Origin of the sequence: Amycolatopsis iheyensis, assembly GCF_024703995.1 — a bacterium.
Lineage (GTDB): Bacteria > Actinomycetota > Actinomycetes > Mycobacteriales > Pseudonocardiaceae > Amycolatopsis > Amycolatopsis iheyensis.
Genome location: NZ_JAMXQV010000026.1, coordinates 54,356 through 109,758, shown reverse-complemented (window position 1 = coordinate 109,758; position 55,403 = coordinate 54,356). Strand labels below are relative to the sequence as shown.

58 protein-coding genes (2 of these 58 running past the window's edge) are annotated in these 55,403 nt (G+C 70.7%); 32 read left to right on the top strand and 26 right to left on the bottom strand.

The genetic code is table 11. From position 1 onward, the window contains the following. The 5 genes in view from M8542_RS37935 to M8542_RS37915 are tightly spaced (at most 2 nt apart) and all read left to right on the top strand, a layout consistent with a single transcriptional unit that may run on beyond the window. On the top strand, positions 1-978 hold the 3' portion of the coding sequence (locus M8542_RS37935) for a zinc-dependent alcohol dehydrogenase family protein (protein ID WP_257925168.1). The gene continues 27 nt to the left of window position 1, outside the view; 978 of the gene's 1,005 nt are visible here — the last part of the coding sequence; its start codon lies beyond the left edge, outside the window; the stop codon is at positions 976-978. Beyond that, on the top strand, positions 971-2,305 hold the full coding sequence (locus M8542_RS37930) for an ABC transporter substrate-binding protein (RefSeq protein ID WP_257925167.1): 1,335 nt from the start codon (positions 971-973) through the stop codon (positions 2,303-2,305). The genes M8542_RS37935 and M8542_RS37930 overlap by 8 nt, the downstream gene beginning before the upstream one ends. After that, a complete protein-coding gene (locus M8542_RS37925; protein WP_257925166.1) occupies positions 2,305-3,237 on the top strand; it encodes a carbohydrate ABC transporter permease in 933 nt (310 codons plus the stop codon). Before M8542_RS37930 ends, M8542_RS37925 begins: the two co-directional genes overlap by 1 nt. Then, entirely contained in the window at positions 3,234-4,070 is an 837-nt protein-coding gene (locus M8542_RS37920) for a carbohydrate ABC transporter permease (RefSeq protein ID WP_257925165.1), read from the top strand. The genes M8542_RS37925 and M8542_RS37920 overlap by 4 nt, the downstream gene beginning before the upstream one ends. Before the next feature lie 2 nt (positions 4,071-4,072). Then, entirely contained in the window at positions 4,073-5,146 is a 1,074-nt protein-coding gene (locus tag M8542_RS37915; RefSeq protein WP_257925164.1) for an ABC transporter ATP-binding protein, read from the top strand. 58 nt (positions 5,147-5,204) lie between these two features. Here M8542_RS37915 and M8542_RS37910 read toward each other — a convergent pair whose 3' ends face one another. From M8542_RS37910 to M8542_RS37900, 3 genes are read right to left on the bottom strand one after another with little or no spacing between them, the layout of a single operon-like run. Continuing rightward, a complete protein-coding gene (locus tag M8542_RS37910; RefSeq protein ID WP_103353029.1) occupies positions 5,205-5,399 on the bottom strand; it encodes a ferredoxin in 195 nt (64 codons plus the stop codon). 40 nt (positions 5,400-5,439) lie between these two features. Further along, on the bottom strand, positions 5,440-6,639 hold the full coding sequence (locus M8542_RS37905) for a cytochrome P450 (RefSeq protein ID WP_257925163.1): 1,200 nt from the start codon (positions 6,637-6,639) through the stop codon (positions 5,440-5,442). A 10-nt stretch (positions 6,640-6,649) separates the two neighbouring features. Next, positions 6,650-7,870 carry a cytochrome P450 gene (locus M8542_RS37900; protein WP_257925162.1) on the bottom strand — a complete coding sequence of 407 codons (1,221 nt, stop codon included), beginning with the start codon at positions 7,868-7,870 and terminating at the stop codon, positions 6,650-6,652. A 178-nt stretch (positions 7,871-8,048) separates the two neighbouring features. On the opposite strand from M8542_RS37900, the gene M8542_RS37895 reads away from it, so the two are divergent. Then, on the top strand, positions 8,049-8,699 hold the full coding sequence (locus M8542_RS37895; RefSeq protein WP_257925161.1) for a TetR/AcrR family transcriptional regulator: 651 nt from the start codon (positions 8,049-8,051) through the stop codon (positions 8,697-8,699). A 90-nt stretch (positions 8,700-8,789) separates the two neighbouring features. Next, positions 8,790-9,641, top strand: coding sequence for a GH12 family glycosyl hydrolase domain-containing protein (locus tag M8542_RS37890; RefSeq protein ID WP_257925160.1), 852 nt, complete (start codon positions 8,790-8,792; stop codon positions 9,639-9,641). Here M8542_RS37890 and M8542_RS37885 read toward each other — a convergent pair. The 8 genes from M8542_RS37885 to M8542_RS37850 form a co-directional block, all read right to left on the bottom strand. Beyond that, positions 9,638-10,204, bottom strand: a complete 567-nt coding sequence (locus tag M8542_RS37885) for a hypothetical protein (RefSeq protein WP_257925159.1) — start codon at positions 10,202-10,204, stop codon at positions 9,638-9,640. The two genes, M8542_RS37890 and M8542_RS37885, sit on opposite strands and share 4 nt — an antisense overlap. A 2-nt stretch (positions 10,205-10,206) precedes the next feature. Further along, positions 10,207-10,962 (bottom strand): hypothetical protein, encoded by a 756-nt coding sequence (locus tag M8542_RS37880; RefSeq protein WP_257925158.1) that lies wholly within the window; start codon positions 10,960-10,962, stop codon positions 10,207-10,209. An 11-nt stretch (positions 10,963-10,973) separates the two neighbouring features. Beyond that, a complete protein-coding gene (locus tag M8542_RS37875; RefSeq protein ID WP_257925157.1) occupies positions 10,974-11,288 on the bottom strand; it encodes a hypothetical protein in 315 nt (104 codons plus the stop codon). Then, positions 11,285-12,055 (bottom strand): hypothetical protein, encoded by a 771-nt coding sequence (locus tag M8542_RS37870; RefSeq protein ID WP_257925156.1) that lies wholly within the window; start codon positions 12,053-12,055, stop codon positions 11,285-11,287. Before M8542_RS37870 ends, M8542_RS37875 begins: the two co-directional genes overlap by 4 nt. A 71-nt stretch (positions 12,056-12,126) precedes the next feature. After that, positions 12,127-12,993 (bottom strand): aldehyde dehydrogenase family protein, encoded by an 867-nt coding sequence (locus tag M8542_RS37865; RefSeq protein ID WP_257925155.1) that lies wholly within the window; start codon positions 12,991-12,993, stop codon positions 12,127-12,129. Then, positions 12,986-14,416 (bottom strand): aldehyde dehydrogenase family protein, encoded by a 1,431-nt coding sequence (locus M8542_RS37860; protein ID WP_257925154.1) that lies wholly within the window; start codon positions 14,414-14,416, stop codon positions 12,986-12,988. Before M8542_RS37860 ends, M8542_RS37865 begins: the two co-directional genes overlap by 8 nt. Further along, positions 14,416-15,390, bottom strand: a complete 975-nt coding sequence (deoC, locus tag M8542_RS37855) for a deoxyribose-phosphate aldolase (RefSeq protein ID WP_257925153.1) — start codon at positions 15,388-15,390, stop codon at positions 14,416-14,418. The genes M8542_RS37860 and deoC overlap by 1 nt, the downstream gene beginning before the upstream one ends. 84 nt (positions 15,391-15,474) lie before the next feature. Beyond that, positions 15,475-16,089, bottom strand: a complete 615-nt coding sequence (locus tag M8542_RS37850) for a DUF1707 SHOCT-like domain-containing protein (RefSeq protein WP_257925235.1) — start codon at positions 16,087-16,089, stop codon at positions 15,475-15,477. Positions 16,090-16,174: 85 nt separating this feature from the next. Between M8542_RS37850 and M8542_RS37845 the strand changes: the two genes are divergently transcribed. Genes M8542_RS37845 through M8542_RS37825 form a run of 5 tightly spaced genes read left to right on the top strand, consistent with a single transcriptional unit; the run spans position 16,175 to position 20,006 of the window. After that, entirely contained in the window at positions 16,175-16,597 is a 423-nt protein-coding gene (locus M8542_RS37845; RefSeq protein ID WP_257925152.1) for a protein-tyrosine phosphatase family protein, read from the top strand. 5 nt (positions 16,598-16,602) lie between these two features. Continuing rightward, a complete protein-coding gene (gene upp, locus M8542_RS37840; protein ID WP_257925151.1) occupies positions 16,603-17,226 on the top strand; it encodes a uracil phosphoribosyltransferase in 624 nt (207 codons plus the stop codon). Continuing rightward, positions 17,201-18,184: a pentapeptide repeat-containing protein gene (locus tag M8542_RS37835; protein ID WP_257925150.1), complete on the top strand. Its 984-nt coding sequence runs from the start codon at positions 17,201-17,203 to the stop codon at positions 18,182-18,184. Before upp ends, M8542_RS37835 begins: the two co-directional genes overlap by 26 nt. A gap of 5 nt (positions 18,185-18,189) precedes the next feature. Further along, entirely contained in the window at positions 18,190-18,759 is a 570-nt protein-coding gene (locus M8542_RS37830; protein WP_372508707.1) for an RNA polymerase sigma factor, read from the top strand. Next, positions 18,756-20,006 (top strand): hypothetical protein, encoded by a 1,251-nt coding sequence (locus M8542_RS37825; protein WP_257925149.1) that lies wholly within the window; start codon positions 18,756-18,758, stop codon positions 20,004-20,006. The genes M8542_RS37830 and M8542_RS37825 overlap by 4 nt, the downstream gene beginning before the upstream one ends. Here the strand turns inward: M8542_RS37825 and M8542_RS37820 are convergent. After that, a complete protein-coding gene (locus tag M8542_RS37820; protein ID WP_257925148.1) occupies positions 19,979-20,596 on the bottom strand; it encodes a TetR/AcrR family transcriptional regulator in 618 nt (205 codons plus the stop codon). The two genes, M8542_RS37825 and M8542_RS37820, sit on opposite strands and share 28 nt — an antisense overlap. Positions 20,597-20,679: 83 nt before the next feature. Between M8542_RS37820 and M8542_RS37815 the strand changes: the two genes are divergently transcribed. The 8 genes from M8542_RS37815 to M8542_RS37780 all read left to right on the top strand — a co-directional run bounded on the left by M8542_RS37815 (position 20,680) and on the right by M8542_RS37780 (position 29,178). Further along, positions 20,680-21,081, top strand: coding sequence for a MerR family transcriptional regulator (locus M8542_RS37815; protein ID WP_257925147.1), 402 nt, complete (start codon positions 20,680-20,682; stop codon positions 21,079-21,081). 50 nt (positions 21,082-21,131) lie between these two features. Then, entirely contained in the window at positions 21,132-22,055 is a 924-nt protein-coding gene (locus tag M8542_RS37810) for an aldo/keto reductase (RefSeq protein ID WP_257925233.1), read from the top strand. 76 nt (positions 22,056-22,131) lie between these two features. After that, positions 22,132-23,670, top strand: a complete 1,539-nt coding sequence (locus tag M8542_RS37805) for an NAD(P)-binding domain-containing protein (RefSeq protein ID WP_257925146.1) — start codon at positions 22,132-22,134, stop codon at positions 23,668-23,670. Next, entirely contained in the window at positions 23,670-24,743 is a 1,074-nt protein-coding gene (locus M8542_RS37800) for an alpha-hydroxy acid oxidase (protein ID WP_257925145.1), read from the top strand. The genes M8542_RS37805 and M8542_RS37800 overlap by 1 nt, the downstream gene beginning before the upstream one ends. After that, entirely contained in the window at positions 24,740-26,005 is a 1,266-nt protein-coding gene (locus tag M8542_RS37795; protein ID WP_257925144.1) for a cytochrome P450 family protein, read from the top strand. The genes M8542_RS37800 and M8542_RS37795 overlap by 4 nt, the downstream gene beginning before the upstream one ends. After that, positions 26,002-27,282, top strand: coding sequence for a cation:proton antiporter (locus M8542_RS37790; protein WP_257925143.1), 1,281 nt, complete (start codon positions 26,002-26,004; stop codon positions 27,280-27,282). The genes M8542_RS37795 and M8542_RS37790 overlap by 4 nt, the downstream gene beginning before the upstream one ends. A gap of 64 nt (positions 27,283-27,346) precedes the next feature. Further along, a complete protein-coding gene (locus M8542_RS37785) occupies positions 27,347-27,994 on the top strand; it encodes a response regulator transcription factor (RefSeq protein ID WP_257925232.1) in 648 nt (215 codons plus the stop codon). Beyond that, the gene (locus tag M8542_RS37780) at positions 27,991-29,178 is read left to right on the top strand and encodes a sensor histidine kinase (protein WP_257925142.1); all 1,188 of its coding nucleotides are present in this window, start codon (positions 27,991-27,993) and stop codon (positions 29,176-29,178) included. Before M8542_RS37785 ends, M8542_RS37780 begins: the two co-directional genes overlap by 4 nt. Before the next feature lie 91 nt (positions 29,179-29,269). Here the strand turns inward: M8542_RS37780 and M8542_RS37775 are convergent, their stop codons facing one another. The 9 genes from M8542_RS37775 to M8542_RS37735 all read right to left on the bottom strand — a co-directional run bounded on the left by M8542_RS37775 (position 29,270) and on the right by M8542_RS37735 (position 38,039). Next, on the bottom strand, positions 29,270-30,523 hold the full coding sequence (locus M8542_RS37775; protein WP_257925141.1) for an amino acid adenylation domain-containing protein: 1,254 nt from the start codon (positions 30,521-30,523) through the stop codon (positions 29,270-29,272). Between the two features lie 32 nt (positions 30,524-30,555). After that, the gene (hisS, locus tag M8542_RS37770; protein WP_257925140.1) at positions 30,556-31,845 is read right to left on the bottom strand and encodes a histidine--tRNA ligase; all 1,290 of its coding nucleotides are present in this window, start codon (positions 31,843-31,845) and stop codon (positions 30,556-30,558) included. A gap of 22 nt (positions 31,846-31,867) precedes the next feature. Then, the gene (locus tag M8542_RS37765; protein ID WP_257925139.1) at positions 31,868-32,251 is read right to left on the bottom strand and encodes a hypothetical protein; all 384 of its coding nucleotides are present in this window, start codon (positions 32,249-32,251) and stop codon (positions 31,868-31,870) included. Between the two features lie 89 nt (positions 32,252-32,340). Further along, positions 32,341-33,507, bottom strand: coding sequence for an amidohydrolase family protein (locus M8542_RS37760; RefSeq protein ID WP_257925138.1), 1,167 nt, complete (start codon positions 33,505-33,507; stop codon positions 32,341-32,343). Position 33,508: 1 nt separating this feature from the next. Continuing rightward, entirely contained in the window at positions 33,509-34,597 is a 1,089-nt protein-coding gene (locus M8542_RS37755; protein ID WP_257925231.1) for an MAB_1171c family putative transporter, read from the bottom strand. A gap of 135 nt (positions 34,598-34,732) precedes the next feature. After that, positions 34,733-35,254, bottom strand: coding sequence for a hypothetical protein (locus M8542_RS37750; protein WP_257925137.1), 522 nt, complete (start codon positions 35,252-35,254; stop codon positions 34,733-34,735). Then, positions 35,251-35,655, bottom strand: coding sequence for a helix-turn-helix domain-containing protein (locus tag M8542_RS37745; RefSeq protein WP_257925136.1), 405 nt, complete (start codon positions 35,653-35,655; stop codon positions 35,251-35,253). Before M8542_RS37745 ends, M8542_RS37750 begins: the two co-directional genes overlap by 4 nt. A gap of 297 nt (positions 35,656-35,952) precedes the next feature. Further along, positions 35,953-36,405 carry a flavodoxin family protein gene (locus tag M8542_RS37740; RefSeq protein ID WP_257925135.1) on the bottom strand — a complete coding sequence of 151 codons (453 nt, stop codon included), beginning with the start codon at positions 36,403-36,405 and terminating at the stop codon, positions 35,953-35,955. Beyond that, complete coding sequence (locus M8542_RS37735; RefSeq protein ID WP_257925134.1) at positions 36,405-38,039, bottom strand: phospho-sugar mutase; 1,635 nt, start codon at positions 38,037-38,039, stop codon at positions 36,405-36,407. Before M8542_RS37735 ends, M8542_RS37740 begins: the two co-directional genes overlap by 1 nt. 30 nt (positions 38,040-38,069) lie before the next feature. Here M8542_RS37735 and M8542_RS37730 point away from each other — a divergent pair, with 30 nt between their 5' ends. Further along, positions 38,070-39,230, top strand: coding sequence for a glycosyltransferase (locus M8542_RS37730; protein WP_257925133.1), 1,161 nt, complete (start codon positions 38,070-38,072; stop codon positions 39,228-39,230). A gap of 81 nt (positions 39,231-39,311) precedes the next feature. Here the strand turns inward: M8542_RS37730 and M8542_RS37725 are convergent, their stop codons facing one another. The 3 genes from M8542_RS37725 to M8542_RS37715 are packed head-to-tail and all read right to left on the bottom strand — an operon-like array spanning position 39,312 to position 41,445. After that, positions 39,312-40,091 (bottom strand): purine-nucleoside phosphorylase, encoded by a 780-nt coding sequence (locus M8542_RS37725; RefSeq protein WP_257925132.1) that lies wholly within the window; start codon positions 40,089-40,091, stop codon positions 39,312-39,314. Next, the gene (locus M8542_RS37720) at positions 40,088-40,507 is read right to left on the bottom strand and encodes an ABA4-like family protein (RefSeq protein ID WP_257925131.1); all 420 of its coding nucleotides are present in this window, start codon (positions 40,505-40,507) and stop codon (positions 40,088-40,090) included. Before M8542_RS37720 ends, M8542_RS37725 begins: the two co-directional genes overlap by 4 nt. Beyond that, entirely contained in the window at positions 40,504-41,445 is a 942-nt protein-coding gene (locus M8542_RS37715; protein WP_257925130.1) for a hypothetical protein, read from the bottom strand. Before M8542_RS37715 ends, M8542_RS37720 begins: the two co-directional genes overlap by 4 nt. Positions 41,446-41,558: 113 nt before the next feature. Between M8542_RS37715 and M8542_RS37710 the strand changes: the two genes are divergently transcribed. Then, positions 41,559-42,191, top strand: coding sequence for a MerR family transcriptional regulator (locus tag M8542_RS37710; RefSeq protein ID WP_257925129.1), 633 nt, complete (start codon positions 41,559-41,561; stop codon positions 42,189-42,191). On the opposite strand, the gene M8542_RS37705 is transcribed toward M8542_RS37710, so the two are convergent. After that, on the bottom strand, positions 42,188-43,909 hold the full coding sequence (locus M8542_RS37705; protein ID WP_257925230.1) for a serine/threonine-protein kinase: 1,722 nt from the start codon (positions 43,907-43,909) through the stop codon (positions 42,188-42,190). The two genes, M8542_RS37710 and M8542_RS37705, sit on opposite strands and share 4 nt — an antisense overlap. Before the next feature lie 138 nt (positions 43,910-44,047). Here M8542_RS37705 and M8542_RS37700 point away from each other — a divergent pair, with 138 nt between their 5' ends. From M8542_RS37700 to M8542_RS37675, 6 genes are all read left to right on the top strand, one after another. Further along, positions 44,048-45,883 carry a methylmalonyl-CoA mutase family protein gene (locus M8542_RS37700; protein ID WP_257925128.1) on the top strand — a complete coding sequence of 612 codons (1,836 nt, stop codon included), beginning with the start codon at positions 44,048-44,050 and terminating at the stop codon, positions 45,881-45,883. After that, positions 45,880-48,057, top strand: a complete 2,178-nt coding sequence (scpA, locus tag M8542_RS37695; protein ID WP_257925127.1) for a methylmalonyl-CoA mutase — start codon at positions 45,880-45,882, stop codon at positions 48,055-48,057. The genes M8542_RS37700 and scpA overlap by 4 nt, the downstream gene beginning before the upstream one ends. A 3-nt stretch (positions 48,058-48,060) precedes the next feature. Further along, positions 48,061-49,056, top strand: coding sequence for a methylmalonyl Co-A mutase-associated GTPase MeaB (gene meaB, locus M8542_RS37690; protein WP_257925126.1), 996 nt, complete (start codon positions 48,061-48,063; stop codon positions 49,054-49,056). Between the two features lie 50 nt (positions 49,057-49,106). Beyond that, on the top strand, positions 49,107-49,409 hold the full coding sequence (locus M8542_RS37685; protein ID WP_257925125.1) for a hypothetical protein: 303 nt from the start codon (positions 49,107-49,109) through the stop codon (positions 49,407-49,409). A gap of 197 nt (positions 49,410-49,606) precedes the next feature. Beyond that, the gene (locus M8542_RS37680; RefSeq protein WP_257925124.1) at positions 49,607-50,908 is read left to right on the top strand and encodes an amidohydrolase; all 1,302 of its coding nucleotides are present in this window, start codon (positions 49,607-49,609) and stop codon (positions 50,906-50,908) included. Positions 50,909-51,127: 219 nt separating this feature from the next. Then, positions 51,128-51,970: a DUF559 domain-containing protein gene (locus M8542_RS37675; protein WP_257925229.1), complete on the top strand. Its 843-nt coding sequence runs from the start codon at positions 51,128-51,130 to the stop codon at positions 51,968-51,970. A 60-nt stretch (positions 51,971-52,030) separates the two neighbouring features. Here the strand turns inward: M8542_RS37675 and M8542_RS37670 are convergent, their stop codons facing one another. Continuing rightward, positions 52,031-52,483, bottom strand: a complete 453-nt coding sequence (locus M8542_RS37670) for a gamma-glutamylcyclotransferase family protein (RefSeq protein WP_257925123.1) — start codon at positions 52,481-52,483, stop codon at positions 52,031-52,033. 128 nt (positions 52,484-52,611) lie between these two features. On the opposite strand from M8542_RS37670, the gene M8542_RS37665 reads away from it, so the two are divergent. From M8542_RS37665 to M8542_RS37650, 4 genes are all read left to right on the top strand, one after another. After that, positions 52,612-54,012, top strand: coding sequence for an NAD(P)H-quinone dehydrogenase (locus tag M8542_RS37665; protein WP_257925122.1), 1,401 nt, complete (start codon positions 52,612-52,614; stop codon positions 54,010-54,012). A gap of 73 nt (positions 54,013-54,085) precedes the next feature. Next, a complete protein-coding gene (locus M8542_RS37660; protein WP_257925228.1) occupies positions 54,086-54,541 on the top strand; it encodes a hypothetical protein in 456 nt (151 codons plus the stop codon). A gap of 185 nt (positions 54,542-54,726) precedes the next feature. Next, positions 54,727-55,257: a hypothetical protein gene (locus M8542_RS37655; RefSeq protein WP_257925121.1), complete on the top strand. Its 531-nt coding sequence runs from the start codon at positions 54,727-54,729 to the stop codon at positions 55,255-55,257. A 91-nt stretch (positions 55,258-55,348) separates the two neighbouring features. Next, positions 55,349-55,403 carry the 5' end (the start) of a class F sortase gene (locus tag M8542_RS37650; protein WP_372508706.1) on the top strand. 581 nt of this gene lie beyond the right edge of the window, so 55 of the gene's 636 nt are visible here — the first part of the coding sequence; it begins with the start codon at positions 55,349-55,351; the stop codon falls past the right edge of the window.

Below are 55,403 nucleotides of genomic sequence, written 5' to 3'. Positions count from 1 at the left end.
GGCCAGGTCCGGGTCGGCGAGGTGCCCGATCCGAAACCGGGAGAACGGCAGGTAGTCGTCAAGGTCGGCGCGTGCGGCATCTGCGGCACCGACCTGCACATCGCGGACGGGCACTTCCCGCCCACCCCGTACCCGATCGTCCCCGGCCACGAGTTCGCCGGGGAGATCGTCGAGCTCGGCGCGGATGTGCCGGGCGGCTGGCAGGTCGGCGACCGCGTCGCCGTCGACCCGTCACTGTTCTGCGGCTACTGCGGCCCGTGCCGTTCCGGCCACGGCAACCTCTGCGCGAACTGGAACGCCACCGGAGACACGGTCGACGGCGCCTTCGCCGAGTACGTCGCCGTCCCCTCCGCCAACTGCTACCGGATGCCCGACTCGATGACCTGGGAACAGGGCGCGCTGGTCGAGCCCGTTTCCTGCGCGGTGCACGGCGTGCGCCGCGTCGGCGTCGAAGCCGGGGAGAACTTCCTCGTCGTCGGCGCCGGCACGATGGGCCTGATCATGCAGCAGCTGCTGCAGCGCTCGGGCGCGAAGGTCACCGTGGTCGACCGCAACAAGGACCGCCTGCCCCGCGCGACGAGCCTCGGCGCCGTCGCCACCGCGGCCGACGTCGGCGAGCTGAACGGCGAGAAGTTCGACGTCGCCGTCGACTGCACCGGCGCCGCCCCCGCGATCGAGGCGGCGTTCGACTCCATCCGCCGCGGCGGCCGCCTGCTCGTCTTCGGCGTCGCCCCGGCCGAAGCCCGCGTCGCGCTCTCGCCGTTCCGGATCTACAACGACGAGATCACCATCGTCGGCTCGATGGCCGTGCTGAACAGCTACGGCGCCGCGCTCGACCTCGTCGCGAGCGGCGCGATCGACACCGGCGCGCTGCTCACCGACACGCTGCCGCTGGAGCAGTACCCCGAGGCGCTGGCCAAGATGCGCAGCGGCGCGGGCCTCAAGGTGCAGGTACTCCCGGGAGGCGGCCGTGCGTAAGCTCCTCACCCTTTTCGCCGCGACATCCTTGCTGGTCACCGGGTGCGCCGGGGCCGGCTCGGTCGGCACCGGCGGGAGCACGCTCGTCATCGCGATCGTGTCGAACCCGCAGATGAAGGACGCGATCTCGCTCGCGCCGGAGTTCGAGAAGGCCACCGGCATCAACCTGAAGTTCGTTTCGCTGCCGGAAAACCAGGCCCGCGCGAAGATCACCGCGTCGACCGCCACCGAGGGCGGCGAGTTCGACGTCGTCATGATCAGCAACTACGAGGCCCCGCAGTGGGCGGCCAACGGCTGGCTCGAGAACCTCGAACCGCACATGGCCGCCACCCCGGGTTACGACGAAGGCGACTTCATCCCCAGCATCAAGCAGTCGCTGTCGTACCAGAACCAGATGTACGCGGTGCCGTTCTACGGCGAGTCGTCGTTCCTGGCCTACCGCAAGGACCTCTTCGAGAAGGCCGGGATCACCATGCCGGCCAAGCCGACCTGGCAGCAGATCTCCGAGTTCGCCGCGAAGCTCGACGACAAGGCCAACGGCGTCGCCGGCATCTGCCTGCGCGGCAAGCCCGGCTGGGGCGAGAGCCTCGCGCCGTTCACCACCGTGGCCAACACCTTCGGCGCGCAGTGGTTCGACAAGGACTGGAACGCCAAGCTGACGTCGCCGGAGTTCAAGGACGCCGCGAACTTCTACGTCAACCTGATCCGCGAGCACGGCGAGGTCGGCGCCTCCAGCGCCGGGTTCTCCGAGTGCGGCACGCGGTACACGCAGGGCAACGCGGCGATGTGGTACGACGCGACGGTCATGGCGGGCACCAACGAGGACCCCTCCAGCAGCAAGATCGTCGGCAAGTCCGGGTACGCGCCGGCGCCGGTCGTCAAGACGCAGGCCAGCGGCTGGCTCTACACCTGGGCGCTGGGCATCCCGAAGGTCGCCAAGGACAAGGACGCGGCCTGGAAGTTCATGGCCTGGATGACCGACAAGGCCTACGTGCAGAAGGTCGGCCAGACCTACGGCTGGAACCGCGTGCCGCCGGGCGTTCGTCAGTCCACTTACGACATCCCGGACTACGCCAAGGCCGCCGCGGCCTACGCGAAGCCCACTTTGGACGGTATCGCGGACGCGAACCAGCAGAAGGCCATGGCGAACCCGGTGCCCTACCCCGGCATCCAGTTCGTCGGCATCCCCGAGTTCCAGGACCTGGGCACCCGGGTGAGCCAGCAGCTGTCGGCGGCGATCGCCGGCCGCGAGTCCGTTGACGACGCGTTGAAGCAGTCCCAGGACTACGCCCAGACCGTGGGCGACTCCTACAAGGCGGTGCAGTGATGTCCACGCTCTCCGTAGACACCCCCAAGACCCAGACCCGCACCAAGACCGAAGAGAAGAAGGGCCTGAGCACCGCGGCCAAGCGGCGGCTGCCGCTGCTGCCCGCGTTGATCTTCGTGATCGCGGTGACGCAGCTGCCGTTCCTGCTCACCGTGTTCTACTCGTTCCAGTCGTGGAACCTGGTCCGGCCGGGCTCCCGGCACTTCGTCGGCCTCGACAACTACATCGACGTCTTCAGCGACACGACGTTCCTGGTCGCGCTGCTCAACACCGTGCTGCTGACGGTGGTGTGCGTGCTGGTCGCGCTGCTGCTCGGGCTCGGCCTGGCGATCCTGCTGGACCGGAAGTTCTTCGGCCGCGGTGTCGTCCGGACGCTGCTGATCACGCCGTTCCTCATCCTGCCGGCGGCCGGTGCGCTGCTGTGGAAGACGACGATGTTCGACCCGACCTACGGGTTGCTGCACTTCGTCTTCGGCACCGACGTCGACTGGCTTTCGGAGTTCCCGCTGGCCTCGGTGATGGCGCAGATCGTGTGGCAGTGGACGCCGTTCATGATGCTGCTGATCCTCGCGGGCCTGCAGAGCCAGTCCAAAGAGGTCCTGGAAGCGGCCTCTGTGGACGGTGCCAGCCGGTGGCGCACGTTCGTCTCCATCACGCTGCCGCACCTGTCCCGGTTCCTGCAGCTGGCGACGCTGCTGGGCGCGATCTACATCGTGAACAGCTTCGACGCGATCTTCCTGATGACGCAGGGCGGGCCGGGCACGGCCAGCACCAACCTGCCGTACTACATCTACCAGCGCGCGTTCGAAGGCTTCGACGTCGGCCAGTCGTCGGCGATGGGTGTGATCGTCGTGATCCTGACGATGATCGTCGCGACCTTCGCGCTGCGCTTGATGTTCCGCACGTTCTCCGTGAGCGGAGGAATCAAATGACCACGGCTGTCGCCACCCGCAAGAAGCAGTACGGCAAGGGTTCGCTGACTCTGGCGACCTGGGTGATCGCGATCCTGTTCGTCTTCCCGCTGCTGTGGATGATCCTCACGGCGTTCAAGCAGGAGGCCGACGCCTACACCGACCCGCCGAAGCTGCTGTTCACCCCGACGTTCGACCAGATCGGCAACGTCCTCAGTGGAGGATTCCTGCCGTACCTGTCGAACTCGGCGTTCGTCACGATCCTGTCGACGGCCCTGGTGCTGCTCTTCGGCGTCCCGGCGGCCTACGCGCTTTCGCTGGCGCCGGTGAAGGGCACGTCGAACGCGCTCGGGTTCTTCCTCTCGACGAAGATGCTGCCGATCGTCGCGGCGATCATCCCGCTGTACATCATCTCCCAGAACACCGAGCTGCTGGACACGGTGTGGGCGCTGGTCATCCTCTACACGTCGATGAACCTGCCGCTGGCCATCTGGATGATGCGGTCGTTCTTCCTCGAGGTGCCGCACGAGATGATCGAGGCGGGCCGCATCGACGGCGCGAACCTGCCGACGCTGCTGCGCAAGATCATCATGCCGGTGGTGGCGCCCGGGATCGCGGCGACCGCGCTGATCTGCGTCATCTTCTCCTGGACCGAGTTCTTCTACGCGGTCAACCTGACGGCGGCGCGGGCCGGCACCGTGCCGGTGTTCCTCGTCGGGTTCATCACCAGTGAGGGCCTGTACTGGGCCCAGCTTTCCGCCGCCGCGCTGCTGGCCTCGCTGCCGGTGATGATCGTCGGCTGGATCGCGCAGAACCACCTCGTCCGCGGGCTGTCGATGGGAGCGGTGAAGTAGCCATGGCCGGAGTCGTTTACGAACAGGCGTCACGGATCTACCCCGGCGCCCAGGAAGTGCGCGCGGTCGACAAGTTCGACCTCGCCGTGCCCGACGGCGAGTTCCTGGTGCTGGTCGGGCCGTCGGGCTCGGGCAAGTCGACGGCGTTGCGGATGCTCGCCGGGCTGGAGGACATCGACGAGGGCGCCATCCGCATCGGCGACCGGGACGTCACGCACCTGCCGCCGAAGGACCGGGACATCGCGATGGTGTTCCAGTCCTACGCGCTGTACCCGCACATGACGGTGGCCGAGAACATGGGCTTCGCGCTGAAGCTGCGTGGACTGTCCAAAGCGGACATCGACGCGAAGGTGGCCGAGGCCGCGAAGATGCTGGACCTGACCAAGTTCCTGGACCGCAAGCCGAAGGCGTTGTCCGGCGGGCAGCGGCAGCGCGTCGCGATGGGCCGGGCGATCGTGCGCGAGCCGAGTGTGTTCCTGATGGACGAGCCACTGTCCAATCTGGACGCGAAGCTGCGCGTGGAGACCCGCGCGAACATCGCGAAGCTGCAGCAACGCCTGGGCACGACGACCATCTACGTCACGCACGACCAGGTCGAGGCGATGACGATGGGCGACCGGGTGGCGGTGCTCAAGGACGGCGTCCTGCAGCAGTGCGCGACGCCGCGGGAGCTGTACGAGAACCCGCGCAACAGTTTCGTGGCGGGCTTCATCGGCTCACCGGCGATGAACCTGGCGACGCTGCCGCTGACCGAGGGTGGCGTCCGGCTCGGCGACGTCGTCCTGCCGCTGCCGCGGTCGGTGCTCACGGCCGCCGGCGACCTGCGCGAGGTGGTCTTCGGCGTCCGCCCGGAGTCACTGCAGCTGGTCTCCGAAGGCGGCTTCGAGCTGGTGGTGGAGCTGGTGGAAGAGCTGGGCGCGGACGCGTACCTGCACGGCAAGGTGGGAGACGACCGCTTCGTCGTCCGGGTCGACGGCCGCACCCCGCCCCGGATGGGCGACAACGTGCGGGTCGGGTTGCGCGGCGAAGGCGAGACGCACGCGTTCCACCCGGAGACGACCCTGCGTCTCTCCTGAAAGAACAGGCCACGGCCACCTCGCGGGAAACCCCTTGCCCGCGAGGTGGCCGTTCTCGTCACTCCTGCAGCGAGAGGGCCTGGCTGGGGCAGACGTGCACCGCTTCGCGGGCCTTCTCGACCAGCTCGCCTTCCGGCTGGTCGTCGAGCACGATGACCGTGCCGTCGTCCTCGCTCTGGTCGAACAGCGCGGGCTCGGTGAGCACGCACTGACCGGCGCCGACGCACTTGCCGGTGTCCGCGATGATCTTCATCGTTCTTCCTTCTGACTGTGGTGGGATGGCTCTTCGATCTCTACCAGGTCACCGGCAGCCGGTACAGGCCGTAGATGTTCGCGTCGTCCTTGAACGCCAGGTCGTCGACCTCCGCTCCCAGCGCCAGCGAAGGCACCCGCCGGAACAGCGTGTCGAACACGATCTGCAGCTCCATCCGGGCGAGGTTCTGGCCGAGGCACTGGTGCGGCCCGAAGCCGAACGCGACGTGGTGACGCGCGCCGCGCTCGATGTCGAGGGCGTCCGGGTCGTCGAACGCCCGCGGGTCGCGGTTGGCCGCGTAGCCCAGCGCCAGCACGCCCTCACCGGCGCGGATCAGCTGCCCGCCGACCTCGATGTCCTCGACGCACAGGCGCGCGGTGGCCGCGTCGACGATCGTCCAGTAACGCAGCATCTCCTCGACGGCGTCGAGCGTCTTGCCCGGGTCGCCCTTGATCACCGCGAGCTGCGCCGGGTTCTGCAGGAACGCCACGGTGGACAGCGAAATCATGTTCGCCGTCGTCTCGTGCCCGGCCACCAGCAGCAGGAACCCGGTCGCGGCCAGCGACTCCCGCCGGTAAGTGCCCTCCTCGCGGAGCTTGACGATCTGGCGCCCGAGCAGGTCGTCCGGCGGGTTCTGCTCCTTCTCGGCGATCAGGTCCGCCATGTAGCCGCGGATGGTGTCGAACGCCGCCCGCCGGTCTTCCGGGGTCGTCGAGCGCTTGATGATCTTCGCCGTGTGGGTCTGGAAGAAGTCGTGGTCGGCGTAGGGCACGCCCAGCATTTCGCAGATGACCAGCGACGGCACCGGCAGCGACAGCTTCTCGACCAGGTCACCCGGGTTCGGCCCGGCCAGCAGCGCGTCGATCTGGCCGTCGACGATCTCCTGGATCCGCGGCCGCAGCGCCTCCATCCGGCGGACCGTGAACTCGCCGAGCACGGCCTTGCGGGCCGGCCCGTGCTCGGGCGCGTCCATGGTGATCATGGTGCGCTCGTCGCCCTTGCGCCGGAACCCGCCCTTGATCAGCTGCGGGAAGTCCGGGTGCTGCCGGTCGGCGCTGAAGCGCCGGTCGTTCAGCACCGTCCGGACGTCCTCGTGCCGGGTGACCACCCAGGCGTGGCCGCCGTCGGGCAGTCCGACCCGCTCGACGGAGTCGCTCTCGCGGATCTCTTCGTACGCCGGCGGCGGCGCGAAGGGACACGTGCGGGTCATCGGGAACTCGTGCTGTTCGACGGTCGTCATGACGATCCCTTCACCAGGTCACGGGCAGGCAGTAGAGGCCGAAGATCGACGAGTCGTGCTTGAACGGGAGCTGGTCGACCGGCGCGGCCAGCTTGAGGTCCGGGATGCGGCGGAACAGCGTGTCGAAGACGATCTGCAGTTCCATCCGGGCCAGGTTCTGGCCCAGGCACTGGTGCGGCCCGAAGCCGAACGCGACGTGGTGGCGCGCGCCGCGCTCGAGGTCGAGCTCGTCGGCGTTCTCGAACGCGGCTTCGTCGCGGTTGCCGGAGTAGCTCAGGCCGAGGACGCCCTCGCCTTCGCGGATCAGCTGGCCGCCGATCTCGACGTCCTCGGTGGCGACGCGCGCGGTCGCGAACTCGGCGATCGTGAAGTACCGCAGCAGCTCCTCGACGGCGTCGAGCGTCTTGCCCGGGTCGTTCTTGACGATCTCGAGCTGGTCCGGGTTCTCCAGCAGCGCGACGGTGCCCAGCGAGATCATGTTCGCCGTCGTCTCGTGCCCGGCGAGGAGCAGGAGGAACGCCAGCGAGACCAGCGAGTCGTGGTCGGCCTCGCCGTGCTCCTCGCGCTGCTTGAGGACCTGGCGGCCGAGCAGGTCGTCGGTCGGGTCGGCCTCCTTGGCGCTGACCAGCTCGTCGAGGTAACCCTGCAGCTCCTCGACGGACTGCATGCGCGCCTGCTGCGTCACCTCCCGGTTCAGCAGCGTGGAGCTGCGCGACTGGAAGAAGTCGTGGTCGGCGTACGGGACGCCGAGCTGCTCGCAGATGACCAGCGACGGCACCGGCAGGCTCAGCGCGGAGACGAGGTCGGCGGGCTTCGGGCCGGCGAGGATCGCGTCGATGTGCTCGTCGACGATCTGCTGGATCCGCGGCTGCAGGGCCTTCATCCGCTTGACGGTGAACTCGCCGACGACCTCGCGGCGGGCGGCGCCGTGCTCCGGCGGGTCCATGTTGATCAGCGACGCGGTGAAGCGGCGGCGCTGCGGCCGGCCCTCCTTCGTCAGCACCGGGAAGCCGGGGTTGAACCGGTTGGAGCTGAACCGCGGGTCGGTCAGCATCTGCCGGACCTCTTCCAGGCGGGTGATGGCCCACGCCTCGGAGCCGTCGGGCAGGCCGACGCGCTGGACCGGGCCGGCTTCGCGCAGCTTCTCGTACGCCGGTGGCGGGGCGAAGGGGCAGGTGCGGTCGAGCGGGAAGACCTCGCCCCGGGTGGTGGGATCGGCGACTTCGGTCATTTCGGGCCCCCTAAAACGGACGTAAAGTATGCGGAGGATTACATTCCGGTTCTCTGCCCAAGGTACCGAAGTGGAAGGAAGTCGTCCACTAGCTAACGGGTGACCGGTTGCGGACGCAGTGCGTGGCCGCCTGACCGTGCGAGAATCACCCCGCGCGATTCAGCGAGGAGCGAACGGCATGACGGCAGACCCCGAGACCACCCTGCGGGCGGACGCGCGGCGCAACCGCGACCAGATCCTGGCCGCCGCGAAGAGCATCTTCGCCGTTTCCGGGCCCGAGGTGCCGATGGAGGAGATCGCCCGCGCCGCCGGCGTCGGCGTGGGCACGCTCTACCGGCGGTTCCCGGATCGGGACGCGCTGGTGCGCGCGGTCGCGATGGACAACTTCGAGCGGGTGCTGATCGACGCCCGCGCGATCGCCGCGGAGGAGACGTCGTCGTGGCGGGCGCTCGAGCGGCTGCTGCGGCAGTCGGTGGAGCTGCAGCTCAGCATCCAGCTGGCGATGGTGTCGCACCGGGCGCTGGTCATCCTGAAGAGCGACCCCGAGGTCCGCCGCCTGCGCGACGACATCCTGGCGGTGCTCGACGAGTTCGTCGACGGCGCCAAGGCCGAGGGCCGGCTGCGCCTCGACGTCGGCGCGGGGGACATCGCCATCCTGTTCGCGACGCTGCTGCGGCAGGTGCGCGCGAAGTCCACGGACGTCGCGGAGATGGCGGCGCGTCGCTGCGTCGGCATCATGATCGACGGCCTCAGCGCCCGGCCGGGCACCGAGCTGCCGGGCCGCCCGATCACGTCGCACGACCTGGACCCGGCCGAAGACCACATCTGATTTCCCGCGTTTTCGTGTTAGGGTTCCGCCTCGTTCTGCCGAATTCCGGTTGTGGGCGGGAAAATGCGACGAAGAATGCCGGCGTTGTGGTTGGCCATTCCCTTTCTGCTGGTCGCCGGGTGCGGCTCGGGTCCGGTCGGTGGCGTGGCCGCGCCGGCCTCGCTCGCTTCGCCGGTCACCTCGGCCGCGCCTTCGGTGTCCGCGTCGCCTTCTTCGTCCTCTTCGGTTTCTTCGCCGTCGGCGACGTCCCGACCTGCGCCTCCGCCGACTGCGCCTTCGGTCACGCCGGCCCGCGGGTGCCGTAGTCCCGAGTTCACGACGAGCGACCTCGACGGCGGCTGGTCGAGCGGCGGCTACTACGTCCACAACAACATGTGGAACGCGGACGAAGCGGGCCCGGAAACGCTGCGGGCGTGCGCGTACGACAACTGGTACGTCGATTCCAGCCAGCCCGATTCGACGTCGGTGAAAACCTATCCGAACGTGCACAAGGACATCAACGAACAACGCGGCGCGCCGTTCAACGACTATTCGGTGATCAAATCGACGTTCGCCGGCCGCGGCCCGGGCGTGGGCGTGTACGACGTGGCGTACGACCTCTGGCTGAACGGAGTGGGCGACGGCGCCGGCGTCAGCGAGCTGATGGTGTGGACGGAGAACGTCAAGCAGCGCCCGGCGGGCGACAAGCTGACAACGTACACGGCGGCGGGCTTCACGTACGACGTCTGGGCGGACGACGAGGGCTATGTGGCGTTCGTGTCGAGGTCGACGCAGTACTCGGGCAGCGTGGACCTCAAGGCGATGATCGCGTGGGCCATCGGGAAGGGGCTGATCCCCCCGAACCCGACGGTGAACCAGATCGGCTACGGCGTCGAGTTCTGCTCCACCGGTGGTGGGAAGGCGCGGTTCACGTTGACGGACTTCTCGGTGACGATGAGCTAGGCCCGGCTGTAGCGGTAGAGGGTTTCCTTGGAGGGGCGCAGGATCGGCCACCCGATGGCGGCGTCGACGACGCCGAGCGCGAAGGCGACCACGGGCATCAGCAGGTAGACCACGATCCCGAAGGTGATCTGCACGTCGCTGTCCGACTGGGGCTCCGACCAGGTCAGGCCGCCGCTGGAGAAGAGGTAGAAGAGCGGGAGCACGACGATCGACGTGGCGCCGCCGCAGAGTGGGCCGATGGAGATGGAGGCCGGCCGGAGCCGCAGGATGTGCCCGGTGCCGCCGGGGTGGTGCCCGACTTCGACCCAGGTCGGCGCGAACAGCAGCGCGAGGCCGGTCATCAGCAGCATCACGGCGCTGAACATGGCGAGCATGACGGAGATGCCGTTGGTGGCGCTCTCACTGGTCGGAAGCGTGTACCCCATGACGGGAACGGCGACGCACATGGCGAGGGCGACAGCGGTGGTGATGCCGCCGAGAAGCGGCAGGGTGCGTTTCAGCTTGGCGGTCAGCTTCGGTGGGAGCCAGACGTAGGCCCGCGGGTCGATCGGGTAGTCGTACATGGTCAGTTGACTCGCCAGTCGCCCGAGTGCGACATGGTGGTGGTGTTCGTTCGTTCCCACTTGTCGCCGAGGGCGTCGACCTTGGCCTGGATGGACTTCTGCTCGGTTTCGATCACGTCGAGCAACGTCTCGACTGCCACGATGGTGCCGGTGATCGCGGGCACCGCCATGGAAATCGCTGCCGAGATGATCCCCAGCGCCAGCGGCAGGCCCACGACGGTGACCGCGCTGAGGATGGCGGACACGATGGCGGCGGCCAGCCCACCGAGGATGACCTTCATCGCGAGCCAGAAGGAGTCGATGCCGTCGGCGAGGCTGTCGAGCGAGTCGCGCATCTGCTCGCCGAGGTCCTTCATCGAGTCCAGATGCTCGATCTGGGCGGGAACGGCGGCCTTGTACGTCTCGGCTGCCCGGCCTTGCCAGTAGATGTTGGCCTTCAGCTTGTCCAGGTGCAGAGTGCCGGCGATTTCGTCGACCGTGTGGGAAAACTCTTCGATCCACTGCCTGCCGACCTGCTTCAGCTTGTCGGAATCGCCTCGGTCGTCCTTGAAGTGCTGGACTGCCTGCGAGTACTCGGCGAACTTCCCGTTGACGTGGTTCACGAGATCGATGACCGGTCGGACCAGGGACTCCAGCGCGCTCGGCACCCAGTCGAGGAGGTCGCGCACCTTGTCCATGAACTCCCGGAACTTTTCCTCGATCGCGCGCATGTCGTCGAGGGTCCGGTCGATGATCGCCGTGCCGGCGGGTGCGGTCATGGTCCTCCCCCTCAGTGCCCGTCGAGCTTGCCGAGGTGGCTCGCGTGGTCGGCTTCGGCTTGTTCATAGATGGCGGCGCCGTTGAGGAGGCTGCCGGCGATCCCCCGGAAGTTCTCCGCGCCCTGGGCGAGCAGGCTGTCGAGCTTCGCGCGCATGTCGTTGTAGCGGCGGTCGAACCCCCGGGCGGCCGCGTAGCTCATGACCTCCCTCGGGCCGAGTTCGAGGGGTGCCACGATGCCTCGCGCCTGGTTGAGGTTGTCGGCCGCCAGGTCCCAGGTCCCGGCGTCCGAGCGGAGGGCTTCGAGCGCGACTTCGATGTCACTCATCGGTGATCATGTCCTTCGGCGGAAAGCCCCGGCGGCGGAGTCAGACCGACGCGGCGCAGGAGGCGGGCGGGATCGGCCAGCAGGCCCATCAGTTCGGTGTAGGCGGGCCCGGTGGGCGGTGCGGTCGACCCGGCGGGCGCCGACTTGCGCCGGAGAGCGCCGAGCACATCCAGCAACTCGCCCTCGACCTCGGCGTTCCTGGCGATCGACGCCCAGGTCGCGTCGAGGTCGAGGCTGAGGTACCGGCCGTTCTGAGCGGTGCCGCTGACGTGACCGCCGGCGCTTTCGGCGGAAACCGAGCCGGCGGATACTTCTGACATCCGGGCGGAAAGAGCCTCGAGTTCCACATCGACCGCGTCGCTCAGGCGTAAGACGTCCTCCGCGGTGAGCGGCGTTTCGTCGGGGTCGGCCGTCGGTCGCGGCAACAGGTGGTCGCGAACTTCACTCGCCCGCTGGGCCAGCGCATCGATGAGCGCCGCGTTGGCGGCGGTCAGCACACTCGTGTCCAGGGCCCGGGGGTCGATCTTGCTCTTCCAGTCCACGGCGAGCTTGACCAGCAGAACGTCACCCCCGGAAGAAAGGGTCACCGTCACGATCTGATCCGTGCCCCGGCCGGTCGGCTCCGGCTCGTCTTCGACGGTCTGCCTTGGTGCCTCGCCGTCGTCCCAGAGGTCGATTTCCGCCTCGAACGCCCAGTCGTCGTCTGGCACTGCACCCTCCCCGATGCGTGACTCTCCGTACCTGGAAGGAACTGTACCGGTGATCAACCTGGGCGTCAGCGAAAGCGCACGAAAGCGACAGAGGCCACCGCTCGCGCGGTGGCCTCTGTCTCGAGAACTCAGACGCCCAGCGGGTGCCAGACCGTCTTCGCCTCCAGATAACGGCGCAGGCGGGTCAAGTCCGGTGCCGACGTCCAGTCCGGCTCCGTCGCCGGGACCGTCAGCACCCGCTTCACCGTGTTCGCCGCTTCGCGGGCCAGTCCGACCCGGTCCTCCGCGGCCGCGCCCGTCGGGTCCAGTGCGTTCACGTCGCCGTGGGAGGCCAGCCAAGGGCCGAGCTCCGACGCGCGGCCCGTCAGGATGTTCGCCACCCTGCCCGGGACGTCCGACGTCGCCAGGACCTCCGACAGCGTGATCGCCGGCAACGGCCGTTCCGCGCTCGAGACCACCACCGCCGTCGAGCCTGTTGCCAGGACCGGGGCCAGCACCTCGACCAGGCCCAGCAAGGACGACTGCTGCGGCGCCAGGACGCCCACCACGCCCGTCGGCTCCGGGACCGTGAACGAGAAGTACGGGCCCGCCACCGGGTTCGCCGACCCCAGCACCGAGGCGATCTTGTCCGTCCAGCCCGCGTACCAGACCCAGCGGTCGATCGCGGCGTCCACAATGGACTCGGCCTTCTTCGCCGCCAGGCCCTCGGACGCGGACACCTCGGCGATGAACTGGTCGCGGCGGCCTTCGAGCACCTCAGCGACCCGGTACAGCACCTGGCCGCGGTTGTACGCCGTCGCGGCGGACCAGCCGGGGAAGGCCTTGCGGGCCGCCACCACCGCGTCGCGGACGTCCTTGCGGGACGCGTGCGCCGCGTTGGCCAGGAACTTGCCCTTGGCGTCCGTCACCGGGTAGACCCGGCCCGACTCCGAGCGGGGGAACTTGCCGCCCACGTACAGCTTGTACGTCTTCGCGACGGAAATCCGGTCAGACATTCAGGTACGCCTCCAGCCCGGTGCGGCCGCCTTCGCGTCCGAAGCCGGATTCCTGGTAGCCGCCGAAGGGGGCGGTGGGGTCGAAGCGGTTGAAGGTGTTGGCCCAGACCACGCCGGCGCGCAGCTGGTTCGCCATCCACAGGATCCGGGAGCCCTTTTCGGTCCAGATACCGGCCGACAGCCCGTACGGCGTGTTGTTCGCCTTGGCCACGGCCTCGTCCGGCGTGCGGAACGTCAGCACCGACAGCACCGGGCCGAAGATCTCCTCGCGCGCGATGCGCATCGACTGGTGGACGTTCGCGAACACCGTCGGCGCGAAGAAGAACCCGCGGTCCGGCACCGGGCACGGGCTGGTCCAGCGCTGCGCGCCCTCGGCGTCGCCGGACTCGACGAGCCCGCGGATCTTGGCCAGCTGCTCGGCGGAGTTGATCGCGCCGATGTCGGTGTTCTTGTCCAGCGGGTCGCCGATGCGCAACGTCGAGACGCGGTAGCGCAGCTTCTCCAGCACCTCTTCGGCGACGGACTCCTGCACCAGCAGCCGCGAGCCCGCGCAGCAGACGTGGCCCTGGTTGAAGAAGATGCCGTTGACGATGCCCTCGACGGCCTGGTCGAGCGGCGCGTCCTCGAACACGACGTTCGCCGCCTTGCCGCCCAGCTCCAGCGTCAGCTTCTTCGGCGTGCCCGCGACCTGGCGCTGGATCGCCTTGCCGACCTCGGTCGAGCCGGTGAAGGCGATCTTGTCGATGTCGCCGTGCTCCACAATGGACGCACCGATGTCGCCCGCACCCGGCAGGATGTTGACGACGCCCGGCGGCAGCTCGGCCTGCTGGCAGATTTCCGCGAAGACCAGCGCGGTCAACGGCGTCGTCTCGGCCGGCTTCAGCACCACGGTGTTGCCCGTGGCCAGCGCCGGCGCGATCTTCCAGGCCAGCATCAGCAGCGGGAAGTTCCACGGGATGATCTGTCCCGCGACGCCCAGGGGGCGCGGATTGGGGCCGTAGCCGGCGTATTCGAGCTTGTCCGCCCAGCCGGCGTGGTAGAAGAAGTGCGCGGCCGCCGTCGGGATGTCGGAGTCGCGCGACTCCTTGATCGGCTTGCCGTTGTCGAGGCTCTCCAGCACCGCAAGCTCGCGCGAGCGCTCCTGGATCAGGCGCGCGATGCGGAAGAGGTACTTCGCGCGCTCGGTGCCTGGCAGCTTGGACCAGGTCGAAAACGCCTTGCGCGCGGCCTTGACCGCGGTGTCCACATCGGACTTCGATGCGGTGCCGACCTCGGCGAGCACCTCTTCGGTGGCCGGGTTGATCGTCTTGAGCGGCTCACCCGAGCCGTCGACGAACTCGCCGTTGACGAACGGCTTGTAGTGGTCCTTCAGGTTCGCGATGGCGCGCGACTCGGGCGCCGGTGCGTACTCGAAAACAGGCATCAGTCCACCGTCACGTAGTCGGGGCCGCTGTAGTGGCCGTCCACCTGGGTGCGGCGTTGCAGCAGCAGGTCGTTGAGCAGGCTGGACGCGCCGAAGCGGAACAGGTCCGGGGTCAGCCACTGCTCGCCGGCGACCTCGTGCACGGCGACGAGGTACTTGATCGCGTCCTTCGTGGTCCGGATGCCGCCCGCGGGTTTGACGCCGCGCAGCTCTCCGGTGGTGACGAACCAGTCGCGCACGGCCTGCAGCATGATGTGCGTGACCGGCAGCGTCGCGGCGGGGGAGACCTTGCCGGTGGACGTCTTGATGAAGTCCCCGCCGGCCAGCAGCGCCAGCCACGACGCGCGGCGCACGTTGTCGTAGGTCGCCAGCTCGCCGGTCTCGAGGATGACCTTCAGGTGCGCTTCGCCGCAGGCGGCTTTGATGGCCTGGATCTCCTCGAAGACGTCCATGTAGCGGCCTTCGAGGAAGGCGCCGCGGTCGATCACCATGTCGACTTCGTGCGCGCCCGCGTCGACGGCGATCTTGGTGTCGGCCAGCTTGATCTCGCGGCTCGTGCGCCCGGCGGGGAAGCCGGTGGCGACGCTCGCGACGTGGACGCCGCTGCCCTTGAGCGCTTCGACGGCGGTGGCGACCATGTCCGGGTACACGCAGACGGCGGCGACGCGCGGGGTGTCCTGCCGCTCGGGATCGGGGCGGACGGCCTTCGCGGCCAGCGCCCGGACCTTGCCCTGGGTGTCGGCGCCCTCCAGGGTGGTCAGGTCGACCATGGAGATGGCGGTGTCGATGGCCCACCGCTTGGCGTCCTTCTTGATGCTGCGCGTGCCGAGGCCCGCCGCGCGCTGCTCGACGCCGACCTGGTCGACACCGGGCAGCCCGAGCAGGAAGCGGCGCAGGCTCGCTTCGTCGCGAGTCGCGTCCGCCAGCGGTGCCGGGGTGGCCGGCGCCGCTGACGTGCTGGTCGTGGCTGTCATGCCGCTGAGTCTAGGCGGCGGGTACGACAGTGCCAGCCCCCGTCGGTTGTGACGCTGGGTGCGTACCGCGTCACAACGTCGAGGTCAGGCCCCTTCGATCTGCGGTGGTTCCGACCGCTTGGCCGGCTTCCGATAGACGACGACCCCGCCCCAGAAGCCGAGCCCGTTGATCTTCACTGTCGGCGCGGTGGGCGGCGCGGGTGGCGCCCCCGACTTGTCCTCCAGCACGAACCCGCCCATGAACCCGATCCCCGTGACGTCCACGTTGATGTCGTCGGGGACCGTGATCTGGATGCCGCCCATGATCGCCACCGCCGTGATCGTGCACTGGCGGTCCGCGAAGCGGGCCTGGCGCAGGTCGATTTCCGCGCCGCCCCAGAACGCGAAGCTGTTGTGCTGTGGGGGCAGCACCCAGCTGCCCTTGCGGACCGCGCCCGACAGCACCCCGATCGACACCGGGGAACCCGGGTGGCCGCCGATGCGCTGGTCCGGGAAGCCCAGGGCCCGCGTCGTCGCCGGTTCGAGGGCCGCCGACGACGTCGGGAGGTCCGCCGTCACCGGCTTCAGCTCGCCCACCGTCTTCGCCGCGTAGACCGTCGAGAGGCGCTCTTCCAGCTCGTTCACCGTGATCCGCCCTTCCGAGAGGGCGTTGTGCAGCACCTGCGCGACGCGTTCACGGTCCGCGTCGGAAGCCCGCATCTGGTCGGGCGTCAGTTCGCTCACCCGGCGGAGCTTAGCGGCGAAAACCACCCTGCGTGTCCACCTTTCAGAGGACACTGGGCCGATGGTCGAGTTTCCGGACGGCACGAGAGCGAGCGGACGCGGGCTGGGCAAGCCGCGCCCGGCAGGACCCGAGCCGGATTTCGGGCTCTACCTGGGCACGAGCCGGTTGCGGCGCAAGCACGGCGGCGGCATCACCTGGCCGCACGAGTGGATCACCTGGCCCGACTTCCTGCTGCCGGCCAACCCGCGAGAAGCCCGCGAAAAGATCAAGGCGCTGCACGAGCGCGCCAAGACCGAAACCGTCGAGGTCGCTTGCTACGGCGGCGCCGGGCGGACCGGCACCGTGATGGCCTGCCTCGCGATCCTCTCCGGCGTCCCAGCCGACCAAGCCGTCGCCTGGACGAGACAGCACTACAACGAACGCGCCGTCGAAACACCCTGGCAGCGCGGCTGGGTGAAGAGCTTCGCGAAACGGCTAGATTGACCCGCATGGATGTGCACGTCGTCGATCACCCCCTCGCGAAGGCCCGGCTCTCCACGATGCGCGACGCGCGCACGGACAGCGCCGCGTTCCGGGCCGCGCTGCACGAGCTGACCGTCATGCTGGTCTACGAAGCCACGCGCGACGTCCCGGTGAAGACCGAGCGGATCCACACGCCGGTCGCGCGCACCGACGGCTACAAGCTCGCGAAGCCGCCGCTGCTCGTCCCGGTGCTGCGGGCCGGCCTCGGCATGGCCGACCAGGCGCACAAGCTGATCCCGGACGCGCAGATGGGCTTCGTCGGCCTGGCCCGCGACGAGGAGACCCTCAAGCCGACGCCGTACCTCGAATCGCTGCCGGAGTCGCTCGCCGACCGGCCGGTGCTGGTGCTCGACCCGATGCTCGCCACCGGCGGCTCGATGGAGTACACGATCCGGCTGCTCACCGACCGCGGCGCCGACGACGTCACGGCCATCTGCGCGCTCGCCGCGCCGGAAGGCCTGGCGCACCTGGAGAAGACCGGCCTACCGGTCCGCGTGGTCACCGCGAGCATCGACGAGCGCCTCAACGACTCGGGCTTCATCGTGCCGGGTCTCGGCGACGCCGGTGACCGCCAGTACGGCGCCGTCTGAGCCGTTGCCGGTCCTGAAGTGGCGGTGGATCGCCGGCACGGCCGTCGCCGTCGCGGTCGTGACGGCCGGGTTGCTCTGGCTGTTCCTGGCCTGGTCCGGTGAGCCGAACGCGCCCGTGCGCATCGACGCCGTCAAGACGGCGTTCGGGGTCGGGGCGGGCGCGGGTGGCGTCTTCGCGCTGTGGCTGGCGACGCGCCGCCAGCGCACGCTCGAGCTCCAGCTCGCCGAGACGACCCGCGTCGCGGGCGTGACCGAGCGGGACCTCGAGGAGCGGCGCGTCACCGAGCTGTACACGAAGGCCGTCGAGCAGCTCGGCAGCGACAAGGCGCCGGTCCGCCTCGGCGGGCTGTACGCGCTGGAGCGGCTCGGGCAGGACAACCCGAAGCAGCGCCAGACGATCGTCAACGTCCTGTGCGCGTACCTGCGGATGCCGTTCAAGGACCTGGCGGCGGGCCTCAAGGGCCGGGCGGCGAACGACCTCGCCGACGACCACGACCAGCCCGAGCTGCTGGTCCGGCTGACCGCGCAGGACCTGCTCAAGACCCATCTGAGCCACGACGGCCCCGGCTACTGGCCCGGCATGTCGATCGACCTGCAGCGGGCCGTGCTCGTCGACTTCCGGCTGAGTGGCTGCACCGTGGCGGCCGCGGACTTCAGCCGAGCCCGCTTCGTCGGCGCGGTCCACATCCGCGGCACGACCTTCACCCGCCGGGTGGGGTTCTACGGCACGACGTTCAAGGAGCTGGCGAACTTCGACCGGTCGGTCTTCCCGGAGGGCGCCTTCTTCTCCTGGGCTCGCTTCGGCGGCGACGCCGTGTTCACCCGGACCCGCTCGGGCGGGCGCTTCGAGTTCACGAACACGGACTTCGACGGCGACGTCGACTTCGAGGGCGGGGAGCACGAGCAGCTCGAACTCCCGGACCGGCCGCACAACACCGGGGGCGGTGCCGGCCACTAGCCGGTGTGACCATTGAGCTGACCGGGCCGGGGGAGTCGGTGCGTGCTGACGCGGAGCTGTGGGGGCGGGGCGACGAAAGCGCGTTCACCGCGCTGTTCGAACGGCACGTCCAGGCGGTCTGGAACCACGCGTACCGGCTGACCGGTTCGTGGGCCGCCGCCGAAGACCTCACCTCGAACACCTTCCTGATCGCCTGGCGCAAGCGCCGCGACGTGCGGCTCGTGCGCGACAGCGCCTTGCCGTGGCTGTACACGGTCGCGGGCAACCTCGCGCGCTCCGAGCACCGCGGCGCCAGACGTCGCCTGCGGCTGCTGCGGAAGATCCCGGACCCGCCGGTGGAGTCCGACCACGCCGAGGCCGTCGCCGAGCAGATCGACGGCGAACAGCGGCTGCGCGAGGTCCTCGACGCCGTGCGAACGCTGCCGAAGGCGCAGCGGGACGTCGTCGAGCTCTGCCTGCTCGGCGACCTGAGTGTCGCCGACGCCGCCGCGCTGCTCGCGGTCGCGGAGGTCACCGTCCGCTCCCACCTGTCCCGGGCCCGCGCCCGGCTGCGCACCTTGCTGGAGGAGAAATGAGCGATTTCGGGCTTCCGTCGCCGCGCGTCCTGCCGGACGACGTGCGCGAGCGGCTGCGCGCCGAAGTGCGCGCGGGGATCGGCGAGCCGCGGCGCACCAAGCACGTCTGGTACGCCGCCGCGGCCGCGGTCGTCGTGCTGGCCGCGGGCGCGGTCGTCGTGACGCAGCAGGCGCGGCGGCCCGCAGAAGTGCCGCCCGCGGTCGCCGGCGGGTTGCAGCTCGACGCCAAGCTCGCGACCATGGCGCTGGACCGCTGCTGGGCCGCGGTGCACGCGGCGGGCAAGGCCGAGCGCGTGCCGCCGCGCGCGGAGTGGGTCCCGTTGTTGACCGAAGAGCTCGAAGGGGACGCCGTGGTCGCGGCCACCGCCGCGGGCAGGCCGATGTTCTGCGAGACGACCGCGACCACCGTGACGCTGTCGGACCCGGCTGCCACGCCCGCGTACGCGCCGGGCAGCCGGTCCGGGCTGCTGCTGCACAGCGCGACCGGGCTGGTCGGCGGGGTGCTGGACCCGGCGTGGCCGAAGGCGTCCCTCACGACGTCGACCCCCGACGGGTCGAGCGGGAGCGACGTCGAGTTCTCGCCGGTCAGCCGCCAGTTCGTGGCCCACACCCGAACCGCGCCGGACCGGACGGCGGTCGCGCTCATCGACGGCGGGCCGGGGCAGCCGCGGAAGGTGGACCTCCCGGCGGCCCCGGCGCCGCTGCTCGCGGTGACCGACCGCCCGGAGCCCGCCGACCGGACCTCGGCGGCGGGCCGGGCCCTCGGCGACTGCCTGGCCGACGCCGAGGAGGTGATCCCGGACGCCGCGGCCTACCGGCCGGGACCGCTGCTGAAGGAGAACGACCAGCAGGTGGTCATGGGCCGCCGCGGCGACCGCGTGATCGTCTGCACGCGGGAGCCGGACTACCAACGGCCGGGGAAGACGCGGGCCCGGGCCTACCCCGACCTGGTGGCGGCCCGGGATGTCCCGGCGCGGCTCCTGCGGGTGAGCACGCTCGGCGGCGCCGAATCGGGCGCTCCGGCCGGCGCCGCCCGCAACCCGGTCGCTGTGGTGCTGCCGGCCGCGGCGACCTCGGCGGGCTTCGAGTTCGACGCGGACAACGGCGCCGACCTGGCGGTCACCGACGGCATGGCGCTCGCCTGGCTGCCGAGGAAGATCGCCCTGACACCGGAGGCGAAGGTGCGCGTCCGGGCGTGGGACGCGAACGACCGGCTCGTCTACGAAGGGTCCTTGCCGCTGCTGTGAGGCCGCAGCCAGCCGGAGGCGTTCGCGCGCAGGGCCGTCTCGTACGAGCCCGTGACGTCGAATCCCTCCGGCAGGTTGCCGGTCAGCTCCAGGCTGACCAGCCCGTGCACGAACGCCCAGCAGCCGACGGCGACCGTCGCCGGCGGGACGTCGAGGAAGACGCCGTCGGCGATGGCCCGGCGGATGATCGCCTCCAACGGCTCGAGGGTCTTGCGGGCCAGCTTCTCCGCGTCTTCGTTGGGCTCGAACCCGGGCACCGACCTGGTGAACATGATCCCGTAGAGGTTCGGGTCGGCCAGCGCGCTCGCGCGGTACGCGCTGCCGAGCGCGACGAGGTCCTCGACCGGGTCACCGGTCAGCGCGGTGCCGGCCATGCGCGCGCCGAAGCGGCGGAAGCCCTCGGTGTAGAGAGCGTTCACCAAATCGGGTTTGCTGCCGAAGAGGGAGTAGACGGCGGTGGTCGACGTCCCGGCGTCGGCGGCCAGTTTCCGCAGGGAAAGCGCCTTCGGCCCGTCGGCGGCGATGAGCTCCCCGGCCCGGTCGAGCAGCTTCAGGCGGAGCGCTTCGTCGTGCGTGCGTGGTCGAGCCATCTACGGAGCGTAGTGCAACAGTGTTATTTATGACCAGAGCCAAGATTTGACCTGGAGTGCACTCCAGGTCGTAGTGTCGGCTCATGAGCTACTCGATAGCGGAAGCCGCGCGACGTAGCGGACTGTCCATCGACACCCTCCGGTACTACGAGCGCATCAAACTGCTCGACCCGCCCGCGCGGGACGCCGCGGGCCGCCGGGCCTACTCCGACGACGACCTCAACTGGCTGGGGTTCCTGACCAAGCTGCGGACCACCGGCATGCCGATCAAGAGCATGCGGGAGTACGCGTCGCTGCGCCGCCACGGCGTCGCGAGCGCCGGGCGCCGCAAGGCCCTGCTGGTGGAGCAGCGGCGGTCGGTCGCCGAGCGGATCGCCGAGCTGCAGGGCTGCCTCGACATCCTCGACTACAAGATCGACAACTACGCGCAGATCGAACGCAAGGCGTTCGGTGTGGAACCGGAGAGGGAGGGAATTTCCGCGTGAAGACCAGGAAGCTCGGGAGCCTGGAGGTCGGCGCCCAGGGCCTCGGCTGCATGGGGATGAGCCAGGCCTACGGCGTCCGCGACAACGACGACGAGTCGATCGCGACCGTCCACCGGGCGCTCGAGCTGGGGGTGACCCTGCTCGACACGGCGAACGTCTACGGCGCCGGCGTCAACGAGGAGCTGGTCGGCCGGGCGATCGCCGGCCGCCGCGACGAGGTCGTGCTCGCCACGAAGTTCGGCATCGTGTGGACCGACGGCGTGATGAGCGCCCGCGGTGACGCCGCGTACGTCAAGCAGTCCTGCGACGAGTCGCTGCGGCGGCTCGGGGTCGACCACATCGACCTCTACTACCAGCACCGCGTCGACCCGGACACGCCGATCGAGGAGACCTGGGGCGCGCTGGCGTCGCTGGTGGAGGCCGGGAAGATCCGGTACGCCGGGATCTCCGAGGCGAGTGCCGCGACGATCCGCGCCGCGCACGCGGTGCACCCGGTGACCGCGCTGCAGAGCGAGTGGTCGCTGTGGACCCGCGGCATCGAAGGCGAAATCCTCGACACGTGCCGGGAGCTCGGCATCGGTGTCGTGCCGTTCTCGCCGCTGGGCCGCGGATTCCTGACGGGCGCGGTGAAGTCGGCGGCGGACCTGCCCGAGGACGACATGCGCCGCGGCCTGCCGCGGTTCGCCGAGGGCAACTTCGAGCGCAACATGGCGATCGTCGACGCGCTGCGGAAGCTGGCGGAGGAAAAGGGTGTGACGGCGGGGCAGCTGGCGCTCGCGTGGGTGCAGGCCCAGGGCGAGGACGTCGTCCCGATCCCGGGGACCAAGCGCCGCAAGTACCTCGAGGAGAACGTCGCGGCGGCTTCGTTGGAGCTGACGGCGGAAGACCTCGCGGCCATCGCGGCCGCGGCGCCCGCCGAGGCGATCGCGGGGGAGCGTTACCCCGAACGCCTCGCCCGCGCCGCCGGGAAGTAGCTTCTGAGCCTTTTCTGAGATCTCCGGAGCAGGCTCGGCGCCGATCAAGGTCGGTGCCGAGCTTCAGGAGGTCGTCGTGGCGGAAGTGCTGGACTATCTGGTCGTCGGGGCCGGTCCCGCCGGGTTGCAGCTGGGGCAGCACCTCGGCCACGCCGGGCACCGGTACCTGGTGCTGGAGGCCGGTTCCGCGCCCGGCCACTTCTTCGAGACCTTCCCCCGGCACCGGACCCTCATCTCCATCAACAAGAAGCACACCGGGTACGCCGACCCGGAGCTGCGGATGCGGATGGACTGGAACTCCATCCTCGCCGACCCCGGCGACGAACTCGTCTTCACCGACTACAGCGAGCTCCTCTTCCCGGACGCGCCGGACTTCCTGCGCTACCTCGCCGACTACGCGGCGAAGCACAAGGTCGACGTCCGCTACGACACCCGGGTGACGCGCATCCGCCGTGACCCGGAAAGCGCTGTCTTCATCCTCACCGCCGGTGACGAGGAGTTCAAAGCGCACCGGTTGATCATGGCCAGTGGCGTCACGAAGCCGTACATCCCGCAGTTCCCCGGCGTCGAGCTGATCGACCAGTACGTGGACGTCAGCGTCGACCCGGACGACTTCACCGACCAACGGGTGCTGGTGCTCGGCAAGGGGAACTCGGCGTTCGAGACCGCCGACAACCTCATCGAGAAGGCCGCGGTCGTGCACGTCGGCGGCCCGCGGCCGGTGAAGCTCGCCTGGCGCACGCACTTCGTCGGGCACCTACGCGCCTACAACGCGGGCATCCTCGACATGTACCAGCTGAAGCTCCAGCACGCGATCCTCGACGGCGAAGTCCGCGAGGTCCGCAAGGACGCCGACGGCTACCACGTCAAGTTCGCCTTCGCCCGCGCCGACGAGGTCATCAAGGAAATCCGCTACGACCGCGTGATCGGCTGCACCGGCTTCCGTTTCGACGCGTCGTTGTTCGACGAGGACTGCCGCCCGGAGCTGGTCATCGACGACCGCTTCCCCGCGCAGACGCCGGACTGGGAGTCGGTCAACGTGCCCGGCCTCTACTTCGCCGGCACGATCACGCAGGTCCGCGACTTCAAGAAGGCCACGAGCGCGTTCATCCACGGCTTCCGCTACGGCGTCCGCGCGCTGGCCAAGGTCCTGAACGAGCGCCACCACGAGACGCCGTGGCCGAGCACCGAGCTGCCGGCCAAACCGGACGCCATGGCCGAGGCCGTGCTCACCCGGATCAACCGGACTTCCGCGCTGTACCAGCAGTTCGGCTTCCTGGGAGACGTCCTCGAGATCGACGGTGACACCGCCCGCTACCTCGAAGAGGTGCCGGTCGACCGGGTCCTGCGGGACGCGCCGGAGGACGTCTACGTCATCACCCTCGACTACGGCCCCGACCACGACAAGATCGACCCGTTCGACTTCGTCGCGCGCGCCGCCCAGGACAAGGCCAACGACCACGGCGAGGGCCACTACCTGCACCCGATCGTCCGGCACCACCGCCGCGGCGAGCTCGTCGCGACCCACCACGTCACCGAGAACCTCGAAAACGAGTGGGACGACCAAGAGGTGCACGTCGAGCCGCTGACCGCGTTCTTCGCCCGGGAGCTGTGATGCGCACGGTCGCGGAGTTCGAGGCGGCCGCGCGGGAACGCCTCGACCCGGTGCACTACGACTACTTCGCGGGTGGCGCGCAGGACGAGATCACCGTGGCGGAGAACGAAAGCGCGTTCAAGAAGCTGCGGCTGCTCCCGCGGGTCCTGCGCGGCAGCGACAAGCGCGACCTGAGCGTCGAGCTGCTCGGGACGTCGTCGTCGATGCCGATCCTCGTCGCACCCACGGCGTTCCACCGGCTCGCGCACGCCGACGGCGAGCTGGCCACGGCCCGCGCGGCGGCGCGGGCGGGCACGATCATGATCGTCAGCATGGCCTCGACCACGGCCGTCGAGGACATCGCCGCGGCGGCCCGCGAGGTGACGCCGGACCCGGGCCTGTGGTTCCAGCTCTACCTGCAGCCGGACCTGGAGTTCACCGAGGCGATCGTCCGGCGTGCCGAAAACGCCGGCGTGAAGGCGTTCGTCGTCACCGTGGACTCGCCTGTGCTCGGCCGGCGCGAGCGCGACGACCGCAACGACTTCCACGACCTGCCGTCGGGGCTGGTCGTGGAAAACCTCCGCAACCTCGAGCTGGAGAACCGCAGCGGCGGCAACGCCAGCCACGTCCGCGACATCGTCATGTCGGCCGCCCTGAACTGGGACCACATCGCGTGGCTGCGGTCGAAGACCAAGCTGCCGGTGCTGATCAAGGGCGTGCTGCACGCCGAGGACGCACGGCTGGCGGTGCACCACGGCGTCGCCGGGATCGTCGTGTCCAATCACGGTGGCCGCCAGCTCGACACCGTGCCGGCCACGATCGATGTCCTCCCGGAGATCGCCGCGGCGGTGGGCGGCGCGATTCCCGTTTTGCTGGACGGTGGGATCCGCCGCGGCACCGACGTCGTCAAGGCCCTGGCGCTGGGCGCGGACGCGGTCGGCGTCGGCCGCCCGGTCGTGTGGGGCCTGGCCGCGGGTGGCCGCGAGGGCGTCTCGCGGGTGCTGGAGCTGCTGCGCGAAGACTTCGACCAGGCGCTGGCGATGTGCGGCGGCCGGCACCCGGCCGACCTCACACCGGACCAGGTGCGGCGATGATCGGCAAGGCACTGGCCGCGGCCGCCGTGGCGACCGCGCCGGCCTGGCTGCCCAGCCGGGTCGTCGCGCTGCGGATGAAGATCTTCTCGCTGGTCAACGGCCAGGACACGGTGACCATCCCGGGCGAGCAGGTCGGCGTCGAGGACTTCCGGCGCGTCTACGCCGACCCGGCCGCGAACGGCCGCAGCCGTGGCGCCGCGCTGTCCGACCTGTTCTGGTACTGGCTCGCCCCCGGCCCCGAGGTGCACCAGGAGCACCTCGAGCCCGGGCCGCGCTACGACGAGGTCGCCAAGTGCACCCGGCACATCCTGGTCAAGTCCAAAAAGGACTCCGAGGAGCTGGCCCGGCGCGTGGCCGCGCGCGTGCTCGACGGGCTCGGGCCCGGGCTCGTCCGGCTGCGCGACGAGATGATGCCGGTCTGGGCCGAGCTGTACTACGAGCTGGTCTTCGAAGAGCCGTGCCCGCCCGAGGCGCGGGACCTCATCGTCGCGCACGCCGACGACGTCGTCTCGGCGCTGAAGTGCGTGCGGCCGCGCAACATGCGCCGCCGCGCCCGGCTGACGAAGTACCTGCGGCGCCGGCTCGCCGACGTCCCGCACCCGCTGCCGGAGTCACTGACACCGGAGGAGCAGGTCCACTACCTGCAGGGGACGTTCTTCAACACCGCCGTCGTGCAGATGTCCGAGGCGATGGCGCACCTGCTGATGATCCTCGCGCGGGACGAGGACACCCAGCGGCGGCTGGCCGCGCACCCGGACGACGACGCCGACCTGGACCGGGTGATCCTCGACGGCCTGCGCACCTTCCCGCTGTTCGGCATCGCGCACCGCATCTCGACGGCGGACATCGAGCTGGCGGACCTGACCATCCCGGCCGGGACGGTGCTGTGCTTCAGCTACCCCGGCTTCGCCGCGCAGGCCCCGAAAGAAGAGTTCCTCCCGTTCGGCGTCACCCAGAACCGCGCCTGCCCGGCCCGCGGCCTCGCGCCGCTGACCATGCGGATCGTCACGCGTGAGGTGCTGCGCCGGTTCAGCCTCGCCTCGACGGCCGGGCACACCCGCTCGATCCCCAACCGCGGCCCGGCGCTGTTGACCCCGCGCGGAGCCCGGCGAAAGCGCTTGCCGCTGCTCTGGCTGGCCGTGCGTGACCGCTGGGAAGACGTCTGGCGCAGCCTCGCCCAGCTCGTCTTCGGCACGTACATGGTGCTCGACGCCCGCAAGAAAGCCCTGTGCTCGACCTACTTCGCCGGAGGAAAGTCATGAGCCCGTCGGAAGCGGCACCGCTGTTCTTCCTCGCCGTGGTGGTGATCCTCCTGGTGGTCCGGGTGGTCTGCATGGTCGCGGTCAAGCTCGGCCAGCCACCGGTGGTCGGGGAGATGGTCGCCGGGGTGCTGCTCGGGCCGTCGCTGTTCGGGCTGCTGCTGCCGGACGTCCAGGCCGCGCTGTTCCCCGGCGAGGTCCGCTCGCTGCTCTACGTCGGTGGTCAGATCGGCCTGGTCATCTACATGTTCGGGGCGGGCTACGAGTTCAACCTGAACAGCATCCGGCAGTCGCGGAAGTCGGTCGCGGCGATCTCGTCGGCCGGGACACTGGTGCCCCTGGCGCTCGGCGTCGGGGTCGCGGTGCTCGGCACGTCGTGGGTCGGCATCGGCAAGGAGGGCGTCTCGCTGGTGACCTCGGCCGCGTTCGTCGGGGTGGCGGTGGCGATCACGGCGTTCCCGATGATGGTCCGGATCATCACCGAGCGCGGGATCGGGGCGACGAAGTTCGGCTCGCTGGCGCTGGCCTGCGGCGCGCTCGACGACGTCCTCGCGTGGCTGCTGCTGGCCGTCGTGCTGGGCATGCACGCCGGGTCGCTGGGGCCGATCGCGCTCGCCCTCGGCGGCGGGCTGCTGTTCGCGTTGCTGGTGTTCATCGTCGGGCGGCGGCTGCTGACCCGCGTCATGGGCAGTGACCGGGTGAGCGTCGACCAGCGCGTGCTCATCACCGCGCTGACGTTGTTCGCGGCCGCCTGGTTCACCGACACGATCGGGCTGTACGCGGTGTTCGGCGCGTTCACCGTCGGCGTGGCGTTCCCCCGCGGTGCTGCCGCCGACGCCGTGCTCGCGAAGATCATGCCGATCGGGTCGATCGTGTTCGTTCCGCTGTTCTTCACCTATTCCGGCCTGAACACCCGGTTCGCGCTGCTCGCCGACCCGAACCTGCTCGCGTTCGCGCTGCTCACCGTGGTGGTCGCGATCATCGGCAAGCTGGGCGCGTCCTGGGGTGCGGCGCGGCTGGCGGGGGAGCCGCCGGCGATCGCGACGCGCGTCGGTGTGCTCGTCAACGCCCGTGGGCTGATGCAGCTGATCGCGCTCAACGTCGGGCTCGCCGCGGGCATCGTGTCGCCGGCGTTGTTCACCGTGCTCGTGCTCGTCGCGCTGGTCACGACGATCATGACCGCGCCGGTGCTCGGCTGGCTCGACCGGCGGGACGCCCGCCGCGGGAGTACCGAGGTGCTCCTGACGGCCGAACCGGTCCCGGTCACCGGGAAAAGTTGACCGTTCAATTTCGGAAAATCACTGCCAGTATGGGTTTGTGTACGATGGGGCGACGAAATCGCGGGTGCTCCTGGTCGAGGACGACCGGGAACTGGCGGGCATGCTCGGCGAGCTGCTCGCGGACGAAGGCTACGAAACCGACGCGGCGCACGACGGGCAGCGGGGTCTGCACCTCGGGCTCACCGGGCACTACGACGTGATGATCATCGACCGCCGCCTCCCGGTGCTGGACGGCCTCGAACTGCTCGCCCGGCTCCGGGCGCGGGCGGTGACCACGCGCGTGCTGGTGCTTTCGGCGCTGGGCGAGCTCGCCGACCGCGTCGGCGGGCTCGACGCCGGCGCCGACGACTACCTCGTCAAGCCGTTCGAGGCCGAGGAGCTGCTGGCCCGGCTGCGCGCGCTCGTGCGCCGCGACCTCGACGGCGCGGAGTGCCTCCCGCTCGGGGCCGCGGCGCTCGACCTCGCGCGGCACGAGGTCGTGCTGCCGCGCGGGGAGCGGATCACGCTGTCCGGGCGGGAGTTCGAGCTGCTGCGGACGCTGGCGCAACGGCCCAAGGCGATCCACCCGCGGGCGGCGTTGCGCACGAACGTGTTCGCCGACTCGACCGGGGAGTCCATTGTGGACACCTACGTCTACTACCTGCGGCGCAAGCTCGGCCGGGACGTCGTGCGGACCGTGCACGGCCTGGGGTACCAGATCGGCGCCGTATGAGAACCGACGCCGAACAGCGGGCCCTGCGGAAGGCGCGGTGGGCGATCACCGCGCAGATCGCCGTCGTCGTCTCGCTGCTGGTGGGCGTCGCGGGCGGGATCGCCTACGGCATGCTGCTGTCCGGCCAGCACGCCGACGCCGACCGCACGCTGGCCAGGACGATCGAGCTCGGGCCGGCCAGCACCCCGCCCGGGTGCGTCTGGCTGTTCACGCCGGTGCTGCGCGCGCCGGGCGGCCCCGTGCGCGCCGGGATGCCGATCGCGGGCCTGAACGCGACGGTGCCCTCGCCCGGCGACGTCCACACGGAACGGCGTTCGATCGGCGGCATGACGTACACGATCCGCGTCGAGAACCGCGGCGGCGTCGTGTCGCAGGCGTACTTCGAGGAGGTCTACCAGATCCAGGACCGCTCGTCGCTGGTGTTCGGGCTCGTGCTAGCCGAGGTGCTCGCGCTGCTCGCGGCCGTCCTGTGCGGCCGGGTGCTGGCGTGCCGGGCGATCCGGCCGCTGGAGGACGCGCTGCGGCGGCAGCGGACGTTCGTCGCCGACGCGTCCCACGAGCTGCGTGCCCCGCTGACCCGGTTGCACACGCGGGCGCAGCTGCTGGCCCGGCGCTCGTCCGGCCGCGACGCGGCCGATCTGGAGCAGCTGGTCCGCGGCACCCGGGAGCTCGGCGAAGTCGTCGAAGACCTGCTGATGTCGGCTGCCTGCGACCGCCCTTCGCTGGAGCTGGTCGAGCTGGGCGTGCTGGCGGAGGAGGCGGTCGCGGCGGAAGCGGTCCGCGCGGGGGAGGGCCGGGTCCGGCTCGCGGTGACCCGCGAGCGGCGGCCGTACGTCGTCCAGGGCGTGCCGACGGCGTTGCGCCGCGTGCTCTCGGCGTTGCTGGACAACGCGTTGGGCCACACCCCGCCGGGCGGCTCGATCGAGGTGTGGCTGGGCGTGCCGGACGAGCGGCACGTGGAGCTGCGCGTCCGCGACACGGGCGTCGGCTTCCCGGCGGCGGACGCGGAACGGATTTTCGAGCGTTTCGCCCGCGGCTCCGACGGCGACGGTCGCCGCTTCGGCCTGGGCCTGGCCCTGGTCCGCGAGGTGGTGAACGGCCACGGCGGCACAATCGCGGCAGCAGGTCACCCGGGCGACGGCGCAACATTCACCCTGCGCCTCCTCCGCGCCGAACCCACGTGATCGAAACCGAGACTCACGTGATCGAAGCCGGATCTCGTGTGATTGGAGCCGGAACTCGCGAGTTCCGGCTCCAATCACGCCAGTCACGTCCTCAATCACGCGAGTTTCGGGTTTGGGGAAGGGCGAACCGGATCTGGCGAGCCACCTCCGGCGGTGCGAGGGGGAGCCGCGCTTCGATTTCGGTTGCCAGCTCGGGGGACGGTGCCGTGTAGGTCGCGGCCGAGTGGTGCACCCAGGTGTGCAGGTCTTGTTCGGCGTTGGGGCCCAGGTCCTTGTCGGGTAGCAGGGTGAGGTTCGTGTGCAGGCGTAGCCATGTGTCGCGGTCGCGCAGCAGTGCCGCGGCGGCTCGGCGCGTGTGGATCGGGTTCGCCGGGGCGAGCAGCTCCCGCAGCGTGGCGACCTCGACGAACCTGCCGCGTAGGAACTCCACCACCTGGCGGGTCACCGCGGGGGACGGGTCGCGCAGCAGCGGCTCGACCGCCGTCGACTCCGGCGCCACCCGGCGCAGGCCGCGGACGGCCGTCCGGCGGATCCGGGGCCGGTCGTCGGCCAGGTGCCGCTCCAGCAGGTCGGCGTCGGCCGCGGTGCCGGTTTCGCCGAGCCCGGCCAGCATGCCGAACGAAACCGGCATCGCGCGGTAGTGCGCGGCCGGGTCGTCGCCCGCCTGCCGCACCAGGAACTGCGCCATCGACCGGACCGCCGACACCCGGTCGGCCAGGTGCTCGTCGGCCCGGCCGGCCAGCGTCAGCGCCCGCATCCGGACCTTCGGCGCCCCGGCCGCGAGCAGCTCTTCGACGCACTCGCCGCGGTCGAGCAACGCGTCCCCGCACAGCGTGCGGACCACGAAGTCGTTGTCGCGCAAGGCGATGTCCAGCAGCCGCTCTCGCGAAAGGAGACCGAGCGCCTCGCGGTGGGCCCAGCGCCGGGTTTCCCGGTCGTCGACCGCAAAGGCGGTGTCGAGCAGATCCGGGAGCCGGTCGCGGAAGAGGGTGGTCATCCAGTCGTCGACCTGACGCCGCCGCAGGACGCCGAGCAGCGGCAGCACCGCGCGCAGCGACGAACCGTCCAGTTTGGACACCACCGCGCGGCGCGCCGCTTCCCGCACCGGCCGGACCCAGTCGACGCAGCGGATCAGCAGCAGCGGCAGCGCTTCGGGGTCCGGACTCGTCGCGAGCCGGTGAACGGCGGCCTCACGCAGGTAGCCGTCGGCCGAGCAGGCGGCGACGACCAGCGCCTCCCGCGGGGTGCAGCGGGTGCCGGCGGGCCAGTACGACCGTCGCAGTTCGAGGTCGAAGCCGGCCCACCGGCGCACGTCACCGGCGTTGAGGAGATCGAGGTCCAGCACCCTCTCAGCGTGCCAGGCGCGTCGAGCGGGTTTCAGCCCAGCAGCGCCCGGACCGCGGCCGGCGCGTCGGCGATCGCGACCGGGTTCTGCTCCCGCGTCGCGAGGCTGCGGACGGTGACGTTCCCGGCGGCCCAGTCCTCCTGGCCGACGATCACGACCGCGACCGCGCCCGCCTTGTCCGCGCGGCCGAGCTCCTTGCCCAGCTTGCGGTGCTCGATCGGCGTCGACGTCCGGAGCCCGGCGGCGCGCAACGACGTCGCCACCGAGCGGGCCGCGTCCGCGAGGTCCTCGGTCACCGGGATCACCATGACGTCGACCTCGCTGCGCGGGGCCGGGGTCAGGCCGTGCGTGTCGAGGAAGTCGATCAGCGTGACGTCGCCCATGCCGAACCCGATGCCCGGGATCTGCTGCGGCGTGAACATCGACGCGAGGTCGCTGTAGCGGCCGCCGCCGAACAGTGCCCGGCGGTTCTCCGGCGAGGTGTCGAAGACCTCGAACACGGTCGACGTGTAGTACGCCAGCCCGCGCACGATCATCGGCTCGTACTTCACGAGCGAGCCGGCGCTGCTCCGAAGCACGCGAACCAGGTTCGACTGCTCGCGCACCTCGGCCGGCAGCTCGTCGAGCAGGGCCTCGCCCGCGCCGAGCGTCTCGGCCAGCTTCTCGAACCCCTTGTCCGACAGCCCGATCTCGGCAGCGCTCTCGGCCAGCTTCTCGCGCGGGTACTTCTCCCAGCGGTCGACCAGCGCGAACACCTGGGTCAGGTGGTCCGCCGACACGCCGGCGACGTCGGTGAGCGCCGACGTCAGCAGGTTCCGGTCGTTGACGCGCAGCACGAACATGTCCGGCGACGCGCCCAGCGCGGCCATCATGTCGTGCACCAGCTCGAAGATCTCGATCTCGCAGTTGGCCGAGTCCGAGCCGAAGATGTCCGCGTTGATCTGCCAGTGCTCCCGCACGCGACCGCGCTGCGGCGCCTCGTAGCGGTGGCAGTTCGGGTGGCTGTACCAGCGCACCGGGAACGACAGCGACTTCGCGCTCCCGGCGATCATCCGCGCCACCGACGGCGTCATCTCAGGCCGCAGCGCGAGCCGCCGCCCGCCCTTGTCGGTGAGGGTGTAGAGCTGCTTGTCGGCCAGCTCCTGCCCCGACTTCCGCTCGTAGATCTCGGCGGACTCGAGGATCGGGCCGTCGTAGCGGAGGAAGCCGCGGCGCTCCAGGACGTCGTAGAGATGACCGAACACCTGGGTACGCACGGACATTTCGGCGGGCAGGAAGTCCCGGGTCCCCTTGTAGGGCGCGGTCGGCAGGTATTCAGGCACGTCACCCAGCTTAACGACCGGTTCAGAGGACTCCGTAGGCGGTGAGCAGCACGGCGGCGGCGAGCAGCACCGCGCCGACGCTGGTGACGCGCCCGCCGAGCTTGCCCCGGTTCGGCAGCAGGTGCAGGAAGAAGCCGCCGGACTGGGCGAGGATCCCGAAGAGCAGCAGGAAGCAGGTGACCCACAGCGTTGCGTCGGACAACGTCGTGCGGCTCAGGATCTGCAGCACGACCAGCGCGAGGATCAGCAGGACGCCGGCGTGCGCGTGGCCGGCGCGGAACATCGCGCGCTGGTGTTCGGTGAGCTTCTTCTCGCGCATGACACCCATGAGCGCGTAGCCGCCGTACATGACGGTGGGCAGCGAGACCAGGGCGATCACCGTGAACAGCTGGGTGGGTCCGTGCATCGGGGGAACTCCTTCTCCGAGGTGGGCGCGACTACCGTAACACTGTTTTAAAACGGTGTCACCAAACCAGGCATTCCCCGATCGGGAAACTAGGCTTCGCGGCCCTGAGCGAGCACCAGCAGGGGATTGCGAAGCGCGGCGAGCGAAGCCAGCGGATCACCTTCGACGACGAGGACGTCCGCCGCGAGCCCGGGCTCGAGCCGGCCGGTCACGTCCGCCAAGCCCAGCCCGGCCGCCGAGTCGCAGGTGGCGATCTCGAGGATCCGGCGCCGGGGGAACCCGAGCCATTCGTAGAGCTCCAGCGCGCCCACCGGGTCGTCGAACACCGAGCCCGGCAGCCCCGCGTCGGTGCCGGACAGCAGCCGGACGCCGTGCTCCTCCAGCCACGGCAGCCGGCCGTACATCGTCTGGGCGGCCTCGTCACCGACCTTCTCGACGATCATCCGCCAGTTGCGGCTGCTGGTCGAACACGCCGAAATGCCCTTGGCGGCCATCTGCTCCGCGACGGCCGGCCGGCGGTCGACGGCGCGGGGCCCGGTCAGGAAGGTGCAGTGCTCGATCGTCGACACCCCGGCCTCGACCGCGGCTTCGATGGCGTCCGCGCCGTGGGCGTGCGCGGCGACCGGCAGCCCGTGCGAAGCCGCGTGCGAGACGATCAACGCCAGCTGCCGGGCGTCGAACTGCGACTCCCACATGTCCGCGCCGCCCTCGGTGATCTGGCCACCGCTGGCCATCACCTTGATGACGTCCGCGCCCGCCGCCGCGTTCTCGTCGACCAGGGCGCGGATCCCGGCGTCGGAAGCGACCGCGCCGCCGAAGAAGTGGCAGTGCCCGTCCGGCACCGTGATCGGCGGGCCGGAGACCAGCAGCCGCGGCGCCACCGCACCCGCGAACGACCGCCGGACCGCCGCGCCGAGGTGGCCGCGGTCGCCGAGGTCCCGCACGGTCGTCACGCCGCTGCGCAGCATCGACGTCAGCCGCGAGCGGGCCCCTTCGACCGGAGAGTCCTCCGAAGAAAAGTGCGCCAGCATCTCCCGGGAAGCGTCGAAAGCCAGGTGCACGTGGGCGTTGAACAGCCCGGCCAGCGCGGTCCCGGTGGGGAAGTCGCGGCGTTCGGCGCCGGGTGCGGCCTGCGCGACGACGTCCGCCCGCGGACCCGCGGCGACGATGACGCCGTCGCGCACCAGCACCGCGCCGCCCGGCACCGGCGTCGACGGCCGGGTCAGCACTCGGCCGGCGGTGATCACGGTGTCCACGTCAGGACTCCATCGCGGCCGACAGGGCCAGCAGTGGCCGCACGTCCGATTCGATGTCGTCGGCCGGCGCGGGCAGGACCTGCTTGGCCTGGCCGTCGCTCTCCTCGCCCGCCGCGTGCCGCGCCAGCGCGGTCTTCAACGCGCCCGCCGCGGCGCGGGGATCGGTGGCGACGACCTGGCCGAAGTCCGCGTCCAGGTACGGCGACAGCTGCACCAGGCCGTCCCGGATCTCGATCACCCGCCGGTAGTGGATGCGGTGGATGCTGCGCGGCGAAAGCCGTTCGGTGCGGCGGCGCGGCGGCGTCCGCAGCACGATGCTGGGGAACGCCTGGACCAGGACCGTCCACAAGGGAGCCAGCGCCTGGTGTTCCCGCCGGTGCTGACGGCGACGGCGCAGCGCCGAGACCCGCGCCCGCACGCCGGGATAGGTGACGCCCAGCAGGAAGAGCATCCCGCCGAGGATCACGAACGGCACGCCGAGCAGCAGCAGGACCTTGACGACCGGGCCGAACGCCCACGCCACCACGATGTAGGCCGCGCGGAAGATGCTGCCGATCGCCGCGCTGGCCAGGCCGACCGCGCCCATCCGCAGGCCGATCCGCAGGTTCCGGTCGGCGACCCGCTGGTACCGCAGGATCCAGGCGGTGCAGGCGATGAGGCCGTAGATGAGGTACAGCCCGGCGCCGAGGTAGAAGAGCGCGACACCGCTGTCGTGGATCGTCGAGGGGCCCAGCGGGAGCCCGCGCAGCTCCGGCGGGGTCAGGTCCATCGCGACAACCATCAGCGCGATCGCCGCGCCGAGCGGGATCAGCTCGACCGCGACCCGGCCGTACCGGCGGACCGGGCCCAGCGTCGAGCCGAGGAAGAAGATGACCAGCGCGCAGACCGCGCAGGCCAGCAGGGCGTTGTTGGCCACGCGGGCCGCGCCGAGGCCGATGACCGCGTCGATCTCGTCGGAGATCACTTCCTGCTGCAGCAGGAACGCCGCCGCGAAGCCGGCCACGCACGCGGTGACGGCCCAGTTCGGCACCGTCGGCGCGCGCTGCACCTGGTAGATCCGCCACGACAAAGCGGCGGCGAACAGCACCATCGCGACAAGGTTCACGGGGCTGCTGTGCCTTTCCTTGCCGATCCGACCACAGTCATGGCCGGATAGCTTTCGTGACAACGGTTACGTGCTGCTGGGGGACCGGCCTACTTTTGGCCGGATCGGCAAGAAGTGTGCTCACAACCACCCTTGGTGATCGCCGAGCGCCCCCTGGATCCGGCGGAGATCCCGGTCAGCGGCGCGCCTGGGGATCGTGTAGTTCAGGACGGACGCCCACTCGAGGATGATCGTCGCGACCGTTTCGGCTTCCCACTCGTGCGCGTCATCGTAGGACGAGCGACGCAGTGCGCGGTGTACGGCATCCGGGTCGAGATCGGGTTTCGGGCCGCGCAGGAAGTCGGCAGGCTCGGCGTCGCCGTGCGGGTGGTGATCGGCGAGCATGTGCCCGAGCTCGTGCAGGATGATGTGGTCCTGGTGCGATTTCGTCGTCTCGGCCTGGTAGAAGATGTAGTCCGCGGCCGACGTCGCGATCCAGCAGCCGAACGGGCCCGGCACCTCCAGCGGGTACGCCATCAGCCGGATCGGCTTCCCCCGCTGTTCACCCAGCCGCGCGCAGAGCACCTCGACGTCCAGCGGCGGGCCGATGTCCAGCTGCTTCAGCAGCTTCCGGCACCGGCGGCGCAGCTCCCGTTCCTTCATCGCGCGGCGTCCTCCGGGTTCCGGCCCTCGCGTTCGGCCCGTTCGTAGCGCTCCACCAGCTCCAGCAGGTCCATCACCTGCCGTCGTCCCTGCGGCGAGAGCTCCTGCGCCCGCATCGCCATCAGCTGGGCCTCCCCGGCCGGGGCGGCGGCCGCCTCTTCGTCGAAGAAGTACGTCACGGGCACGCCGAACAGTCTCGCCAGCGCTTCGACGTAGTGGATCTTCGGGTTGACCCGCTTGCCCGTGGCCAGCTGCTGCAGGTAGGCGGGCGACATCGCCGGCCCGCCCGCCCGCTCCACCGCGGCCGAAATCTCGCGGTAGCTGTGCGGCGCGTGGCCGTCGACCCGAGCTGCCTCGATCAGGGCGCTCAGCCGCTCCGCGAAGGTGCGTTCCCGTGCCATACCCGCCCCCTAGGGTTCCACCGCGAAAATTCTAACCGGGGAAGCCACTGTACGCACATGTTGACAGCCGTCGTATGCAGTGGTTTACAGTTGGCACGCCTCTCGTCTTGCTCTCCGTACCCTGGGGGTGTACGGAACCGCAAGACGAGAGGCCGTCGTGCCCGCCGACTCGTCATGATCGGCCGTCTGTAGTACTCTTCAGGGGTCGAGGTTGATCGCCCTCGTGGCGAACCCTTGACCACGGCCTGTTGCCGGAGGTCGACCCCCAGGGCTTCCGGTGACAGGCCCCCTTACGTTTCAAGCCATGAGGGTCGCGGCCAAGGTGCCGCCCAGTTCGGTGCACGCTTCGAGCGTCCTCTTGTCCGGCTCACCCGTCGAGACCACCGGCTCCGCCACCTTTTCCCAGGCCAGGCCGGTCGTGATCGAAAGCAGCTGGCGTTCGGTGCCCGCGGTGTCGCTGTTGCCGTGGATCCAGTACCCGAACGGGCGACCCCGCGTCGCGTCCAGGCACGGGTAGTAGACGGTGTCGAAGAAGTGCTTCAACGCGCCGCTCATGCTGCCGAGGTTCGCCGGCGTGCCCAGCAGGTAGCCGTCCGCCTCGAGGACGTCGGGGACAGTCGCCGCCAACGCCGCGCGGCGAACCACCTCGACGCCCTCGATGTCCGGGTGCGTCGCACCCGCCAGCACCGCTTCGAACAACGCCTGCGTCGACGGCGAAGGCGTGTGGTGCACGATCAGCAGCCTCGGCATCAGGCGAGCAGCTCCTCGACGCCGGCCCGCAACGCCGTCAGCCGCTCCTGCGCCGCCTCCCGCGCCTCGTCCAGCGAGCCGGTCACCGGTGCCACGACCTGCAGGTACGCCTTCAGCTTCGGCTCGGTCCCGGACGGCCGCACCACCACACGCACGCCCTCGCCGGTCAGGCGCAGGACATCGGCGTCCGGCAGCAGGTCTTCCAGCGTGACCGCGACGTCGCCCAGCTTCGCCGGCGGGGTCTCCCGCACCTTCGTCATGAGCCGCCCGCGGACCGCGAGGTCGGTGACCCGCAAGGAGACCTGGTCGGTCAGGTGCACGCCGTGGCGCCGGGCCAGGTCGTCGAGGACGTCGAGCGGGGTGCGGCCCTCGGTCTTGAGCCGGGCGGCGAGCCCGGCCGCGAGCGTCGCGGCGGCGATGCCGTCCTTGTCCCGCACGAACCCCGGGTTCACGCACAGGCCGAGTGCTTCTTCGTAGGCGAACACGAGCCCTTCACCGGCGCGCACCAGCCACTTGAAGCCGGTCAGCGTCTCGGCGTAGCGGGCGCCCTCGGCCTTCGCGATCGCACCCAGCATCGACGACGACACGATCGTCGTCGCCACCAGCGGGTCCGGCAGCAGCGTCCGGTCCACTGTGGACAAGACATGTGAGCCGAGCAGCACGCCGGTCTCGTCGCCGCGCAGCATCCGCCACTGCCCGTCCCGCTCCCGCACGCCCAGCGCGCAGCGGTCGGCGTCCGGGTCGAGCGCGATCGCCAGGTCGGCGTCCACTTCGGACGCCAGCGCCAGCAGCAGGTCCGTCGCGCCCGGCTCTTCGGGGTTCGGGAACGACACGGTCGGGAAGTCGGGGTCCGGCGACGCCTGCTCGCCGACCAGGTGCAGGTCGGTGAACCCGGCCCGCTCGAACGCCGCCCGCAGCGTGTCGGCGCCGACGCCGTGCAACGCCGTCGCGGCCACGCGCACGGTGCGCTCGGCGCCGAGCGGCAGCGTCGCGACCTCTTCGAGGTAGGCGTCCAGCAGGTCGACGACCGCGGCGCCGGGCGCGCGCGGCACGCTCACCGCGGCGGGCGCGGCCTGGATGGCCCGCTCGATCTCGCCGTCGGACGGCGGCACGATCTGCCCGCCGGTCGCGTCGTAGAGCTTGTACCCGTTGTCCGCCGGGGGGTTGTGCGACGCGGTGATCTGGATCCCGGCCACCGCGCCGAGCCGCCCGACGGCGAACGCGAGCAGCGGCGTCGGCAGCGGCTTCGGGAACACCTTGACGTCGAAGCCGGCCGCGGTGAGCACCTCGGCGGCGGCGGTGGCGAAGGCCTCCGAGCCGTGGCGCGCGTCCCGGCCGACGACGACCAGCGCGCCGGCGTGCCCGTGCGCCTTCAGCCACTCCGCGACTCCGTGGGTGGTGCGCGTGACGACGGCGACGTTCATCCCGTTCGGCCCGGCGCGCACCGGCCCGCGCAGCCCCGCGGTGCCGAACTCCAGCGGGCCGGCCATCCGGTCGGCCAGGTCCTCGGCCGCGCCGGGCGTGCCGCCCATCGCCTTCGCCAGGACGTCTTGCAGCTCGGCGCGGGTGTGGTCGTCCGGGTCGTCGGCGATCCAGCGGAACGCGGCGTCACGCAGGGTGGAGGTCACAGTCACCGAGCCAGCCTACGGGCTAGGGTCGGGTAGGTGCGCTTGCTCTTCACCTCACTGGGGTCCTTCGGTCACACCTTCCCGCTCGTGCCGCTGGCCGTCGCCGCGCGCGACGCGGGCCACGACGTCGTCTTCGCCACCTCCGAAGACTTCCTGCCGCAGCTGACGAAAGCCGGGCTCGAGACGGCCCCCGCCGGGCTCGCCATGCGCGACGCCTTCGGCCGGGCGTTCGCGGAAGCCGGGCCGCCCGGCCCGCGGCGGGCGCCCGGCGAGATCCCGCCGGAGGTGCTGGGGCCGATCGTCGGGAAGGTGTTCGGCGAGCTCATGCCCCAGCGGTTCGTCGCCGACCTGCTGCCGCTGTTCGAGCGCGTCCGGCCCGACCTGGTGGTGAGCGAGGCCGGCAACTCCGGCGGCGCGTTCGCGGCGATGAAGGCCGGGATCCCGGTGGTGGCGCACGGTTTCGGCCGGGTGTCGAGCGACGACCCGATGGTGACGCGGATCCGCGACGCCATCCGTGAACACGGCGCCTCGCTGGGCATCACGGTCGGCGAGGACCTGGCGTTCGCCGGGCCGTTCATCGACATCTGCCCGGAATCGGTGCAGGAGCCGGGGTTCCTGGCGCGGGCGCACCGCGTGCCGCTGCGGCCGGTCGGCTGGAGCGAGCCGGGTGAGCTGCCCGCGGGCGTGCTGGACAAGCCCCGGCCGCTGGTCTACCTGACCCTCGGCACGGCGATGGGGCACGCGGGTGTCCTGAGCGCGGCGATCGCCGGTCTGTCCGCTTTGGACGTCGACGTCCTGGTCGCCACCGGCCCGACGGTCGACCCGGCGGCGCTCGGCGAAGTGCCGTCGAACGTCCGGCTCGAGTCGTGGGTGCCCCAGTCGGAGCTGCTGCCGCACGTGGACCTGGTGGTCCACCACGGCGGCAGCGGCACGACGCTCGGCGCGTTCGGCGCGGGCCTGCCCCAGCTGCTGCTGCCGCAGGGCGCGGACCAGTTCAGCAACGCGGACGCGGTCCTGGCGGCCGGCGTCGGCGCGCGCCTGCTCGCCGCCGACATCACGGCCGACGCCATCACCTCGCACGCCCGAACCCTGCTCACGGACACCGCGGTCGCCGACGCCACCCGCAGGTTGGCCGCCGAGGTCGCGGCCATGCCCTCCCCGACCGAGGTAGCGGCCCAACTCCCGACTTACGCCTGACCCAAAGCGGCACTTTCCCTATGAAAGTGCCGCGGAGGACCGCCCTCCGGATCACTTTCGTAGGGAAAGTGCCGCCCTTGGTCAGGCGCGGGTGACCAGTTCGCGCAGCAGGGAGCCCATGCGGGTGGCCGCCGCGCGGCCGGCCTCCAGGACTTCCTGGTGGTTCAACGGTTCGCCGGTCATGCCCGCCGCCAGGTTCGTCACCAGCGACAACCCGAACACCTCGACGCCGGCCGCGCGGGCCGCGATCGCCTCGAGGACGGTCGACATGCCGACCAGGTCCGCGCCCAGCGTGCGCAGCATCCGGATCTCCGCCGGCGTCTCGAAGTGCGGCCCGGTCAGGCCCGCGTAGACGCCTTCTTCGAGCGACGGGTCGATCTCCTGCGCGAGCTTGCGCAGCCGCGCCGAATACAGGTCCGTCAGGTCGACGAAGTTCGCGCCGACGATCGGCGAGCGCGCGGTCAGGTTGAGGTGGTCGGAGATCAGCACCGGCTGGCCGACCTGGAACCCTTCGCGCAGCCCGCCGGCCGCGTTCGTCAGCAGCACCGTCCGGACGCCGGCCGCCGCCGCGGTGCGCACGTTGTGCACCACCGGGTCGATGCCCTTGCCCTCGTAGAAGTGCGTCCGCCCGAGCAGCACGAGGACGTTCTTGTCCCCGATCTTCAGCGAGCGGATGGTGCCGCCGTGCCCCACCGCGCCAGGCGTGGTGAAGCCGGGCAGTTCGGCGAACGGGATCTCCGTCTCGCACTCCCCGATGACGTCCGCCGCCGGGCGCCAGCCCGAGCCCAGGACCACCGCGATGTCGTGCGCGTCCACGCCGGTGCGCTGGGCGATGGCGGCCGCGGCCTCTTGTTCAGTCATGCGAGGGAGCGTATCCGGACGGCCCGCACCACCAGGAACACCACCAGCCCGAACGGCGAGAGGAAGATCGTCAGCAGCAGGATCGGGCTCACGACCCACGCCGAGATCCCCCGCTCGCGGCCCTCGAAGTACATCCACCGCGCGATGAACAGGTCGAACGCGATGAGGTGCGCCCAGACGAGCCCGGCGCCCCACGGCGTCGCCAGCAAGGTCTGCAGCACGCCGAGGTCGGGCGAGAGCATCGCCCGGCCCCACTCGCCGAAGTGCGGCAGCTCGAGCGCGAAGTAGCAGGCCAGCGGCAGCAGCGGCACCCACGGCGACGCCATGATCCGCGACGTCCACCGCCACTTCGGGGCCAGGATCATGAGCGCCCAGAACGGCGCGGCCAGCGGGAACGCCAGGCTGAACAGGGTCATCGGACGCGCACCGCGGCCCACGAGCCCAGCCCGACGCCCGCGACGAGCACGGCGAACGCGCCCAGCGTCAGGGCGTCCGGGTGGACGATCGACTGCGCCCGCAGTGCCTGCCAGGTCACCAGCGCGGTCAGCCCCGCGTACCCGGCCGCGCCGACCAGGACCAGCCGCGCGCGGACGACGTCGTGCCGCAGCCGGGCGAAGCGCGGGGCCAGCGCCGAGAGCGCGATGGCCAGCAGCGGCAGCACCTGCAGCGCGTGCATCCCGATGAAGTGCGGGATCCGCAGGTCGCCCGCCACCGTGCTCCAGCCGAGGATGGGCAGGCCGGGGCCGCCGTCGGCGAGCCCGACGGTGTGCGCGCCGACCATGTCCGGCGTCCCGCCGGTCTGCCACTGCGCGAGCTGCTGGGCGGTCGGGTTCGTCATGAGGATGCCGAGCGAGAGCCCCACCAGGGACAGGACGGCGCCCGCGCGCACGGCCCAGAAGCTCGCCCGGTCCTCGAGCTTGGTGAACATCACCAGCACGGTCAGCACCAAGGTCGCGCTGAACAGCCCGATGATCATCTTGCCCATGACGTTGTAGATCAGCGCGTCCTGCGGGGTCGCGTTGTTGAAGTGGCTGGCCCGCCCGCGCGCGGCCTGGAACACCAGCAGGACGTACTCGGCGGCGAAGATTGCGACCAGGAGGTTCGTCAGCCACGACGCCGTCCGCCGGAACCGCGGCAGCAGCGACACGAGCCAGCTCCAGGTGGCGAAGTAGAGCGCGCCGGACACGGCGAACTTGAACGGCTTCGCCCAGATCGGCGCGCCCGCCAGGGTGCGCTGGTCGACGATCAGGGCGGCGACGCACAGCACCGCGACCACCCCCAGGGTGGCCGCCGCCAGCGCGGACGGCCGGTGCCACCCGCTGGTTCTGCTCCGGACATCGGCAAGGATGGTCATGGTTCCTCCCAGAACGGATAGTGAAGCTCTCCGTTATGGGAAGCTAAACTATCCATACTGAGAAGTCTTCAGGGTTGACCCGGAGTCCGACCCTGGGATCGGAGCGGGTGCGCATGCGGATGGCCGAACTGAGCGCCGAGTCCGGGGTGCCGGTCGCGACCGTCAAGTACTACCTGCGCGAAGGCCTGCTGCCGGCGGGTGAGCGCACCAGCCCCAATCAGGCCCGGTACTCGGCGGCGCACGTCCAGCGGCTCCGGCTGATCAAGGCGCTCACGGACGTCGGCGGCCTGCCACTGGCCTCGGTCGGGGCGGTGCTGAGCGCGATCGACGACGACCGCACCCCGCACGAAACGATGGGCGTCGTCCAGGAGGAGCTGGCGGGCGAGCCCCCGGCGGTTTCGCCGGAAGCCGCGGAGTGGGCGTCGGAGCGGCTGCGGGAGCTGGCCCACCGGCACGGCTGGAAGTGGCACGGTGAGGAGGACCGCACGCTCGCCAACCTGATCGCCGCGCTGGCGACGGCCAAGGAGCTGGGGCACGAGAAGCTCGCGGACCGCCTGGACGAGTACTTCGCGCTGGCGATGCGCGTGGCCGAGCTGGACGTCGAGGTGGTGACCGGCCTGACGTCGTTCGACAGGATCATCGAAGCCGGCCTGGTCGCGACGGTCCTCGGCGACCGGATCTTCACCGGGCTGCGCCACCTCGCGCAGGAGTTCGTCTCCCGCGACCTGCTGGACCGCGCGCCTTAGTCCGTGACGGTCAACGTCGTCGCGACGCGGTCGAAGACGTCGCGCCGGGCCGCGTCCTGCTGCTCGGCCGGCACGGTGACCGACAGGATCCAGAGGCTGGAGCCCGCCTTGACCAGCTTCGCGAACGTCACGCGCGTGCCGCCGCCCTCACCGCTTTCGGGCAGGGTGCTGCGCTCGGCCAGGCGGTAGGTCAGCGTCGAGCCGGTGCCGTCCGGCAGCGGCTGCGGCCCGTACAGCTCGAAGGCGTCGGGCGGGTAGGACTGCTTCAGCCAGGCGATGTACTCGTCGTCGCCCTGGTACTCGTCGAAGTACTTCGCCAGCCGCTCGACCCGCAGCGACCGGCGGCCGTCCGGCGAGACGTACTGGATGGCCAGGCTCACACCCAGCTTCGTGTTGTGCGGGGCGACGAACTTCTGCCAGCCCTCCGGCACGGACAGCCCGAAGTGCCCGCCGTCGCCGGTCGCGTAGCCCGCGTCGCCGGACATGCTCACCAGGTTCGGCGCCGGCACGTCGGTGGGGCCGTTCACCGGGCTCCGCGGCGCGGCGGCCGGGGGCAGCAGCGACTGCCCGCCGACCGTCCTGGCCAGCGCGAACCCGCCGCCGGCGGCGACCAGGAAGAGCAGCACCGCGACGGCGATCAGCACGGCGGTGGCCCGCGCGCCGCGACGCCCGGGCCGTGGCGGCGCGACGAAAACGGTGGCCGGCTCGGCCGGCAGCGGGCCCGCCGGGGCGGGCGGCCGCAGGAACGGCAGCGGGCCGGGGTCGGTGGCGAGCTCGCTGCTCGACTCCTCCGACTTCTTCTCCGGCTTCTCGGGCAGGACGGTCTTGATGACCTGCGTGTCCGTCGCGTCCGGCTGCGCGGACGTCTTCTTGCCGTCCGGGGTGTGGAACAGCTCGGGCCCGAACAGGTCGAGCGGCGTCTTCGACTGCAGCGGGTACAGCCGGTGCCGGACCTCGCGCAGCGTGATCCGCTTGCCCGGCTCCTTCCGCATCAGCGCGCTGATGACGTCGGCGAGCGGCCCGGCCTTCGGCTTGGGCACCTTGCCGTTGACGACCTTGCCGACGGTCTCCAGCGGGTCGCCGTCGGCGTCGTACGGCGGCGCGCCCTCGACCGCCGCGAACAGCGTCGCGCCGAGGCCCCACAGGTCGGCGGCCGGGATGACCGCGCCGCCCGAGGCGACCTCCGGCGCGATGTAGGCGGGGGAGCCGAGCATGATCCCGGTGCGGGTCATGGTGGCTTCGGAGACGTTGCGGGCGATGCCGAAGTCGGTCAGCTTGATCCGGCCGTCGCTGGCGACCAGGACGTTGCCCGGCTTGACGTCGCGGTGGGTGATCCCGGCGGCGTGCGCGGCCTCCAGCGCGGACGCGACGGCGATGCCGACGGCGGCGGCCTGCTCGACGGTCAGCGGCCCGTGGTCGCGCAGGATGTGCGCGAGGCTGCGCGAGGGCAGCAGCTCCATCACCACGAACGGCTGGTCGTTCTCGCGGGCGACGTCGTGCAGGATGATCACGTTCGGGTGAGAAAGCACGGCGATGGCGCGGGCCTCACGCAGCGTGCGTTCGCGCAGCTCGTCCGCCTGCGACGCCGGGATGCCCGGCGGCACCTTCATCTCCTTGACGGCGACCTGCCGGTGCAGGAACTCGTCGTAGGCGGACCAGACGGTGCCCATCGACCCGGAGCCGAGCACCGAACGCAGCCGGTAGCGACCGGCGACCACTCGTGTGTCTTCGCTGGAAGGGGGCACGACCCAATTGTGTCGTACCCGGGCCGCCGCCCCCTAACCTCCCCGGCGTGCCCCCCTAGCGCGACGCGAGTCACAGGTCGGCCGCGGCGAGTGCCTCTACCATCACTGGGTATGACTGAAGTGGCCGGTCCGGAGTCAGTGCCGATCTCCGAACTCGACCTGGCGGCCGAGTTCCCCCAGGTGACGCGCGAGCAGTGGCAGGAGCTCGTGGCCGGGGTGCTGCGCAAGAGCGGCAAGCTCCCCGAAGACTTCGCGGGCGCCCCGGAGAGCAAGCTCGTCACGCGGACCTACGACGGCATCGAGATCCAACCGCTCTACACGGCCGAAGACGTGCCGGGCGAGTCCGGTTTCCCCGGGCTCTCGCCGTTCGTGCGCGGCTCCCGCGCCGAAGGGCAGATCAGCACCGGCTGGGACGTCCGCGCCCGCTTCACCGGCGAAGACGCCCGAGCCGTCAACAAGGCGATCCTCGCCGACCTCGAAGGCGGCGTGACGTCGATCTGGCTGACGATGCCGCCCGCGTCGATCGCCGACGCGCTCAACGAGGTCTACCTCGACCTGGCGCCGGTGGTCCTGGACGCTGGCGCTTCGTACGAAGAAGCCGCTTCGGAGCTGTTCACGCTGTTCGACGAGCGCGAGATCCCGGCGAGTGAAGCCGTTGCCGTGCTCGGCGCGGACCCGATCGGGCTCGCCGCGCGCAGCGGCGCCGACGTCGACCTGGCACCGGCCGCCGCGCTGGCCGCGCGTGTCGCCGGGAAGTACCCGAAGGTGCGCACGATCGTCGCCGACGGCCTGCCGTTCCACGAAGCAGGCGGATCGGACGCCCAGGAGCTGGGCGCGCTGGTCGCCGCCGGCGTCACGTACCTGCGTGCGCTGACCGACGCCGGCCTGGACGTCGAGACCGCGGCCGGGCAGCTCGAGTTCCGCGTCGCCGCGACCGCCGACCAGTTCTCCACCATCGCGAAGCTGCGCGCGGCCCGCCGCCTGTGGGCCCGCGTCGCCGAGGTGTGCGGCTTCTCCTCGCCGATGCGCCAGCACGCGGTGACGTCGCCGGCGATGCTGACCCGGCGCGACCCGTGGGTGAACATGCTGCGCACGACGGTCGCCTGCTTCGGCGCGGGCGTCGGCGGCGCGGACGCCGTCACGGTGCTGCCGTTCGACGCCGCGATCGGCCGGTCCGACGCGTTCTCCGCGCGGATCGCCCGCAACACCCACGCCGTGCTGCTGGAGGAGTCCAAGCTGGCCGGCGTCATCGACCCGGCGGGCGGCTCCTGGTACGTCGAGAAGCTCACCGAGGACCTCGCGCACGCGGCCTGGGCGGAGTTCACCGCCATCGAATCCGCCGGTGGCCTGGTCGCTTCGCTGGCCTCAGGTGAGCTGGCGGCCGGGCTGGCGACGACGTGGGAGAAGCGTTCTTCTCGCATCGCCACCCGGCGTGACCCGCTCACCGGCGTCAGCGAGTTCCCGAACCTGGCCGAGAAGCCGGTGGTGCGGGAGCCCGTGGAGTCCACTGTGGAAGGTGGGCTGCCGCGGCACCGGTACGCCGAAGGCTTCGAAGCCCTTCGGGACGCTTCGGACGCGTATCTCGCTTCGCACGGTTCCCGGCCCAAGATCTTCCTCGCCACTTTGGGGCCGGTCGCCGCGCACACCGCGCGGGCCGGTTTCGCCGCGAACCTGTTCCAGGCGGGCGGGATCGAAGCCGTCAACCCGGGCGCGACCGACGACCTGCCCGGCGCGTTCCGCGAATCCGGCGCTCGCGTTGCCTGCCTCTGCGGCACTGACGACGCCTACGCCGCTTCCGCGGCCGAAGCCGCGGCGTCGCTCGGCGCCGAGTTCGTGCTGCTGGCGGGCAAGGGCACCTATGACGGTGTGGACGGCAACGTCTTCGCCGGCTGCGACGCCCTCGAAGTCCTCAACGGCCTGCACGTCAAGCTGGGAGTCACCCGATGAGCATCCCGAACTTCGCCGGCCTCGACCTCGGCACGCCGTCGCCGGGCGACCGCGACGCGTGGGCGCGCGCGGTCGAGACCGCCACCGGCAAGGGCCCGGACGCGCTGGCCTGGGAGACGCCCGAAGGCATCGGCGTCAAGCCGGTCTACACGGCGGCGGATCTGTCCGATGTGGACTTCCTGGGGACGTACCCCGGCGTCGCGCCGTTCCTGCGCGGCCCGTACCCGACGATGTACGTCAACCAGCCCTGGACCATCCGCCAGTACGCCGGGTTCTCGACCGCCGAGGAGTCCAACGCCTTCTACCGGCGCAACCTCGCCGCCGGCCAGAAAGGGCTTTCGGTCGCCTTCGACCTGGCCACCCACCGCGGCTACGACTCCGACCACCCCCGCGTCTCCGGCGACGTCGGCATGGCGGGCGTGGCGATCGACTCCATCTACGACATGCGCCAGCTCTTCGACGGGATTCCGCTCGACAAGATGTCGGTGTCCATGACGATGAACGGCGCGGTGCTGCCGGTGCTCGCGCTGTACGTCGTCGCGGCCGAAGAACAGGGTGTCAAACCGGAGCAGCTCGCGGGGACCATCCAGAACGACATCCTCAAGGAGTTCATGGTCCGCAACACCTACATCTACCCGCCGCAGCCGTCCATGCGGGTCATCTCCGACATCTTCTCCTTCACTTCGCAGCACATGCCGAAGTACAACTCGATCTCCATCTCCGGTTACCACATGCAGGAAGCCGGCGCGACGGCCGACCTCGAGCTGGCCTACACGCTCGCCGACGGCGTCGAGTACATCCGGTCCGGAGTGGACGCCGGCCTGAGCGTCGACAAGTTCGCGCCGCGCCTGTCGTTCTTCTGGGCGATCGGGATGAACTTCTTCATGGAGGTCGCGAAGCTGCGCGCGGCGCGGCTGCTGTGGGCGAAGCTGGTGAAGGGCTTCAGCCCTGCCAACGCGAAGTCGCTTTCGCTGCGGACGCACTCCCAGACGTCCGGCTGGTCGCTGACCGCGCAGGACGTCTACAACAACGTGGTGCGCACGTGCGTCGAGGCGATGGCCGCGACCCAGGGGCACACGCAGTCGCTGCACACGAACGCCCTCGACGAGGCGCTCGCGCTGCCGACCGACTTCTCCGCGCGGATCGCCCGCAACACCCAGCTGCTGCTGCAGCAGGAGTCCGGCACCACGCGGGTGATCGACCCGTGGGGCGGGTCCGCCTTCGTCGAGAAGCTGACCTACGACCTCGCGCGCAAGGCGTGGGGCCACATCAGCGAGGTCGAGCAGGCCGGCGGGATGGCCAAGGCGATCGACGCGGGCATCCCCAAGCTGCGCATCGAAGAGGCCGCCGCCCGCACGCAGGCGCGCATCGACTCCGGGCGGCAGCCGGTCATCGGCGTCAACAAGTACCAGGTGACCGGTGACGTGGACGACGCTGTCATCGAAGTGCTCAAAGTGGACAATGCGGGCGTCCGGACGCAGCAGCTGGAGAAGCTGCGGCGGCTGCGTGACGAGCGTGATGCCTCGGCCACCGAGGACGCGTTGCGGCGCTTGACCGAGGGTGCCGGCAACGGCGGCAACCTGCTGGAGCTGGCGATCGGCGCGGCCCGGGCGAAGGCGACCGTCGGCGAGATCTCCGACGCGCTGGAGAAGCTCTGGGGCCGGCATTCCGGGCAGATCCGGACGATTTCCGGCGTCTACCGCGAAGAGGTGGGTAAGTCGCAGAACGTCGAAAAGGCCCGCGCGCTGGTCGAGGAGTTCGCCGCCGAGGAAGGCCGCCGCCCGCGGATCCTCGTCGCGAAGATGGGCCAGGACGGCCACGACCGCGGCCAGAAGGTGATCGCCACCGGCTTCGCCGACATCGGCTTCGACGTCGACGTCGGCCCGCTGTTCTCCACTCCGGCCGAGGTCGCGCGGCAGGCGATCGAGGCGGACGTGCACGTGGTCGGCGTCTCTTCGCTGGCGGCCGGGCACCTCTCGCTGGTGCCGGCGCTGCGGCACGAGCTCGCCGAGCTGGGCCGCGAGGACATCATGGTCGTCGTCGGCGGCGTCATCCCGCCGCAGGACTACCCGGCGCTGCGCGAGGCCGGCGCGGCCGCGATCTTCGGGCCCGGCACGGTCCTCGCCGACGCCGCCATCGACCTGCTCGGCCAGCTCACCGCGCAGGAGTCCTGACCCTTGCCGCGCAAGATCGACGTCACCGCCTACGCCAAGGGGGTCCTCGCCGGCGACCGCGGCACGCTGTCCAAGGCGATCACGCTGGTCGAGTCGCAGCGCGAGGACCACCGGGCGTTGGCGCAGGAGCTGCTGGTCGAGCTGCTGCCGTCGTCCGGTGGCGCGCGGCGCGTCGGCATCACCGGCGTGCCCGGTGTCGGCAAGTCGACGTTCATCGACCAGCTGGGCACCGACCTGACCGCGGCCGGCCACCGCGTCGCCGTGCTGGCCGTCGACCCGTCGTCGACGCGCACCGGCGGGTCGATCCTCGGCGACAAGACCCGCATGGCGCGCCTGGCGGTCGACGAACGGGCGTTCATCCGGCCGTCGCCGACGTCGGGGACCTTGGGCGGGGTCGCGCGGGCGACCCGCGAGACGATCGTGCTGATGGAAGCGGCCGGCTACGACACCGTGCTGGTCGAGACCGTCGGGGTGGGACAGTCCGAAGTGACCGTCGCGAACATGGTCGACTGCTTCCTGTTCCTCACCCTGGCACGCACCGGTGACCAGCTGCAGGGCATCAAGAAGGGCGTGCTGGAGCTCGCCGACGTCATCGCCGTCAACAAGGCCGACGGCGACCACGGGCGGGACGCTCGCCGCGCCGCGCGCGAGCTGTCGGGCGCCTTGCGGATGATCTACGGGCCCGAAGCGTCCTGGACGCCACCCGTGCTGACCTGCAGCGGCCTGCACAACCTGCGTCTCGACGAGGTCTGGGGCGCGATCGAGCAGCACCGCGAGACGCTCTCGGCGTCCGGCGAGCTCGACGCCCGCCGGCGGCAGCAGCAGGTCGACTGGACGTGGGCGATGGTTCGCGAACAGCTGCTGAGTCGCCTGGCGGCGCATCCGGACGTGCGAACGGTCGTTCCGGACGTCGAACGGGCGGTGCGGGACGGTGAGCTGACGGCTACCCTCGGTGCTCAGCGCATCCTCGACGCGTTCGGTCCACCGCGTGGTGGCTGACGCGCCGGGTGGTTCGCGGGCAGAATGCCTGGTCGTGGCGAAGGGATGACATGGCGAAACTGCGGGGTCTGGTCCTGGTCGGCGTGCTGGGCGCGGTGCTGTTCACCGCGTCGCCGGCGGTCGCTTCGCCGGTGCGCCCGGCCGCGGTCGTGGTGACGGTGGCGCACGCGCCCGCCTCGCTGGTCCCGGCGCAGACACCCAACCCGGGTCCCGTGCTGGACCCGGCCCAGACCGACAAGGCGAACAGCCAGAAGACCAAGAACAAGCTGATCGCGGGCGTGGTCGCGGTCGTGCTGCTCGGCATCGTCATCTGGGGCAGGCGGATCCGCTCGAAGAAAGCCAAGAAGTCCTGACGCCTTCGGCGTTGCCGAACTCCTGCACGCCGTTCAACGCAGATCCGGTACCGGCCATCTAGGACGGCGCTTTTCGAGGCGCGCGTTGCCGCCTGCATGGTGCACGATCGTCTGCAAATGCGTACGACAGATCGATCGGCACGTTGCGTGACCCCAGCCGCTGCCCGGGTTACCCGTGTTGCGGGAGGAGGTGCGGCGTGACGGTGTTGGACTCACGACCGGACGTTCCAGGCGACCCTCATGGGCGCATGATGACCCCTATGGAGGGGCCTGAAGCGCTCATTTCCGAAGCCGGCGTAAGCATGGCTCCCGTGGAGGACCTTGGTGCGGGCCGCGGCCCGTTCTGGCTCGACGACTGGCTGCGCGCCAACGCGACCGACGTGCTCGCCTGGCGCCGGCACATCCACGCGCACCCGGAGCTGTCGCGTCACGAGTTCGCGACCACGGAACTGGTCGTCACGCTGTTGCGCGCGGTCGGCCTCAAGCCGTGGGTGCTGCCCGGCGGCACCGGCGTCGTGTGCGACATCGGCACCGGCGACCGGTGCGTGGCGCTGCGCGCGGACATGGACGCGCTGCCGCTCACCGAGGACACCGGGCTGCCCTATTCGTCGACGGTCGAGGGCGCGGCGCACATGTGCGGCCACGACGCCCACACGGCGATCCTGCTGGGCGCGGCCCGCGCCCTGGCCGGCGCGCCGGAGCTGCCCGGCCGCGTCCGGCTGATCTTCCAGGCGGCCGAGGAGGTCATGCCCGGCGGCGCGCTGGACATGATCGCGGCGGGCGCGCTGGAGGGCGTCGAGCGGATCTACGGCCTGCACGTCGACCCGCGGCTCGAGGTGGGTCGCGTGGGCATGCGCGTCGGCGCCCTGACGTCGGCGGCGGACCTGATCGAGTTGCGCCTGACCTCGCCGGGCGGCCACACGTCCCGCCCGCACCTGACGGCGGACCTGGTCCACGCGCTGGGCTCGGTGATCACCGGCTTGCCTGCGCTATTGTCGCGCCGGGTCGACCCGCGGTCGGGCACGGTGCTGGTCTGGGGCGCGGTCCACGCGGGCCAGGCGGCCAACGCGGTCCCGCAGGACGGCGTCCTGCGCGGCACCCTGCGCACGGCGGACCACGAAGTCTGGACGGCCCTGGAGCCCCTGGTCGCCTCTTCGGTGGAGTCCCTGCTGGCGCCGCTGGGCGTCGGCTTCTCGCTGGACTACCGCCGCGGCGTCCCACCGGTGGTGTCCGACGCCGACTCGACGGCCCTGATGCGCGCCGGCACCGAAGCCGCCCTCGGCGAGTCCGGCGTCGCCTCGACAGAGCAGTCATCGGGCGGCGAGGACTTCGGCTGGTACCTGGAGCACGTCCAGGGAGCCTTCGCCCGCCTAGGCGTCTGGCCCGGCCCCCCGGCCCCCCAGTCGGACATCCACCGCCCGACATTCATCCTGGACGAGCGAGCCCTCCTCTGCGGAGTCCGAACCCTGGTCCACACAGCCCTAACAACCCTCGCCTGAGCCGTGTCGTCTCTCCAATCACGCGTGTCGACCTTCTAATCACGCGTGTCGACCCTTCCCGCACGCGAGTTGTGCACAGGGTTATCCACAGGTGGGTAGTTGTCCACAGATTGAGAATGAGGCCCTTCCACCCGGGCGTGGGAGGGCCTCATTCTCGATCTTGTGACCGAGTGGGCAAGACGACATGGAGTGCTCTCGCGTGCCGAGGCCGACCGCATCCTGGGGCGGCGCAAGGTGCTCGAAGGGCTTGAACGCGGGCTGCTCTCGCAGCCATGGCGAGGCGTTGTCGTGCACGCCACCGACCTCTTGAAATTGCCGACGAGGGCTGCCGCCGCGTTGCTCGCCGTCAAGCCTCCCGTCGCCGTGGCCGGGGTTACTTCCCTTGCCTTGCACGGCATTTCGGCGGCCGATGACCGCGACATCCACGTGATGGTGCCCTACTCGCGGCGCGTTCGATCGCGGCCCGGTCTGGTCGTGCACCAAGGTGGCTTCCGGGACGAAGACGTGATCGAGATCGATGGCCTGCTGACCTTCCTCCTCGATCGTGCCTTGGCCGACTTTCTCTGCGACGGGGGTAAGCGAGCGGCCTTCACCGCGCTCGACGAAGCCCTTCGAGGTCTGCCGCCGGATCACTGCGCGAAACTCCGGGAGAACGTGCGCGACCGGCTCGCCGACCGCCGCGACCGGCGAGGTATCCACAGGGCGCTGATGCTGCTGGACCTCGCCACCGGCAGGGCGGAGTCGCCTCCGGAAAGCGTGCTGCGGCTGATCGTCGTCGAAGCCGGCTTCCCAGTGCCGGATCCGCAGCACGAGATCACCACAGTCGACGGCCGCAAGCTCTACGTGTTCGACATGGCCTGGCCGAGCCGACAGATCGCCCTCGAATACGACGGGTTCGCCGCTCACGAGGAACGCCGTGAGTACGACCGGGAACGCGACGAACGGATGGCGGCCCGTGGCTGGATCACCCTCCGGGCCGTCGCGGCCGATCTGCGGGATCCAAGTCGTCTTCTGACCGAGCTGCGCAATGCCTTCGACCGGCGAGCGGGCCGAGCGGCGTGATCAGCGGGTCGACACGCGTGATTGAAGGGTCGACACGCGTGATTGGGGAGACGACACGAGCTAGCCGGTTATTCCGGAGCAGGGGCGGGTTCGGAGGTCGTCTACGTAGTCGGCTGGGGCACCTGCGGTCTCCGCGGCGTCCGCCAGGACGCCCAGGTAACGGGCGGAAGGGAGGCCGCCTTCGTAGGCGTCCAGGACGTAGAGCCAGGCCAGGGCCGAGCCGTCCATGGTCTGGACGCGGAGGCGGATCTTCGAGTGGATGCCCAGCTCGCCGCCCTCCCAGCGGTCCAGGCCCGTCTCGTCCAGGGACGTCACGTCGTAGAGGACGACGAAGACCCGGGATGCCGGGTCTTCGACGATCGTGGCCAGGGCACCTTCCCAGCCGAGGTCCTCGCCGCCGAAGGTCAGGCGCCACCCCTCCAGCCAGCCGGTGCCGGCCATCGGCGAGTGCGGCGCGCGCTCCAGCATCTGGGCGGGCTCCATGTTCGATCCGTACGCGGCATACAACGGCACGCGGACAGCCTAGCGACCCCGCCCGCCCCCGGTCGGACGCACTCGCCGTGTTCGCCCACTTCAGTGTCCGGCCACCTTCGCCGCGTACGGTGAGAGCACCGCAAACGCTCATCCAGAGGAGGACCCAGGTGACCAGGATCGTGATCATGGGCGGGGGCCCGGCCGGCTACGAAGCCGCGCTGGTCGCAGCCCAGCACGGGGCCGACGTCACGATCGTCGAGCGTGACGGCCTGGGTGGCGCCTGCGTCCTCTACGACTGCGTTCCGTCGAAGACGTTCATCGCGAGCTCGGGCGCCCTGGCGAAGATGCACGACCTCGGCGAGCTCGGCATCAACACCGACCTGGCCGACACGCGCGTCGACCTCCCGACCGTCCACGGCCGGGTGAAGGGCCTCGCGCTCGCCCAGTCCGCCGACATCCGCGCCCGCGTACAGCGCGAAGGCGTCCGCGTCATCGCCGGCGAAGCACGCTTCTGCGACGAAGAGCCCGGCCTCGCGACGCACAAGGTCGCCGTCACGACCGCCGAAGGCACCGAGAAGCTGCCCGCCGACGTCGTCCTCATCGCCACCGGCGCCACCCCGCGCGTGCTGCCCGGCGCGGTGCCCGACGGTGAGCGCATCCTCGACTGGCGTCAGCTCTACGAGCTCCAGGAGCTGCCCGAACACCTCGCCGTGATCGGCTCCGGCGTCACCGGCGCCGAGTTCGCGTCCGCCTACACCGAGATGGGCGTCAAGGTCACCGTCGTCTCCAGCCGCGACCGCGTCCTCCCGCACGAGGACGCCGACGCCGCCGCCGTGCTCGAGGAGGTCTTCTCCCAGCGCGGCACGACCGTCGCCAAGCAGGCGCGCGCGGACCGCGTCGAGCGCACCGAAAAGGGCGTCGAGATCCACCTCGCCGACGGCCGCGTGATCGAAGCCAGCCACGCGCTGATGACCGTCGGGTCGGTCCCCAACACCACGGACATCGGCCTCGACAAGGTCGGCATCTCGCCCGGCCCCGGCGGGTTCATCACCGTCGACCGCGTTTCGCGCACCTCCGTTCCCGGGATCTACGCCGCCGGCGACTGCACCGGCGTGCTCATGCTGGCCTCGGTGGCGAGCATGCAGGGCCGCATCGCGATGTGGCACGCGCTGGGCGAAGGCGTCGCGCCGATCAAGCTCAAGACCGTCGCCGCCAACGTGTTCACCCACCCGGAGATCGCCACCGTCGGCATCAGCCAGCAGGCGATCGACTCCGGCGAGGTGCCCGCGCGCACCATCATGCTGCCCCTGGCCACCAACGCGCGCGCGAAGATGGAGGGCCTCCGCCGAGGCTTCGTGAAGCTGTTCTGCCGCCCCGCCACCGGCGTGGTCGTCGGTGGCGTCGTCGTGGCGCCGACGGCGAGCGAGCTCATCCTTCCCATCGCGCTCGCCGTCCAGAACCAGCTCACAGTGGACCACCTGGCACTGACATTTTCGGTGTACCCGTCGCTGTCGGGCTCGATCACCGAGGCCGGCCGCCAGCTCATGCGCCACGACGATCTCGACTGATCCGTTACGCAACCCCTTCGCACCCCGTCGCGTCTTGTCGGTGGTAAGGCTGAAGGACGCGAAGGGTGCGAAGGTGCGCAAGACGGTGGTTTTCGTTGCGGCAGCGGTGATCGGGGCGACGGCGCTGGCAGCGCCCGCGACAGCGCAGCAGACCAGCGGCAGTCCCGCGCCGAGCGCGCCAGCGGGGCGCGTCCAGCTCAACGTCAACACCGCGTACAACACGACGCTCGTGGACAAGTACGTCCGCGACGCGCCGAACGTCGCGCTGGCCAAGTGCGCCGAGGACAAGGGGACGTTCGCCTCGCCGGTGCTCAGCTTCGCCAACTACGTCTCGGGCCCGTTCATGGGCACCGACGCGAACATCAGCGCCGACGTCGAGCTGAAGCCCGGCACCGCGGCGGGAACGTACCCGCTGACCGTGACGTGCGGCGCGAACACCTACCGCACCCAGTTCTCGGTGCCGGCGCCTCAGGTTTCGAAGGTGCCCTCCGGCGCCGCCAAGGCGGGCGACGGCAGCATGGCCGGCTGACCGCCGCCGGAACCCGAACCACCCCGGAATGCTTCCGGGGTGGTTTTTTCTTGGACGCAACCCCCATTCCCGTGACACGTCTCATGAAGTACAGGGAAGCGAAAGCCGAGGCAGGGGGACTGCGATCGGCGTTCGCGAGGCGAATCCGCCGCATTTCCGAGCGTCCAGGAAAAGGGGAGAAAACAATGCGCAGGACTCTTGTGCTCGCCGTCGTCTCGGTGGGGTTGCTGCTCGGTGGCCCGGCGGCCTTCGCCGCGCCGTCCACCTCGGCGGAGCCCGCGGGAAACCCGAAGGCCTACCTGCGCGTGCTCCCGGGGGCCGCCCGGCCGGGCGCGAAGGTGGAGATCCGCCTCGGCTGCGAGGCCTCGGCCACGCAGAACCCGACGTCGCCGGTCCTCACCATCGGCAACCTGCGCCGGGTCGGCCCGCAGCACGACCCGGCGAAGGCGCCGGCCGCGGCCGCGTCGGCGGTCGTGAAGCAGGCGAAGCCGGGCGTCTACGCGGTGTCCTTCTCCTGCGGTGGCGCCGAGATCACCACGAAGTTCACCGTTCTGAGTGAAGCGAAGCAGGTCGTCAAGGTGCCCTCGGGGGCGCCGCAGACCGGGGGCGCCGACGGTCCGTCCGACGGCGGTCCGCTGGCCGCGGCCGCCGCGATGGGCGCACTCGCGGTGGGCGGCGGCGGGCTCGTGCTCGCCCGGCGGGCGCGGCGGCGCTGAGCGCGGCGGTACGGTCGGACGCAACCGAACGAGCCACCCGGACGTGTGAACGGCAGGAGCCAGGCACGGGGGAGACATGAGCACGAGGAGCATGAGCAGACGGGGCTACCTGATCGCCCTCGTCCTGGCGTTGCTGGCCGCGTTGG

Excerpts from the sequence above, each read along its gene's own strand:
- M8542_RS37925 (WP_257925166.1), top strand. The coding sequence starts at position 2,305 with ATGTCCACGCTCTCCGTAGACACCCCCAAGACCCAGACCCGCACCAAG.
- M8542_RS37920 (WP_257925165.1), top strand. The coding sequence starts at position 3,234 with ATGACCACGGCTGTCGCCACCCGCAAGAAGCAGTACGGCAAGGGTTCG.
- M8542_RS37915 (WP_257925164.1), top strand. The coding sequence starts at position 4,073 with ATGGCCGGAGTCGTTTACGAACAGGCGTCACGGATCTACCCCGGCGCC.
- M8542_RS37910 (WP_103353029.1), bottom strand. The coding sequence starts at position 5,399 with ATGAAGATCATCGCGGACACCGGCAAGTGCGTCGGCGCCGGTCAGTGC.
- M8542_RS37905 (WP_257925163.1), bottom strand. The coding sequence starts at position 6,639 with ATGACGACCGTCGAACAGCACGAGTTCCCGATGACCCGCACGTGTCCC.
- M8542_RS37900 (WP_257925162.1), bottom strand. The coding sequence starts at position 7,870 with ATGACCGAAGTCGCCGATCCCACCACCCGGGGCGAGGTCTTCCCGCTC.
- M8542_RS37895 (WP_257925161.1), top strand. The coding sequence starts at position 8,049 with ATGACGGCAGACCCCGAGACCACCCTGCGGGCGGACGCGCGGCGCAAC.
- M8542_RS37885 (WP_257925159.1), bottom strand. The coding sequence starts at position 10,204 with ATGTACGACTACCCGATCGACCCGCGGGCCTACGTCTGGCTCCCACCG.
- M8542_RS37880 (WP_257925158.1), bottom strand. The coding sequence starts at position 10,962 with ATGACCGCACCCGCCGGCACGGCGATCATCGACCGGACCCTCGACGAC.
- M8542_RS37875 (WP_257925157.1), bottom strand. The coding sequence starts at position 11,288 with ATGAGTGACATCGAAGTCGCGCTCGAAGCCCTCCGCTCGGACGCCGGG.
- M8542_RS37865 (WP_257925155.1), bottom strand. The coding sequence starts at position 12,993 with ATGTCTGACCGGATTTCCGTCGCGAAGACGTACAAGCTGTACGTGGGC.
- M8542_RS37860 (WP_257925154.1), bottom strand. The coding sequence starts at position 14,416 with ATGCCTGTTTTCGAGTACGCACCGGCGCCCGAGTCGCGCGCCATCGCG.
- deoC (WP_257925153.1), bottom strand. The coding sequence starts at position 15,390 with ATGACAGCCACGACCAGCACGTCAGCGGCGCCGGCCACCCCGGCACCG.
- M8542_RS37850 (WP_257925235.1), bottom strand. The coding sequence starts at position 16,089 with ATGCGGGCTTCCGACGCGGACCGTGAACGCGTCGCGCAGGTGCTGCAC.
- M8542_RS37845 (WP_257925152.1), top strand. The coding sequence starts at position 16,175 with ATGGTCGAGTTTCCGGACGGCACGAGAGCGAGCGGACGCGGGCTGGGC.
- upp (WP_257925151.1), top strand. The coding sequence starts at position 16,603 with ATGGATGTGCACGTCGTCGATCACCCCCTCGCGAAGGCCCGGCTCTCC.
- M8542_RS37825 (WP_257925149.1), top strand. The coding sequence starts at position 18,756 with ATGAGCGATTTCGGGCTTCCGTCGCCGCGCGTCCTGCCGGACGACGTG.
- M8542_RS37820 (WP_257925148.1), bottom strand. The coding sequence starts at position 20,596 with ATGGCTCGACCACGCACGCACGACGAAGCGCTCCGCCTGAAGCTGCTC.
- M8542_RS37815 (WP_257925147.1), top strand. The coding sequence starts at position 20,680 with ATGAGCTACTCGATAGCGGAAGCCGCGCGACGTAGCGGACTGTCCATC.
- M8542_RS37810 (WP_257925233.1), top strand. The coding sequence starts at position 21,132 with ATGGGGATGAGCCAGGCCTACGGCGTCCGCGACAACGACGACGAGTCG.
- M8542_RS37800 (WP_257925145.1), top strand. The coding sequence starts at position 23,670 with ATGCGCACGGTCGCGGAGTTCGAGGCGGCCGCGCGGGAACGCCTCGAC.
- M8542_RS37795 (WP_257925144.1), top strand. The coding sequence starts at position 24,740 with ATGATCGGCAAGGCACTGGCCGCGGCCGCCGTGGCGACCGCGCCGGCC.
- M8542_RS37790 (WP_257925143.1), top strand. The coding sequence starts at position 26,002 with ATGAGCCCGTCGGAAGCGGCACCGCTGTTCTTCCTCGCCGTGGTGGTG.
- M8542_RS37780 (WP_257925142.1), top strand. The coding sequence starts at position 27,991 with ATGAGAACCGACGCCGAACAGCGGGCCCTGCGGAAGGCGCGGTGGGCG.
- M8542_RS37765 (WP_257925139.1), bottom strand. The coding sequence starts at position 32,251 with ATGCACGGACCCACCCAGCTGTTCACGGTGATCGCCCTGGTCTCGCTG.
- M8542_RS37755 (WP_257925231.1), bottom strand. The coding sequence starts at position 34,597 with ATGGTGCTGTTCGCCGCCGCTTTGTCGTGGCGGATCTACCAGGTGCAG.
- M8542_RS37750 (WP_257925137.1), bottom strand. The coding sequence starts at position 35,254 with ATGAAGGAACGGGAGCTGCGCCGCCGGTGCCGGAAGCTGCTGAAGCAG.
- M8542_RS37745 (WP_257925136.1), bottom strand. The coding sequence starts at position 35,655 with ATGGCACGGGAACGCACCTTCGCGGAGCGGCTGAGCGCCCTGATCGAG.
- M8542_RS37740 (WP_257925135.1), bottom strand. The coding sequence starts at position 36,405 with ATGCCGAGGCTGCTGATCGTGCACCACACGCCTTCGCCGTCGACGCAG.
- M8542_RS37725 (WP_257925132.1), bottom strand. The coding sequence starts at position 40,091 with ATGACTGAACAAGAGGCCGCGGCCGCCATCGCCCAGCGCACCGGCGTG.
- M8542_RS37720 (WP_257925131.1), bottom strand. The coding sequence starts at position 40,507 with ATGACCCTGTTCAGCCTGGCGTTCCCGCTGGCCGCGCCGTTCTGGGCG.
- M8542_RS37715 (WP_257925130.1), bottom strand. The coding sequence starts at position 41,445 with ATGACCATCCTTGCCGATGTCCGGAGCAGAACCAGCGGGTGGCACCGG.
- M8542_RS37710 (WP_257925129.1), top strand. The coding sequence starts at position 41,559 with ATGCGGATGGCCGAACTGAGCGCCGAGTCCGGGGTGCCGGTCGCGACC.
- M8542_RS37700 (WP_257925128.1), top strand. The coding sequence starts at position 44,048 with ATGACTGAAGTGGCCGGTCCGGAGTCAGTGCCGATCTCCGAACTCGAC.
- scpA (WP_257925127.1), top strand. The coding sequence starts at position 45,880 with ATGAGCATCCCGAACTTCGCCGGCCTCGACCTCGGCACGCCGTCGCCG.
- M8542_RS37685 (WP_257925125.1), top strand. The coding sequence starts at position 49,107 with ATGGCGAAACTGCGGGGTCTGGTCCTGGTCGGCGTGCTGGGCGCGGTG.
- M8542_RS37655 (WP_257925121.1), top strand. The coding sequence starts at position 54,727 with ATGCGCAGGACTCTTGTGCTCGCCGTCGTCTCGGTGGGGTTGCTGCTC.